The organism is Streptomyces sp. Act143 (assembly GCF_003143935.1).
Lineage (GTDB): Bacteria > Actinomycetota > Actinomycetes > Streptomycetales > Streptomycetaceae > Streptomyces.
Map to the genome: position 1 here is coordinate 7,351,400 of NZ_QFRX01000001.1, position 55,956 is coordinate 7,407,355.

52 protein-coding genes (1 of these 52 running past the window's edge) are annotated in these 55,956 nt (G+C 71.8%); 28 read left to right on the forward strand and 24 right to left on the reverse strand.

Annotation, left to right across the window (positions count from 1 at the left end; genetic code table 11):
* Both DI272_RS44715 and DI272_RS33545 read left to right on the forward strand, forming a co-directional pair.
* On the forward strand, positions 1-535 hold a 535-nt coding region (locus DI272_RS44715; protein WP_181387402.1), incomplete at its 5' end, for a tetratricopeptide repeat protein.
* 256 nt (positions 536-791) lie between these two features.
* Complete coding sequence (locus DI272_RS33545) at positions 792-1,235, forward strand: protein-tyrosine phosphatase family protein (protein WP_109498932.1); 444 nt, start codon at positions 792-794, stop codon at positions 1,233-1,235.
* On the opposite strand, the gene bla is transcribed toward DI272_RS33545, so the two are convergent.
* Complete coding sequence (gene bla, locus DI272_RS33550) at positions 1,219-2,127, reverse strand: class A beta-lactamase (protein ID WP_109498934.1); 909 nt, start codon at positions 2,125-2,127, stop codon at positions 1,219-1,221. The two genes, DI272_RS33545 and bla, sit on opposite strands and share 17 nt — an antisense overlap.
* A gap of 105 nt (positions 2,128-2,232) precedes the next feature.
* On the opposite strand from bla, the gene DI272_RS33555 reads away from it, so the two are divergent.
* Entirely contained in the window at positions 2,233-3,450 is a 1,218-nt protein-coding gene (locus tag DI272_RS33555) for an abortive phage infection protein (protein WP_109501185.1), read from the forward strand.
* Here DI272_RS33555 and DI272_RS33560 read toward each other — a convergent pair.
* Entirely contained in the window at positions 3,438-4,910 is a 1,473-nt protein-coding gene (locus DI272_RS33560) for an alpha/beta hydrolase (RefSeq protein WP_109498935.1), read from the reverse strand. The two genes, DI272_RS33555 and DI272_RS33560, sit on opposite strands and share 13 nt — an antisense overlap.
* A gap of 141 nt (positions 4,911-5,051) precedes the next feature.
* Between DI272_RS33560 and DI272_RS33565 the strand changes: the two genes are divergently transcribed.
* From DI272_RS33565 to DI272_RS33595, 7 genes are all read left to right on the forward strand, one after another.
* Complete coding sequence (locus tag DI272_RS33565) at positions 5,052-7,643, forward strand: DUF6185 family protein (RefSeq protein WP_109498937.1); 2,592 nt, start codon at positions 5,052-5,054, stop codon at positions 7,641-7,643.
* Positions 7,644-7,890: 247 nt separating this feature from the next.
* A complete protein-coding gene (locus DI272_RS33570) occupies positions 7,891-8,106 on the forward strand; it encodes a hypothetical protein (protein ID WP_109501186.1) in 216 nt (71 codons plus the stop codon).
* A 91-nt stretch (positions 8,107-8,197) separates the two neighbouring features.
* Positions 8,198-8,764, forward strand: coding sequence for a DUF1266 domain-containing protein (locus DI272_RS33575; RefSeq protein ID WP_258314765.1), 567 nt, complete (start codon positions 8,198-8,200; stop codon positions 8,762-8,764).
* Positions 8,765-8,791: 27 nt separating this feature from the next.
* Complete coding sequence (gene recO, locus DI272_RS33580; protein WP_109498948.1) at positions 8,792-9,538, forward strand: DNA repair protein RecO; 747 nt, start codon at positions 8,792-8,794, stop codon at positions 9,536-9,538.
* Between the two features lie 23 nt (positions 9,539-9,561).
* Positions 9,562-10,401 carry an isoprenyl transferase gene (locus DI272_RS33585; RefSeq protein WP_109498949.1) on the forward strand — a complete coding sequence of 280 codons (840 nt, stop codon included), beginning with the start codon at positions 9,562-9,564 and terminating at the stop codon, positions 10,399-10,401.
* A 60-nt stretch (positions 10,402-10,461) separates the two neighbouring features.
* Positions 10,462-11,805, forward strand: coding sequence for a histidine-type phosphatase (locus DI272_RS33590; protein ID WP_109498951.1), 1,344 nt, complete (start codon positions 10,462-10,464; stop codon positions 11,803-11,805).
* 24 nt (positions 11,806-11,829) lie between these two features.
* Positions 11,830-12,372: a hypothetical protein gene (locus DI272_RS33595; protein WP_109498952.1), complete on the forward strand. Its 543-nt coding sequence runs from the start codon at positions 11,830-11,832 to the stop codon at positions 12,370-12,372.
* Positions 12,373-12,375: 3 nt separating this feature from the next.
* Here DI272_RS33595 and DI272_RS33600 read toward each other — a convergent pair whose 3' ends face one another.
* The 4 genes from DI272_RS33600 to DI272_RS33615 all read right to left on the reverse strand — a co-directional run bounded on the left by DI272_RS33600 (position 12,376) and on the right by DI272_RS33615 (position 15,492).
* On the reverse strand, positions 12,376-12,795 hold the full coding sequence (locus DI272_RS33600; protein WP_109498953.1) for a Fur family transcriptional regulator: 420 nt from the start codon (positions 12,793-12,795) through the stop codon (positions 12,376-12,378).
* 62 nt (positions 12,796-12,857) lie between these two features.
* Complete coding sequence (locus tag DI272_RS33605) at positions 12,858-13,760, reverse strand: metal ABC transporter permease (RefSeq protein WP_109498954.1); 903 nt, start codon at positions 13,758-13,760, stop codon at positions 12,858-12,860.
* Complete coding sequence (locus DI272_RS33610; protein WP_109501187.1) at positions 13,760-14,518, reverse strand: metal ABC transporter ATP-binding protein; 759 nt, start codon at positions 14,516-14,518, stop codon at positions 13,760-13,762. Before DI272_RS33610 ends, DI272_RS33605 begins: the two co-directional genes overlap by 1 nt.
* A 17-nt stretch (positions 14,519-14,535) precedes the next feature.
* Positions 14,536-15,492, reverse strand: coding sequence for a metal ABC transporter substrate-binding protein (locus DI272_RS33615; RefSeq protein WP_109498955.1), 957 nt, complete (start codon positions 15,490-15,492; stop codon positions 14,536-14,538).
* Between the two features lie 155 nt (positions 15,493-15,647).
* Here DI272_RS33615 and DI272_RS33620 point away from each other — a divergent pair, with 155 nt between their 5' ends.
* The 4 genes from DI272_RS33620 to DI272_RS33635 all read left to right on the forward strand — a co-directional run bounded on the left by DI272_RS33620 (position 15,648) and on the right by DI272_RS33635 (position 19,501).
* Entirely contained in the window at positions 15,648-17,030 is a 1,383-nt protein-coding gene (locus DI272_RS33620; protein WP_109498956.1) for a glycine--tRNA ligase, read from the forward strand.
* Positions 17,031-17,116: 86 nt separating this feature from the next.
* Positions 17,117-17,731, forward strand: a complete 615-nt coding sequence (locus tag DI272_RS33625) for a LysE family translocator (RefSeq protein ID WP_109498957.1) — start codon at positions 17,117-17,119, stop codon at positions 17,729-17,731.
* Between the two features lie 133 nt (positions 17,732-17,864).
* Positions 17,865-18,887, forward strand: coding sequence for an aldo/keto reductase (locus DI272_RS33630; protein WP_109498958.1), 1,023 nt, complete (start codon positions 17,865-17,867; stop codon positions 18,885-18,887).
* A 26-nt stretch (positions 18,888-18,913) separates the two neighbouring features.
* Positions 18,914-19,501 carry a TetR/AcrR family transcriptional regulator gene (locus DI272_RS33635; protein ID WP_109498959.1) on the forward strand — a complete coding sequence of 196 codons (588 nt, stop codon included), beginning with the start codon at positions 18,914-18,916 and terminating at the stop codon, positions 19,499-19,501.
* On the opposite strand, the gene DI272_RS33640 is transcribed toward DI272_RS33635, so the two are convergent.
* Both DI272_RS33640 and DI272_RS33645 read right to left on the reverse strand, forming a co-directional pair.
* Positions 19,498-19,704: a hypothetical protein gene (locus tag DI272_RS33640; protein WP_109501188.1), complete on the reverse strand. Its 207-nt coding sequence runs from the start codon at positions 19,702-19,704 to the stop codon at positions 19,498-19,500. The genes DI272_RS33635 and DI272_RS33640 overlap by 4 nt on opposite strands.
* 87 nt (positions 19,705-19,791) lie before the next feature.
* On the reverse strand, positions 19,792-21,222 hold the full coding sequence (locus tag DI272_RS33645) for an MFS transporter (RefSeq protein ID WP_109498960.1): 1,431 nt from the start codon (positions 21,220-21,222) through the stop codon (positions 19,792-19,794).
* A 101-nt stretch (positions 21,223-21,323) separates the two neighbouring features.
* Here DI272_RS33645 and DI272_RS33650 point away from each other — a divergent pair, with 101 nt between their 5' ends.
* Complete coding sequence (locus DI272_RS33650) at positions 21,324-22,232, forward strand: helix-turn-helix transcriptional regulator (RefSeq protein WP_181387404.1); 909 nt, start codon at positions 21,324-21,326, stop codon at positions 22,230-22,232.
* Positions 22,233-22,244: 12 nt separating this feature from the next.
* On the opposite strand, the gene DI272_RS33655 is transcribed toward DI272_RS33650, so the two are convergent.
* Positions 22,245-23,690 carry an MFS transporter gene (locus tag DI272_RS33655; RefSeq protein WP_109498961.1) on the reverse strand — a complete coding sequence of 482 codons (1,446 nt, stop codon included), beginning with the start codon at positions 23,688-23,690 and terminating at the stop codon, positions 22,245-22,247.
* Positions 23,691-23,897: 207 nt separating this feature from the next.
* Here DI272_RS33655 and dusB point away from each other — a divergent pair, with 207 nt between their 5' ends.
* The gene (gene dusB / locus DI272_RS33660; protein ID WP_109498962.1) at positions 23,898-25,052 is read left to right on the forward strand and encodes a tRNA dihydrouridine synthase DusB; all 1,155 of its coding nucleotides are present in this window, start codon (positions 23,898-23,900) and stop codon (positions 25,050-25,052) included.
* Between the two features lie 6 nt (positions 25,053-25,058).
* On the opposite strand, the gene DI272_RS33665 is transcribed toward dusB, so the two are convergent.
* From DI272_RS33665 to DI272_RS33675, 3 genes are all read right to left on the reverse strand, one after another.
* Positions 25,059-26,678 (reverse strand): CDP-alcohol phosphatidyltransferase, encoded by a 1,620-nt coding sequence (locus tag DI272_RS33665; protein ID WP_258314925.1) that lies wholly within the window; start codon positions 26,676-26,678, stop codon positions 25,059-25,061.
* A gap of 317 nt (positions 26,679-26,995) precedes the next feature.
* Positions 26,996-28,930, reverse strand: coding sequence for a glycogen debranching N-terminal domain-containing protein (locus tag DI272_RS33670; protein ID WP_109498963.1), 1,935 nt, complete (start codon positions 28,928-28,930; stop codon positions 26,996-26,998).
* Positions 28,927-30,324, reverse strand: coding sequence for a trehalase family glycosidase (locus DI272_RS33675; RefSeq protein ID WP_109501191.1), 1,398 nt, complete (start codon positions 30,322-30,324; stop codon positions 28,927-28,929). The genes DI272_RS33670 and DI272_RS33675 overlap by 4 nt, the downstream gene beginning before the upstream one ends.
* 120 nt (positions 30,325-30,444) lie before the next feature.
* On the opposite strand from DI272_RS33675, the gene DI272_RS33680 reads away from it, so the two are divergent.
* Both DI272_RS33680 and ppdK read left to right on the forward strand, forming a co-directional pair.
* Complete coding sequence (locus DI272_RS33680; protein WP_109498964.1) at positions 30,445-31,644, forward strand: ROK family protein; 1,200 nt, start codon at positions 30,445-30,447, stop codon at positions 31,642-31,644.
* Positions 31,645-32,053: 409 nt separating this feature from the next.
* Positions 32,054-34,747: a pyruvate, phosphate dikinase gene (ppdK, locus tag DI272_RS33685; RefSeq protein WP_109498965.1), complete on the forward strand. Its 2,694-nt coding sequence runs from the start codon at positions 32,054-32,056 to the stop codon at positions 34,745-34,747.
* A 115-nt stretch (positions 34,748-34,862) separates the two neighbouring features.
* Here the strand turns inward: ppdK and DI272_RS33690 are convergent, their stop codons facing one another.
* Together DI272_RS33690 and DI272_RS33695 are read right to left on the reverse strand one after the other, a co-directional pair.
* On the reverse strand, positions 34,863-35,282 hold the full coding sequence (locus DI272_RS33690; RefSeq protein WP_109498966.1) for an excalibur calcium-binding domain-containing protein: 420 nt from the start codon (positions 35,280-35,282) through the stop codon (positions 34,863-34,865).
* 174 nt (positions 35,283-35,456) lie between these two features.
* Positions 35,457-36,617 (reverse strand): alkaline phosphatase PhoX, encoded by a 1,161-nt coding sequence (locus DI272_RS33695; protein ID WP_109498967.1) that lies wholly within the window; start codon positions 36,615-36,617, stop codon positions 35,457-35,459.
* A 187-nt stretch (positions 36,618-36,804) separates the two neighbouring features.
* Here DI272_RS33695 and DI272_RS33700 point away from each other — a divergent pair, with 187 nt between their 5' ends.
* Both DI272_RS33700 and DI272_RS33705 read left to right on the forward strand, forming a co-directional pair.
* On the forward strand, positions 36,805-37,731 hold the full coding sequence (locus tag DI272_RS33700; RefSeq protein WP_109498968.1) for an oxidoreductase: 927 nt from the start codon (positions 36,805-36,807) through the stop codon (positions 37,729-37,731).
* 34 nt (positions 37,732-37,765) lie between these two features.
* Entirely contained in the window at positions 37,766-38,209 is a 444-nt protein-coding gene (locus DI272_RS33705) for a hypothetical protein (RefSeq protein WP_109498969.1), read from the forward strand.
* A 13-nt stretch (positions 38,210-38,222) separates the two neighbouring features.
* Here DI272_RS33705 and DI272_RS33710 read toward each other — a convergent pair whose 3' ends face one another.
* The 5 genes from DI272_RS33710 to DI272_RS33730 all read right to left on the reverse strand — a co-directional run bounded on the left by DI272_RS33710 (position 38,223) and on the right by DI272_RS33730 (position 43,902).
* Positions 38,223-38,993, reverse strand: coding sequence for an SDR family NAD(P)-dependent oxidoreductase (locus DI272_RS33710; RefSeq protein WP_109498970.1), 771 nt, complete (start codon positions 38,991-38,993; stop codon positions 38,223-38,225).
* Positions 38,994-39,053: 60 nt separating this feature from the next.
* Positions 39,054-39,635, reverse strand: a complete 582-nt coding sequence (locus DI272_RS33715; RefSeq protein WP_109498971.1) for a TetR/AcrR family transcriptional regulator — start codon at positions 39,633-39,635, stop codon at positions 39,054-39,056.
* 87 nt (positions 39,636-39,722) lie between these two features.
* Positions 39,723-40,073, reverse strand: a complete 351-nt coding sequence (gene nirD, locus DI272_RS33720) for a nitrite reductase small subunit NirD (RefSeq protein ID WP_109498972.1) — start codon at positions 40,071-40,073, stop codon at positions 39,723-39,725.
* Positions 40,070-42,688, reverse strand: a complete 2,619-nt coding sequence (gene nirB / locus DI272_RS33725) for a nitrite reductase large subunit NirB (protein ID WP_109498973.1) — start codon at positions 42,686-42,688, stop codon at positions 40,070-40,072. The genes nirD and nirB overlap by 4 nt, the downstream gene beginning before the upstream one ends.
* On the reverse strand, positions 42,688-43,902 hold the full coding sequence (locus DI272_RS33730; RefSeq protein WP_109498974.1) for an NAD(P)/FAD-dependent oxidoreductase: 1,215 nt from the start codon (positions 43,900-43,902) through the stop codon (positions 42,688-42,690). Before DI272_RS33730 ends, nirB begins: the two co-directional genes overlap by 1 nt.
* A 220-nt stretch (positions 43,903-44,122) precedes the next feature.
* Here DI272_RS33730 and DI272_RS33735 point away from each other — a divergent pair, with 220 nt between their 5' ends.
* Both DI272_RS33735 and cpt read left to right on the forward strand, forming a co-directional pair.
* Entirely contained in the window at positions 44,123-44,905 is a 783-nt protein-coding gene (locus tag DI272_RS33735; protein WP_109498975.1) for a TSUP family transporter, read from the forward strand.
* Between the two features lie 15 nt (positions 44,906-44,920).
* The gene (gene cpt / locus DI272_RS33740) at positions 44,921-45,454 is read left to right on the forward strand and encodes a chloramphenicol phosphotransferase CPT (protein WP_181387405.1); all 534 of its coding nucleotides are present in this window, start codon (positions 44,921-44,923) and stop codon (positions 45,452-45,454) included.
* Here the strand turns inward: cpt and DI272_RS33745 are convergent.
* Both DI272_RS33745 and DI272_RS33750 read right to left on the reverse strand, forming a co-directional pair.
* Positions 45,438-46,073, reverse strand: a complete 636-nt coding sequence (locus DI272_RS33745; RefSeq protein ID WP_109498976.1) for a class F sortase — start codon at positions 46,071-46,073, stop codon at positions 45,438-45,440. The two genes, cpt and DI272_RS33745, sit on opposite strands and share 17 nt — an antisense overlap.
* Before the next feature lie 108 nt (positions 46,074-46,181).
* Entirely contained in the window at positions 46,182-46,703 is a 522-nt protein-coding gene (locus tag DI272_RS33750) for a hypothetical protein (RefSeq protein ID WP_109498977.1), read from the reverse strand.
* Between the two features lie 277 nt (positions 46,704-46,980).
* Between DI272_RS33750 and DI272_RS33755 the strand changes: the two genes are divergently transcribed.
* Together DI272_RS33755 and DI272_RS33760 are read left to right on the forward strand one after the other, a co-directional pair.
* On the forward strand, positions 46,981-47,580 hold the full coding sequence (locus DI272_RS33755; RefSeq protein WP_109498978.1) for an NADPH-dependent FMN reductase: 600 nt from the start codon (positions 46,981-46,983) through the stop codon (positions 47,578-47,580).
* 152 nt (positions 47,581-47,732) lie between these two features.
* Positions 47,733-48,251 (forward strand): DUF6098 family protein, encoded by a 519-nt coding sequence (locus tag DI272_RS33760; protein ID WP_219933863.1) that lies wholly within the window; start codon positions 47,733-47,735, stop codon positions 48,249-48,251.
* Positions 48,252-48,291: 40 nt separating this feature from the next.
* On the opposite strand, the gene DI272_RS33765 is transcribed toward DI272_RS33760, so the two are convergent.
* Positions 48,292-48,615 carry a helix-turn-helix domain-containing protein gene (locus tag DI272_RS33765; protein WP_109498979.1) on the reverse strand — a complete coding sequence of 108 codons (324 nt, stop codon included), beginning with the start codon at positions 48,613-48,615 and terminating at the stop codon, positions 48,292-48,294.
* A 128-nt stretch (positions 48,616-48,743) separates the two neighbouring features.
* Between DI272_RS33765 and DI272_RS33770 the strand changes: the two genes are divergently transcribed.
* Complete coding sequence (locus DI272_RS33770; protein ID WP_109498980.1) at positions 48,744-49,409, forward strand: anti-sigma factor antagonist; 666 nt, start codon at positions 48,744-48,746, stop codon at positions 49,407-49,409.
* 113 nt (positions 49,410-49,522) lie between these two features.
* On the opposite strand, the gene DI272_RS33775 is transcribed toward DI272_RS33770, so the two are convergent.
* A complete protein-coding gene (locus tag DI272_RS33775) occupies positions 49,523-51,202 on the reverse strand; it encodes a M4 family metallopeptidase (RefSeq protein ID WP_109498981.1) in 1,680 nt (559 codons plus the stop codon).
* Positions 51,203-51,330: 128 nt separating this feature from the next.
* Here DI272_RS33775 and DI272_RS33780 point away from each other — a divergent pair, with 128 nt between their 5' ends.
* Complete coding sequence (locus DI272_RS33780; RefSeq protein WP_258314766.1) at positions 51,331-51,765, forward strand: gamma-glutamylcyclotransferase family protein; 435 nt, start codon at positions 51,331-51,333, stop codon at positions 51,763-51,765.
* Positions 51,766-51,791: 26 nt separating this feature from the next.
* On the opposite strand, the gene DI272_RS33785 is transcribed toward DI272_RS33780, so the two are convergent.
* On the reverse strand, positions 51,792-53,879 hold the full coding sequence (locus tag DI272_RS33785; RefSeq protein ID WP_109498982.1) for a molybdopterin oxidoreductase family protein: 2,088 nt from the start codon (positions 53,877-53,879) through the stop codon (positions 51,792-51,794).
* A gap of 322 nt (positions 53,880-54,201) precedes the next feature.
* Between DI272_RS33785 and DI272_RS33790 the strand changes: the two genes are divergently transcribed.
* Both DI272_RS33790 and DI272_RS33795 read left to right on the forward strand, forming a co-directional pair.
* The gene (locus tag DI272_RS33790) at positions 54,202-55,626 is read left to right on the forward strand and encodes an AMP-binding protein (protein WP_109498983.1); all 1,425 of its coding nucleotides are present in this window, start codon (positions 54,202-54,204) and stop codon (positions 55,624-55,626) included.
* A protein-coding gene (locus tag DI272_RS33795) for a hypothetical protein (protein ID WP_109498984.1) crosses the window boundary here: on the forward strand, positions 55,623-55,956 show its start. 914 nt of this gene lie beyond the right edge of the window; the window shows 334 of its 1,248 coding nt (coding positions 1-334); the start codon lies at positions 55,623-55,625; the stop codon falls past the right edge of the window. The genes DI272_RS33790 and DI272_RS33795 overlap by 4 nt, the downstream gene beginning before the upstream one ends.

The window sequence follows — 55,956 nt, forward strand, 5'->3', positions numbered from 1 at the left end:
CGACCTGGCCGACCTCGGGGAGACGGAGCAGGCGCGTGCCCTGGACGAGGACACGCTGGCCCGGCGCCGGCGGGTGCTGAGCGACGACCATCCCGACACGCTGAGCACCGCCTACAACCTCGTCATCCGGCTCGCGATCCTGGGTGAGGTGGAGAAGGCCTGCGAGCTGGGGGAGGACACGCTGGCCCGGCGGCGCCGGGTGCTGGGTGCGGATCATCCCGAGACCCTGGACACCGCCCACAACCTCGCCGTCAGCCTGGCCGATCTGGGTGAGGTGGAGAAGGCCTGCGAGCTCGGCGAGGACGCGCTGGCCCGGCGGCGCCGGGTGCTGGGTGCGGATCATCCCGAGACCCTGGACACCGCCCACAACCTCGCCGTCGACCTGGCCAAGCTGGGAGAGACGGAGAGGGCCCGTGCCCTGGGGGAGGACACGCTGGCCAGACGGCGCCGGGTGCTGGGTGAGGACCACCCCGGCACCCTGCGCACCCTGCGCGCGCTCGCCCACATGGACGCGGCCGACGAGGCCGCCTCGTAGCTGAGTTCGCGGACACCGCGGTCGCGATCATGGCCTCCATGCCGTGGACGAGGGTGAGGCCCGTCAGGAGGCGGCGGTGGACGTCGGCGGGGAGGGTGGCGGCCGGCGGTTCGGGGGCGGTGCGGGTGAGGTCGGGACGGAAGGGGTTGCGGATGGGATCTTATGGCGGCGGGGTTGACGCGGGACGCGTCCGCCGCCCAGCGCATCACGTCCTTCGCCTCGACGGCGGCGCTGCGGGAGACGGAGGCGGCTGGGCATGACCGGGACTGAGTGGGACGAGGACGCGGCCGGGGTGTTGCGGCTGCCGTCGGGGCGGCTGGTGCGGGGCCGGGGGCTGCGGCACCCCCTTCCGCCGGGGGCGCCGACCCCCTCGTACGGCCTCTATCTCCTCGGGCACCAACCCCCGACCGTCGCCTGGGAGTTCCGCTGGCTGCGCTGGCCCGACTTCCGGCTGCCCGCCGATCGTGCGGACGCCCGCGACGCGCTCGCCGAGGTGTGGGAGCGGGCCGCGGGCGAACGCGTCGAGGTGGCGTGCGGGGGCGGGCGCGGGCGTACGGGGACGGCGCTGGCGTGTCTGGCCGTGCTGGACGGCGTACCGCCGGGCGAGGCCGTCGCGTACGTCCGTGCGCACTATCACCGGGGTGCCGTGGAGACGCCCTGGCAGCGGCGTTATGTGCGGCGGTTCAGGCCCTCCCGGTGAGGGTGTCCGCCAGCAGGGCCGCCGTGTCGCGGACCAGTGCGTCGTCCCTCGCCGCGTCCGGCGCGGGCATGGTCGTCAGCACGGCCAGCAGCAGCGGGGTGCCGTCCTCGGTCCAGGCGATGCCCACGTTGTTGTTGGTGCCGTAGGAGCCGCCGCCCGTCTTGTCGGCGACCGTCCAGCTCGCGGGCAGACCGGCGCGCAGCCGGGTGCCGCTGGTCGTGTTGCTCCGCAGCCAGTGCGTGAGCAGGTCGCGGTCCGGGCCGTCGAGGGCGTCGCCGAGGACCAGCCGGCCGTACGTCCGGCCGATCGCGTACGGGCTCGTGGTGTCCGTGATCCGCCACGGCTCGGCCGAGTTGAGCTCCGTCTCCCAGCGGTCCAGTCGGGTCACCCGGTCGCCGAGGGAGCGGGCGAAGCGGGTGACGGCGGTCGGGCCGCCGAGTTCGCGCAGCAGGAGGTTGCCGGCGCCGTTGTCGCTGAAGGTGATGGCGACCTCGGCGAGTTCGGCGACCGTCATGCCGTCGGCCAGGTGCTCCCGGGTCTTGTCGGAGCCCTCCTTCGGCAGGTCGGCGTCCGTGTAGTGGATGCGGCGGGACAGGAACTCCCCGTCGCGGTCGAGGTCGCGCAGCACGGCGGCGGACGCGAGCGTCTTGAACAGCGAGCACATCGGGAAGAGTTCGTCGGCGCGGTGGCGGACGGTACGGCCGGTGGCGATGTTGCGGGCGAACACGCCGAGGCGGGCGCCGTGGGCGGCCTCCAGCTCGTGCAGGCCCGCAGGGGTGGCCGCCTCGGCAGGGGCGCCCGTCGCGAGGGCGGTGGCGGTCGCTGCGGTGGCGGTGAGAATCGTGCGGCGGCTTAAGATCGCGCTCTCCTTTGTCCGGCGTCGAGGGAAGATCTCCTCAGTGATCGACGCCGTACGTCATTCCTTGGTTGCGGGGTCGTAGACCATCGGCGGACGCCGGGACGGGCGCGGGCTCGCCACAGTGGCCGTATGGACCACATGGATCGTACGGACCGTACGGGAAAGACCAAGGGAATCAGCCGGGCGCGGTTCCTGGCCGGCGCGGCGGCGGCCGGGCTGGCGGGGGCGGCGCTGACGGCGGGGGCGGCCCCGGCGGCGGCCGGCGGGCCGGTCGGCGGAGCGGGACCCGAAGGCGCGGCGGCCGGGAGGCGACCGGCCCGCACGGGGCTGACCCGCACGGGGCTGACCCGCCGGGGCGTCGTCTACACCGTCGGCGCGGGGGAGACGCCGGCCACCGCCTGGAGCGCCGCGCGGATGCGGGCCGACCTCCGCGCGATCCGCGACGAGCTGCACGCCGACACCGTCGACGTCACGGGCGACGGCGTCGAACGCCTCACCGCCACCGCCGCCGAGGCCGCCGAACTCGGCCTGCACATCTGGCTCCAGCCGACCCTCGGCGACGTGCCGGAGCGGGACATCCTCGAACACCTCGCGGAGACCGGCCGGTTCGCGCAGCGGCTGCGGCGGCAGGGCGCGAGCGTCGAGTTCAGCGTGGGCTGCGAGTTCTGGCTGTTCGTGCCCGGGATCATCCCCGGGGACACGGTCTTCGAGCGCATCGCGAACCTCCAGAGCGGAAACGTCGACCCGGCCGCCATGCAGCGCCGCCTCGCCCGCTTCACCGCGAAGGCGGCAGCGCTCGGCCGCAGGGTCTTCCACGGCCGCCTCAGCTACGCCTCCGCCCCCGAGATCGACCAGGTCGACTGGGACCTCTTCGACGTCATCGGCGTCGACTACTACTCCTTCTTCCCCCGACGCTCCGACTACGTGCGGGAGTTGCGGAAGCACCTGCGCCACGGCAAGCCTCTCGCCATCACCGAGTTCGGCACCTGCGCCTACCGCGGCGCCCCCGAGACGGCCGGCATGGGCTGGGACATCGTCGACCACGACAAGACGCCCGAGGAGATCGAGGACCCGATCCCGGTCCGCAGCGAGCGCACCCAAGCCGCCTACCTCACCGACCTGTTGGACGTCTTCGAGTCGATGAACCTCTACGCGGCGATGGTCTTCGAGTTCCTCACCGCGGACGCCCCGCACCGCCCCGGCGACCCGCGCCACGACCTCGACCTGGCGAGCTACGGCATCGCCAAGGCGATCCAGGACCGCCCCGGCGACCCGGACTCGCCCTGGCACCGGGAGCCGAAGGCGGCGTACCACGCCGTGGCCGGGGCCTATCGCGGGGCGTGTCAGCGGCAGTAGAGGTCGGTGGCGGGACGCTTGCCGGTGGCCAGGAAGCGGGACACCGTCGCGTCACCGCACGCGTTGCCGTTGTCGAGATAGGCGTCATGGCCCGTCGAGTTCACGGTCACCATGACGGCTCGCCGGCCGAGGGCCTCGCGGAGCTTCAGGGCGCCGCTCACGGGGGTGGCGACGTCCCGTTCGTTCTGCACGAGGAGGATGTTGGACGGCCCCCGGCCGGTGACCCGCACCGGCGGCTCCTGAGGTGTGTAGGGCCAGGCCGCGCAGACCATGGCGTTGCGGGGCATACCGGCGGTGAGCGGGAACTTGGCCCGGCTCTCCTCGACTTCCTTCTGATACACGGCCGTTGAGGTCGGCCAGGCCACGTCGTTGCAGAGCGTTCCGGCGCCCACGGCGGAGACGTTCTGGAGGACGGCGTCGGGCGGCGAGGCCGGCGCGGGCGGCACCGTGCCCTGGTCGGCGGCCAGCATCAGCTGCGCCAGCGCGGGGAAGTCGTCGGGGTCGTAGAGGCTGCTCAGCATGGCCTGGCGCAGCATGTTGCCGTTCAGCTCGGCCGGGTTGGCGCCGGGCCACGGGAGGGGCTCGCGGTCCAGGCGCGCCGCGAGTTCCAGGAACTTGGGGCGCACCTCGGCGGCCGTCGCGGCGACGCGGTACGGATTGCCGGGCGAGGACGCCCACTTGGCGAACTCGGGGAAGGTGTCCTCGACGCCCTGCTCGTGCCCGGCGAGCCAGGCGCGGGCGACCCGGGTGGGATCGGGGTCGTCGTTGCTGTCCAGCACGAACCGGTCGGTGCGGCCTGGGAACAACTCGGCGTAGACGGCGCCCACGTACGTCCCGTACGACACTCCCCACGCGGAGATCCGCCGCTCGCCCAGCGCGGCCCGCAACCGGTCCAGGTCGCGGGCCTCGTTGCGGGTGCTGAGGTGCTTGAGCAGCTCACCGCCGTTGCGCTCGCAGGCCTCGGCCATCCGCCGGGCGGTGGCCATGTTCGCGTCCACGGACCCGTCCGCGGCGGGCCAGGGCCGCGACGCGGTCAGCGAGAGGTCGCCGCGTTCCAGTCCGCAGTCGACGGGGGTGGAGGGCGCGAGCCCACGTGGCGCGAACCCGATCAGGTCGTAGGCGTCGCGCACCTCCTGCGGCAGCTTCTGCCCCTTGCCGGAAGGGTCGTCGAGGCTCGACCCGCCGGGCCCGCCGGGGATCAGGAACAGCGTTCCGCGCCGGGCGGCGGGTTTCTCGCTCACGATCCGCGAGACGGCGATCTCGATGCTCGGACCACTGGGATCGGCGTAGTCCATGGGCACGTCGAGCACGGCACACTGCTGGCGTGGATCGAGGCCGGTGCCCGCGCACTTTTCCCACTTCAGGGCGGGTGCGGCGGACGCGGTGAGGGGCGTGAGAGCCCCGAAGACGATCCCGGAGGCGACGGCGATCTGGACGAGACTCTTGGTCAGCTGCTTCATGCCGTCGAGCTTCGCGGATCTCCACGACGGCCCCCATCCGGCCAACTGCCCGGTTCCTGCGGGGGTTTACCCCAGTGATCACCTACCGGCAGTGCCACCCCCTGCTTGCGGGTATACAAGGGGGTGGGGAGGGGACGGGGGATGCGCAAGTTTCTGCTGCCGGTGTTCGTGCTGGGGCTGATCGTGCTGTTCGTGTCGGCCGGGGCCGGGACGGCGTCGGCCGACGAGGACCCGTGCGAGTCCCGGGCGCTGCGGGACGCCGAGGTCACCAGCTCGGTGCGGATCAGGCACGACGGCGAGGACTACACACGCGCCGAGGCCGACATGGTCGTGAAGGTGCCGAAGTCCTGGCCGCTCTCCGACGATCTGCTGCTCAACGGGGACGCGGCGGCCTACCGGGCAGCGATGCGGTGTCTGGTCCACGACGCCTACGACGACTACCCGTACCGCGACACCGAGTGGCGGCCCTGGCCGCCCCGGGTGACGGTCGGCGCGAAGACCATCACGGTGAAGTACCGGGCCGTCAGCTCCGTGGACAGCCCGACCGAGCGTCGGTTCGGCCCCTGGCGCATCACACCGGGCAAGCGGCTGTGGACGCTCTCGCTGGAACGCCCGCCGGCCCTCGCGCAGTCCTGGTGGCGGGAGATCTCCGTCGACCTCGGCAACCGCGGCGCGCGGGACATCTGGCCGATGCCCACCAAGGGCTCGGCGAACGAACTGACCTGGACCTGGGCCAAGTCCGACATGCCGATGCCGGCGCTGTGGGTGCGGATGCAGCCGCCGGCCACCAAGGCACTCACCCTTCGCTGGGAGGAAGGCGCCCCCTGGTATCTGGTGCGGTCGGTCACCTGGGTCTCCTGGGACCTCGCCCTGTTCCCCGTGGCCCTGTTGCTGATACGGCGGCTGTCCCGGTCCCCGGCCCTCCAGACTCCCGCGGAGGCGGCCACCCGGCGCAACCTGCTCCTGTGGGTCTGGCTGATGTTCGTCATGTCGCTGCTCTTCGAGCTGGCGGATGATCTGACCCGGCTGTCCTCCTGGTGGCAGAGCCATCGCGTCGCCTGGTACCTCGTGCTGGGCACGGGCCTCGGCATCGTGCCGTCCCTGTTCGGCAGGCCCCGGGTCGCCGCTCGGGTCGCCGTCGCCGTGGCCGGCGTCTACCCCGTCGTGGTGGCGGTACGCCCCGGCTGGTTCGGACTGCCCGCCGACTTCTGGCTCGACCAGATGATCACCGACGAGGTCCTGCGGGCGGAGCGGACGGGCGGGTTCTGGTGGCTCGCCCTCGCCTGCGTCTGTGTCGCCTTCGTCTGGATGGTGGGCGGGGTGTCGGCGCTCCGGCGGATCAGGGCGGGCGTGGACGTCCAGAACACCGCGACGCCGCCGCGGGGCACCTTCCCCTGGTGGGTCCTGCCGGTCTGCGCGGCCGGCGCGGTGGTCCTGCCCGCCCTGGCCCTGTGGGCCACACACAACGCCTGGTCCCAGACGACCTGGCTGAGCACCCGGGACGACTTCTGGGAGCTGTGGCGCTTCGTCTACCACTACAACGAACTGGCCTGGTTCCCCTCGTACATGTCCGGCTGGTGGTTCGTGACGGTGTGCTGGTGGTACGGCCTGGCCGCGGCGCTCCTCGCCGTCCTCGCCGCCCGCGCGGCCGCTCCCCACGACGAGCCGGTCGCTCCCGAAGGGCCGACGCTCCTCGTCCTCGCTCTCCTGTCCTTCCAGTTCGTGTGGCCCACCCCGGGCTGGTACGTCGGCCTGTGGCTGTCGCCCGTCACCGTGCCGGTCACCCTGCTCACCGGCTTCTTGCTGCTCGCCGTCGGCCGGCGCCGGGCGGTGCTGTGGCAGAAGCCGCTGCCGGACAAGCCGGACAAGCTGCTGCGGCACGCGATCCGGGAGTCCGACCGGAGCTGGCTCATCGAGTCCGCCCGCACCTACCGGGACCTCCACTCACGGCTGCGCCGGCTGGAGCAGGGCGACCCGGAGGGCAGGCGCCAGCAGATGGAACAGGAACTCGACGCCCTGCACCACTGGAACCCGCCCGGTGCCACCGCTCCGTTCGCCGGCGCCCGGCTGCCCGAGTCGGTGGACGTCGTGGAACTCGCCCTCGCCTGGGGGCCGCGCGCGACCTGGTGGCAGAACGCCTGCCGCGCCGCCCTGTTCACCGCGCTGATCGCACTGCCCGCCAACGCCGTCTCGTTCTGGGCGGACAACATCCGAGGGTCGCTGTGGGACAGCGTGACCAGGGACAGGCTCGGTATCGTCGGCCTGCTGGCCGACGCGGTCGACCTGGAGCTCTGCGCAGCCGCCCTCGGCTTCGTCCTCGGCGCGCTGTGGCGTGTGCTGCCCGGCCGTCGCGGGCCCGCCAAGGCCCTAGGCCTGTTCGTGGTGTACGCCGTCCCCGTCGCCGCCCACTGGATCCTCACCCGGGCGACCGGCCAGACCTTCGGCACCTGGGCCCTCGACCTGGCGCTGACCCTGCTCGTTCTCACCGTGACGGGCGTGGTCATGGACATCGACACGTTCCGTCAGGAAGGCATCTACTGGCCCACCAAGGCGTCCCTGCTGCTGTCGATCTACCAGCTGCGGACGGCCTCGGTGCAGCTGGCGTTCCTCGTCGCCCAGGTGGTGGCCCTCGTCGGTGTCTGGCAGCAGCTGAAGGGCAACGACCCCATGATCCTCATCCAGCCGGGCGAGAGCACCGGCAAGTCGGGTGGCCCCGACGCCACGAGCCCCTGACTCGCACAGGCGGCGGACAGACTCCTGCCGAGTGTAGGGAAGGCGGCTCCCCCGGGAGGGGCGAAGCGTGAAATCCGGAAGAGCGGGGAGTGAGACGGAGGAACATCACGCGGCGTACCGCGTCCGGCGAAGCGGGGGAGACGGTGAGGCAATGGCGGGCGGCGTCGGCGAAGGCGGGGAGCGTGTCGCCGAAACCTCGGGTCGGTCCGGTGAGCCCCGCGCACGACGCGCGCTGTCCGGTGCCGCGATGAAGCTCCCCGTCGGCAGCCACGTCGTCGACACCCGCACCGGAAGGGTCGGCATCGTCATGGGACACGAGGGCCCCTATCTCCAGCTCAGACCCTATGGCGGCGGCAAGGAATGGGACGCCGACCCCGAGGCCGTACGGCACGCGACCCCCGCCGAGCGGCTCAGCGCCGCGACCGCCCTCGCCAACGCCCGCAGCCGGGGTGAGGTGCCTTGACGGCGTCGTCGGCCTTGTCCCAGGGTCGGGTCCCATGGGTCTGTGGAGCATACGGAGATGGACGAGGCCGAGGGCGACGAGCCGCCACCGGGTGCCGCTCACCGCGCACCAGCTGTGGATGGTGTCGCTGAGCGCGCCCGTCAGCCGGGACCGGGACGCCTCGCGCGCCACCCTCTACCCGTTCACGCGGATCGACGACGAGCGGGCCCGCGACTGGCTCGCCGAGCAGTGGGGCATCACCACGCGCGACGAGCTGGCCGGCCGCCTCGACGAACTGCACCGCAGCGGCTACCGGGCCCGGGCCGCACAGCTGCACGGCGTCTCGCCGCTCGCCTGGGACGCCGCCCTGTACGTCGACATCTCCCGGCGCGGGTTCGGCTGCGGGCTGATCAACGAGGCCGAGGCGTGGACCGCGCTCAAGAACATCGTGCCGTCGGTGGTGTCGACGTACGGCTCCTGGCGTGAGTACGCCGACCACTATCTGCTGGGCCGGCAGGTGTGGCGCGAGGACCTGAGGGCCACCGGGGACGGCGGCCTGCCCGCACCGCAGGCCACCGCCGACGCCCACCTCCGCGCCCTCCTCGACCCCGCCAACCGCTCCAGCCCGTGGAACCTCGCCCCCTGGGACACCATCAGCCACCCCGACCGGGCACGCTGACCCCCCGGCGTACGGGACAATGGGCCCATGAGCCTGTTCCGCGACGACGGCATCGTGCTGCGCACCCAGAAGCTGGGCGAAGCGGACCGCATCATCACGCTGCTCACTCGTGGGCACGGCCGGGTGCGGGCCGTCGCCCGGGGTGTGCGGCGGACCAAGTCCAAGTTCGGGGCGCGGCTCGAACCCTTCTCCCACGTCGACGTGCAGTTCTTCGCGCGGGGGAGTGAGCTGGTCGGGCGCGGGCTGCCGCTGTGCACGCAGAGCGAGACCATCGCCGCCTACGGGAGCGGGATCGTCTCCGACTACGCCCGCTACACCGCGGGCACCGCGATGCTGGAGACCGCCGAGCGGTTCACCGACCACGAGGGCGAGCCCGCCGTGCAGCAGTATCTGCTGCTGGTCGGCGCCCTCAGGACGCTCGCCAACGGCGAGCACGCCCCGCACCTCGTCCTCGACGCCTTCCTGCTGCGCTCCCTCGCCGTCAACGGTTACGCCCCCAGCTTCGGCGACTGCGCGAAGTGCGGGCTCCCCGGCCCGAACCGGTTCTTCTCGGTCGGCTCCGGGGGCTCCGTCTGCGTGGACTGCCGGGTGCCGGGCAGCGTCGTACCCTCTCCGCAGACCCTGGAACTCCTCGGCGCGCTGCTTACGGGAGACTGGGGAACCGCGGACGCGTGCGAGCCGCGGTACGTCCGGGAGGGGAGCGGACTGGTCTCCGCCTACCTGCACTGGCATCTGGAACGCGGGCTGCGCTCGCTGCGTTACGTAGAGAAGTAAGCCGGAGAGGAACGAGAAGCAACATGGTCGTACGTGGGATTCTGGGGCGCCAGCGCCGCCAGTACAGGACGCCCGAGCCCCACCCCTCCGGTGCCCGCCCGCCGAAGCTCCCCGGCGAACTCGTCCCGAACCACGTGGCGATCGTCATGGACGGCAACGGCCGCTGGGCCAAGGAGCGCGGCCTGCCCCGCACCGAGGGCCACAAGGTCGGAGCCGAGCGTGTTCTCGACGTCCTCCAGGGCGCCATCGAGATGGGCGTGGAGGCCATCTCGCTGTACGCCTTCTCCACCGAGAACTGGAAGCGCTCGCCCGACGAGGTCCGCTTCCTCATGAACTTCAACCGCGACTTCATCCGCAAGACCCGCGACCAGCTCGACGAGCTCGGCATCCGGGTCCGCTGGGTGGGCCGGATGCCCAAGCTGTGGAAGTCGGTCGCCAAGGAGCTCCAGGTCGCCCAGGAGCAGACCAAGGGCAACGACAAGCTGACCCTCTACTTCTGCATGAACTACGGCGGCCGCGCCGAGATCGCCGACGCCGCCCAGGCCCTCGCCGAGGACGTGAAGGCGGGGCGCCTCGACCCCTCCAAGGTCAATGAGAAGACCCTCGCCAAGTACCTGTACTACCCGGACATGCCGGACGTGGACCTGTTCCTGCGGCCCAGCGGCGAGCAGCGCACCTCCAACTACCTGCTCTGGCAGAGCGCCTACGCCGAGATGGTCTTCCAGGACGTGCTGTGGCCCGACTTCGACCGCCGCGACCTGTGGCGGGCCTGCGTCGAGTACGCCTCCCGCGACCGCCGCTTCGGCGGCGCCCTGCCGAACGAGGAGCTGCTGGCGATGGAGGGCAAGCAGACCGCCCCGTAAGCGGGAACATGGCCATATCGCGGCTACCGCCCGTTCACCGGGCTCGCGCACGATCCGCCCATGAAGGTCACGCACCGCGCCATACCCGCCGCCCTCGCCCTGGGCACCCTGCTGGTCGCGGCCCTGCCCGCGCAGGCCGCGCACCAGCCCGCCCACGCCACGAGCTACGGCACCAAGGCCACGTACGCCCCGCGGCAGAGCACGCACACCTACCAGCGCCCGCCCGCCGGCTTCACCCCGGTCTTCACGGAGAACGTCTCTCGGCACGGCTCCCGTGCCGCCTCCGACAGCGAGGACGGCGACCTGCTCCTCGCCCTGTGGGACCAGGCCCAGGCCGCGGGCCAACTCACCGGCAAGGGAAAGGAGTTCGGCCCCGACGTACGCGCCCTCCAGGCCGCCATGGCGAAGGTCGGCTACGGCAACCTCAGCGGGCGCGGCGAGCAGGAGATGCGGGACACCGCCGCGCGCATGCGGCAACGGCTGCCCTCCCTCTTCACGAAGATCGCCGCCGACGGCGAGAAGATCGACGTCGTCAGCTCCGGGCAGGGCCGTGCCATCGCCAGCGCGAACGAGTACGCCGGTGAGCTCGCCGCCGCCGACCCGGCCCTGAAGCCCCTGATCGGCCCGACCCGCACCGACAAGGACCTGCTCTACTTCCACAAGGCCGCGGGCGGCGCCGCCTACCGCGACTACATCGACAACGACCAGCGCCTCGCCGCGACCCTGAAGTCGATCACCGACCAGCCCCGCACCCAGGAGGCCGCCCGCAGTGTGCTGCGTCGGCTCTTCGCGGACGCCTTCGTCGAGCAGCTGAGCGCCGCCGACCAGGTCGCCGCCGCCGAGGCCGTCTACAACCTGTACGCCATCGCCCCCGCGATGAGCGAGGAGAGCCCCGACGGCAAGGGCTGGGGCATGCAGCGGTACATCTCCGCCACCGACGCCGCCTGGTTCGGCTATCTGTCCGACGCCGAGGACTTCTACGAGAAGGGCCCCGGCTTCGCGGACAGCGACATCACGTACAAGATGGCCGACGTCCTGCTCGACGACTTCTTCGAGCAGGTCGAGGCCAAGCGCGACGGCACCAGCGCCCTGGGCGCCGAGCTCCGCTTCAGCCACGCCGAGGAGATCATCCCGCTGGCCGCGCTGATGCGTCTGCCGGGCAGCACACGGCCGGCCACCGAGCAGGAGCCGTACACCTACGCCACCAACCCCTGGCGCGGCGCCGCCGTCTCGCCGCTCGGCGCGAACATCCAGTGGGACGTCTTCCGGAAGGGTGACCGCTGGCTGGTGCGGATGCTCTACAACGAGAAGGAGGCCGCGTTCAAGGCGGGCTGCACGCCCATCGCGAAGGGCAGCACGTTCTACGACCTGGACGAGCTGGAGAGGTGCTTCAAGCGCACGTAGCCCGTGGGCGTACGATCCCGCCTCATGGTCATGAACATGGGGCGGGACGCCGAACAGGGCGTGGTCGAGCTGGAGTACGTGCAGCAGCGCGAGGAGATGACGGAGGCGATCCGGCTGATGCTGCGCAAGCGCGGCAGGGCGGCGGGGCTGGTCTACCACCCCGTCTTCGCGGGCTGCGCGATCCTGATCGGCGCGGCCCTGGTGGCGCTGGGGTTCAGGAACGGCGACGCCGGCAACGTCTTCGGGATCATGCTCATCGTGTGGGGGCTGCTGATCCCCTTCGCCCCGCGGTCCATGGCCGACAAGATGGTCGCCGCGAACCGCCACCACGGCCTGACCCGGGTGACCGTCACCGACGAGGGCGTCCACATGGTCAGCGCCCACGCCGATCTGCGCACCGACTGGGCCAACTACGGCAGCTACGCCGAGGGCCCCGGGGTCTTCGTGCTGCGCAGTCCCGACCAGGCGGGGAACTGCGCGATGGTGCTGGTCAAGAAGGGCGTGCGGACGCCCGCCGACGTGGACCGGCTGCGGACGGTCCTCGACCGCAACCTGACCCGCGTCTGAGCGTCAGCCGGCGGAGGCCGCGGCGCACTCCGCGCACGTGCCGAAGATCTCCACGGTGTGCGCCACATTGACGTAGCCGTGCTCGGCCGCGATCGCCTCGGCCCACTTCTCCACCGCGGGACCCTCGACCTCCACCGCCTTGCCGCAGACGCGGCAGACCAGGTGGTGGTGATGGTCGCCGGTGGAGCAGCGGCGGTAGACGGACTCGCCGTCGGAGGTGCGCAGGACGTCCACCTCGCCGGCGTCCGCGAGGGACTGCAGGGTGCGGTACACCGTGGTCAGGCCGACCGAATCGCCCTTGTGCTTGAGCATGTCGTGGAGTTCCTGCGCGCTGCGGAACTCGTCGACCTCGTTCAGGGCCGCCGCCACGGCAGCCCGCTGCCGGGTCGAACGGCCCTTCACGGGCGGTCCAGCGGTCGTCACCGGTTGCCTCCTCATCCCTACTGCGTCTGCCGGGCCATTGTGCCAGCCCGGCCTGGGCGCAGTCAGACGCCGACCTTGCCCGACGCCTCCCGGCTGGCCGGAATCACGCACTCCGCGGGGTCGCCGGCGGCCTGCGCGGCGGCTGCCGCCCGGGCCCGGCGCCGGGCCAGCGGAGTGGCCAGGGCGGTCGTCAGGATGAACGCCGCGATGGTCAGCAGCACGATCGTCGCGCCGGGCGGGACGTCCTGGTAGTACGACGTGACGGTGCCGCTGATCGTGACCGTGACGCCGATGGCCACGGCGATCGCGAAGGTCGCCGCGAAGCTCCGGCTGAGCTGCTGCGCCGCCGCCACCGGGACCACCATGAGGGCCGAGACCAGCAGCAGGCCCACCACCCGCATGGCCACCGTCACCGTCACCGCGGCCGTGACCGCCGTCAGCAGGTTCAGGGCGCGCACCGGCAGGCCCGTGACCCGCGCGAACTCCTCGTCCTGGCTGACCGCGAAGAGCTGCCGGCGCAGGCCCAGGGTGACCAGCACCACGAAGGCCGCGAGCAGGCAGATCGCCGTCACGTCCGACGCCGACACCGTCGACAGGGAGCCGAAGAGGTACGAGGTGAGGTTGGCGTTGGAGCCGGTGGGCGCGAGGTTGATGAACATCACGCCGCCGGCCATGCCGCCGTAGAAGAGCATGGCGAGGGCGATGTCGCCGCGGGTCTTGCCGTACCAGCGGATCAGCTCCATGAGCACGGCGCCGAGGACGGAGACGAGGGTCGCCATCCACACCGGGGACCAGGACAGCAGGAAGCCGAGGCCGACGCCGGTCATCGCCACGTGGCCGATGCCGTCGCCCATGAGGGCCTGGCGGCGCTGGACGAGGTAGATGCCCACGGCCGGGGCGGTGATGCCGACCAGGACGGCGGCGAGCAGGGCCCGCTGCATGAAGGCGTAGTCGAGGATCTCCATCAGCTCAGCAGTCCCGTGTGGATCGGCGCGTGTTCGTGCGGGTGGACGTGGTCGTGGCCGGGGAGCGCGTGCTGGCCGACCGCCTTCGGGGGCGGGCCGTCGTGCAGCACACAGCCGTCGCGGAGCACGACCGCGCGGTCGATCAGGGGCTCCAGCGGGCCCAGTTCGTGCAGGACCAGCAGGACGGTCGTACCGGCGGCGACCTGTTCCTCCAGGGTGTGCGCCAGCACCTCCTGGCTCGCCAGGTCGACGCCCGCCATCGGCTCGTCCATGATCAGCAGTTCGGGTTCGGCGGCGAGGGCCCGGGCGATGAGGACGCGCTGGTGCTGGCCGCCGGACAGGGCGTCGACGGAGTCCTTCGCGCGGTCCGCCATGCCGACGAGCTCCAGGGCCCGACGCACGGCCTCGCGGTCGGTCCTGCGGAGCACGCCGAAGCGGGCGCGGGACAGGCGGCCGGAGGAGACGACCTCGGTGACCGTCGCGGGGACGCCGCCGGCGGCCGTGGTGCGCTGCGGGACGTAGCCGACGCGCGCCCAGTCCCTGAAGGCCTTGCGGTCCGTGCCGAACAGGCGTATCTCGCCGTCGGCGAGCGGGACTTGGCCGATGATGCTGCGCACGGCCGTCGACTTGCCGGAACCGTTGGCGCCGAGCAGCGCGACGACCTCACCGCGGTTCACGGTGAGGTCGATGCCGCGCAGGACGGGCCGCGAGCCCAGGTCGGCGCGGACGCCGCGCAGGGAGATGACGGGCTCGGACACGAACTCCTCCGGGTGGGTCACTTGGCGCCCAGGGCGCTCTGCAGCGCCTTGAGGTTGGATTCCATGACCTGGAAGTAGTCGTCGCCCTTGGACTTGGACGTGATGCCCTCGATCGGGTCGAGGACGTCCGTCTTGAGGTCCGCGTCGGAGGCGATGGTCTTCGCGGTCTTGTCGCTGACGAGCGTCTCGTAGAACACGGTGGTGACGCCGTCGGCCTTGGCCATCTTCTCAAGGTCCTTCACCCGGGCCGCGCTGGGCTCGGACTCGGGGTCGAGGCCGTTGATGGCCTCCTCGGTCAGGCCGTAGCGCTCGGCGAGGTAGCCGAAGGCGGCGTGGGTGGTGAGGAAGACCTTGGTCTTGGTGTTCTTGAGCCCGTCCTCGAACTGCGTGTTCAGGTCGTCGAGCTTCTTCACCAGGGCCGCGGTGTTCTTCTGGTAGTCGGCCGCGTGGTCGGGGTCGGCCTTCTCGAAGGCCTTGCCGACGCCCTCGGCGACCTGGGCGTAGCGCACCGGGTCGAGCCAGATGTGCGGGTCGAGGCCGGCCAGTTCCTCGTTCTCGTGGTCGTCGTGCTCGGCCGCGTGCCCGCCGACCTCGTTGCCGTGCTTCTCCAGCGTGGTCAGGGAGGCGGCGTCGATCTTGGTCTTGACCTCGGACTGGGCCACCGCGTCGTCGACGGAGGGCTGGAGGTTCTTGAGGTAGAGCACCGCGTCGGAGTCCTGGAGCTGCGCGGTCTGCTTGGCGCTGATCTCCAGGTCGTGCGGCTCCTGGCCGGGCTCGGTCAGGCTGGTGACGTGGACATGGTCGCCGCCGATCTGCTCGGCGAGGAAGGCCATCGGATAGAACGAGGCGACGACGTCGAACTTGTCGGTGTTGCCGGCGGCGCTCGCCCCGGAGCAGGCGGAGAGGGTCCCGAGACCGAGGGCGGTGACGGCCGCGATGGCTGCCCCGGATATGTGCTGTCGTCGTACGTTCATGACAGTCATTTTCAACAAATATGGAAACCGTTGTCAACAAGCCTGGGTAAGGGCCCGGTGAGAGTGGTCGCTTGCCGAACCGATTTGATACCGGGGGTGTCGGCACCAGTAACCTGAGTCATTCGCTGCCGTCCATTCGTAATGAAGAGAGCACCGTGGCCGCCGACAAGATCGACACCATCGTCAGCCTGAGCAAGCGCCGTGGCTTCGTTTTCCCCTGTAGTGAGATCTACGGCGGCCAGCGGGCCGCCTGGGACTACGGACACCTGGGTGTCGAGCTCAAGGAGAACATCAAGCGTCAGTGGTGGCGCTACATGGTGACGTCGCGCGAGGAGGTCGTCGGTATCGACTCGTCCGTGATCCTGGCCCCCGAGGTCTGGGTGGCCTCCGGTCACGTCGCCACTTTCTCGGACCCGCTGACCGAGTGCACCTCCTGCCACAAGCGCTACCGCGCGGACCACCTGGAAGAGGCGTACGAGGAGAAGAAGGGCCGCCTCCCCGAGAACGGCCTCGCCGACATCAACTGCCCGAACTGCGGCACCAAGGGCCAGTTCACCGAGCCCAAGCAGTTCTCGGGTCTGCTCTCCACGCACCTCGGCCCGACGCAGGACTCCGGCTCCATCGCCTACCTGCGCCCGGAGACCGCCCAGGGCATCTTCACCAACTTCGCCCTGACGCAGACCGCCGCGCGCAAGAAGCCGCCGTTCGGCATCGCGCAGATGGGCAAGTCCTTCCGCAACGAGATCACGCCCGGCAACTTCATCTTCCGTACCCGCGAGTTCGAGCAGATGGAGATGGAGTTCTTCGTCAAGCCGGGCGAGGACGAGAAGTGGCAGGAGTACTGGATGGAGCAGCGCTGGAACTGGTACACCGGCCTGGGCCTGCGCGAGGAGAACATGCGGTGGTACGAGCACCCGAAGGAGAAGCTCTCCCACTACTCCAAGCGCACCGCCGACATCGAGTACCGCTTCCAGTTCGGCGGCAGTGAGTGGGGCGAGCTCGAGGGCGTCGCCAACCGCACCGACTACGACCTCACCGCGCACTCCAAGGCGTCCGGCCAGGACCTCCACTTCTTCGACCAGGAGGCCGGCGAGCGCTACACCCCGTACGTCATCGAGCCCGCCGCCGGTGTCGGCCGCACCATGCTGGCGTTCCTGCTCGACGCCTACGTCGAGGACGAGGCCCCCAACGCCAAGGGCAAGCTGGAGAAGCGCACGGTGCTGCGCCTCGACCACCGCCTCGCCCCGGTGAAGGCCGCCGTCCTGCCCCTGTCCCGCAACCCCGAGCTGTCGCCCAAGGCCAAGGGCCTCGCCCAGGCGCTGCGCCAGCACTGGAACATCGAGTTCGACGACGCCGGCGCCATCGGCCGCCGCTACCGCCGCCAGGACGAGATCGGCACGCCGTACTGCGTGACGGTCGACTTCGACACCCTGGAGGACAACGCGGTCACCGTCCGCGAGCGCGACTCGATGAAGCAGGAGCGCGTCTCCCTCGACCAGATCGAGGGCTACCTGGCCAGCCGCCTGATCGGCTGCTAGGGCACACGTCCCGGCATTGATTGGCCCTTGATACAGGTCCCCCGGTGGACCTGTATCAAGGGCCGTTGCGCTTTCAGGCTGGAGGCATGAGCCTCGCCTTCCTCCTCACCACCCTCGTCGTGGTCGCCACCCCCGGTACCGGCGTCGTCTGCACCCTCGCCGCCGGGCTCTCCCGAGGCCGCCGCGCGAGCGTCGTCGCCGCCTTCGCCTGCACGCTCGGGATCGTGCCGCACGTCCTGGCCACCGTCACCGGCCTCGCCGCGCTGCTGAACGCCAGTGCCACCGCCTTCCAGGTCCTCAAGTACGCCGGTGTCGCCTATCTGCTGTGGATGGCGTGGACGAGCCTGCGCGACCGGGACACGATCACCGTCGAGCGGGATGCCGACGCGCCCGCCTCCGCGGGCCGGGTGATCGTCCGCGGGGTGCTGATCAACCTCCTCAACCCGAAGCTGACGATCTTCTTCTTCGCGTTCCTGCCGCAGTTCGTGAGCACGAGCGAACCGCACGCGCTGCCGCGGATGCTGTTGCTCAGCGGGTTCTTCATGCTGGCGACCTTCGTGGTCTTCGCCGCTTACGGGGTGCTCGCGGCCTCGGTCCGCAGCCATGTGATCTCCCGGCCGCGGGTGATGGCCTGGCTGCGGCGGAGCTTCGCCGGGTCCTTCGTGCTGCTGGGGGCGAAGCTGGCCACAGCCGACAGGTGACGGGTGGCGGATGACAAGTGACAGATGGCAGGCGACAGCTGACGGGTGGCAGCTGACGACTGACAGGTGGCGACTGGCAGGTGACAGATGACAGATATTGAAATCTGTCATCTGTCATGTCAGGCTGGATCGCATGACGACACAGACCCCCCGCACCGCCCGCCCCCTCGGCGCCACCGGCCCCCAGGTCTTCCCTCTCGGCCTCGGCTGCATGGGCATGTCCGCGCTGTACGGCCACGCCGACCGCGCCGAGTCGATCGCCACGATCCACGCCGCCCTGGAAGCGGGCGTGACCCTGCTCGACACCGGCGACTTCTACGGCATGGGCCACAACGAGATGCTGATCGGCGAGGCCCTGCGCAGCGCCCCCGCCGCCCGCCGCGAACAGGCGCTGACCAGCGTGAAGTTCGGCGCGCTGCGCGGCCCCGACGGCTCCTGGACGGGCTACGACGGCCGCCCCGCCGCCGTGAAGACCTTCGCCGCCTACTCGCTCCAGCGCCTCGGCGTCGACCACATCGACGTCTACCGGATCGCCCGCCTCGACCCGGACGTGCCGATCGAGGAGACGGTCGGCGCGATCACCGACCTCATCGAGCAGGGTTACGTCCGGCACGTCGGCCTCAGCGAGGTCGGCGCCGAGACGATCCGCCGGGCCGCCGCCACCGCCCCGATCGCCGACCTCCAGATCGAGTACTCGCTGATCAGCCGCGGCGTCGAGGAGTCGATCCTGCCGACCACCCGGGAACTGGGCATCTCCGTCACGGCGTACGGCGTGCTCTCCCGCGGTCTGATCTCCGGGCACCTCGGCCGGGACCGGCGGTTCGCCGCCGACGACTTCCGGCAGCACTCGCCCCGCTTCCAGGGCGAGAACCTCCAGCACAACCTCGACCTGGTCGAAGCCCTGCGCAAGGTCGCCGAGCAGAAGGACGTCAGCGTCGCCCAGCTCGCCATCGCCTGGGTGCTGTCCCGCGGCGACGACATCGTGCCGCTGATCGGCGCCCGCACCCGGGAGCGGCTCGCGGAATCGCTGGGTGCCCTGGACGTCGTCCTGGACGCGGCCGACCTCGCGGTGATCGAGGAGGCCGTGCCGGCGGGCGCCGCGGCCGGCGGGCGCTACGCGGAGGCGCAGCTGGCCCACCTCGACAGCGAGCGCTGAACCCGGCGCCGGGTACGGTCTCCTCCATGGCCCCGACCAGCGAAACCCTGACCGCCGAGCGCATCCTCGAAGCCACCGAGGAGGTGCTGCGCCGCCACGGCCCGGCCAAGGCCACCGTGGTCGACGTGGCACGGGCGCTCGGCGTCAGCCACGGCAGCGTCTACCGGCACTTCCGCACCAAGGCGGTCCTCCGGGAGGCGGTGACCAAGCGCTGGCTGGACCGCACGACGGCCGCCCTGTCCGGCATCGTCGCCGAGGACGCCGACCCGGAGACCCGGCTGCGCCACTGGCTCGCCGCCCTCTTCGCGGCCAAGCGCCGCAAGGCCGGCGACGACCCCGAGCTGTTCGCGACCTACACCGTCCTGACGACGGAGAACGGCGAGGCGGTCAACGCCCATCTCGCCGATCTCACCGGCCAGTTGGCCAGGATCGTCCAGGACGGCGTCGACACAGGCACCTTCACCGCCGCCGACCCCGAGGCCGCCGCCCGCGCCGTCTTCCACGCCACGGGCCGCTTCCACGACCCCGGTTACGCCCCCGCCTGGCAACGACCGGACATCCAGAGCGACTTCGACGCGGTCGTGGACCTCCTGGTGCGCGGGCTGCGACCCTAGTCTCTCCGGGGATTCACCGTCGCCTGGTGGGCCTCCGCCAGGTGTTCCTCCGCCTTCAGCCAGGGCAGGAACTGCGCGGGCCTGCGCCAGCCGCAGGTGTCGCATCTGATCGTGCGTTGCGGGCCTCTGCGCAGCACTTGGACGACGTGCTCGCGCCCGTGCTGGTCCCAGCGGCTCACCCTGCTCGTGTTGGTCTGCACCATGACGCCTCGCCTCCGGGGAGGAGTGTGCAGCAAGAACAACATCAACAGGAGCCTCTTCACCGCCGGTTCGCCGAGGCGTGCACCGGCTCAGCCGACGGTCCGCGGCAGCCGCAGGCTCAGCACGCCCGTCAGGGCCACGCCCGCCAGCTGCACCAGCAGCGTGGTGGCCAGGGCGTCGCGCATGCCCAGGGCCGGGATCAGGGAGAGGAACAGGGTGCCGAGGGTGGCCACGCCCAGCGCCAGCGAGGACTGCTGAGTGGTGATCATCACGCCGCTGCCCACGCCCGCCCGCGCGGCCGGCACCTCGGAGAGCACGATCCGGAAGATCACGGGGAGCTGGAGCGCCTGGCCCGCGCCCGCGATCGCCGCACCGGGCAGCAGCTCGACCAGACCGAGGTCCGGCCAGGAGCGCCAGGCCGCCAGCGCCATCAGGGCCACCCCGACCGCCTGGATCACCGCACCGGCGGTGACGACCCGCGTGCCGTACTTCGCGACCAGCCGCGGACCGGCGAGCGAGGTGAAGAAGAACACCACCGCCATGGGAGCGAGGGCGAGCCCGGCCTTGACGGGCCCCAGTCCGGCACCGCGCTGCAACGCCACCGCGATCACGAACATGAAGCCGCTGAACCCGATCGAGAACGGCACGATCATCACGAGCCCGCGCCGCAGCGACACCAGCCGGAACAGGCTCGGCGGGACGAGGGGCGTACGGCCCCGCCGGTCCGCGCGGCGCTCCACCGCCCAGAACGCCGCCGCCGCGAACGGGAACGCCACCAGCGACAGCCACGTCCACAGCGGCCAGCCCGCCGCCCGGCCCTCGGTCAGCGGGGCCAGCAGGGCGAGCAGCGACACGGCCAGCAGGACGGTGCCGGGTCCGTCCACCGGCTCCGGATGCTGGGAGCGGGTCTCGGGCACGGCACGGGCGGCGAGGACCAGGCCGAGGACGACGACCGGGACGTTGACGAGGAAGACCGAGCGCCAGCCGGTGCCCGCGATGTCCGCGGCGACGAGGACACCGCCGAGGATCTGGCCCGCGACCATGGACAGGCCCGCCGTGGCGCCGTACAGCCCCATGGCCTTGGCGCGGCGCGGTCCGGCGGTCGCCGCCTGGATGGTGGCCAGCACCTGCGGCAGCATCGCGGCCGACGCGGCGCCCTGCGCGACCCGGGCGGCGACCAGGGTCCACGCGGTCGGCGCGAGCCCGCAGACCAGCGAGGTCAGTCCGAAGGCCGCCATGCCGCCGAGGAAGAGCCGGCGCCGGCCGAAGAGGTCGCCCAGCCGGCCGCCCAGGACGAGCAGCACGGCGTACGCCAACCCGTAACCGGACACGACGAGTTCGAGGACCGACTCGCTCGCCGAGAGGTCCCGGCCGATGGTGGGCAGGGCGACGTTGACGATGAAGAAGTCGATGAGCGGCAGTGCTGCGCCGAGCAGCACCGTGAAGAGTCCGAGGCCGCCGAGCACCGGGGGCGCGGCGGGGGTGCGGAGGTGACGTGAGGTGATGGTTTCGGTGGTCACGCACCCCAGCCTCCGGCCGCCCCCAGACTGGTACCAGAGTGTCTTTATCCTGGTACAAGGAGTACCTGGAAACAGGGTCCGCCGGGCGGCAGGCTGGAGGCATGACGACGATGGCCGAGGTGACGGCGACGGCCCCCGCCGCGGGCGGCACGACAGGCGCCGCGGAGGTGCGGCGGCACGAACTGGCCGCCTTCCTGCGGCACCGCCGTGAGCACATCAGCCCCGAACAGGTCGGCCTGCCCCGGGGCCGCCGGCGCCGCACCCCCGGGCTGCGCCGCGAGGAGGTCGCCCACCTCTCCGCGGTGGGCGTGACCTGGTACACGTGGCTGGAGCAGGCGCGGGACATCCAGGTCTCCGTGCAGGTCCTGGACGCGCTGGCCCGCACGCTGCTGCTGGACCCGAACGAGCGCGCCCACCTCTTCCAGCTCGCCGGCGCGGTCGACCCGACCCCGGCGACCAGCTGCCCGTCCGTCACGCCCGCGATCCGCCACGTCCTGGAACAACTGGAGCCCATCCCGGCCTGCGTGCAGAACAGCCGGTACGACATCCTCGCCTACAACCGCACGTACGGTCTGCTGCTCTGCGACCTGGACGCGGTGCCCGCCGAGGACCGCAACTGCCTGATCCTCTCCTACACGCACGAGCCGTGGCGCTCCTCGATCGTGCACCTCGAACAGACCCAGCGCCTCATGGCCGCCCGCTTCCGCGCCACCATGGCCGGCCACCTCGGCGAGCCCGCCTGGAAGATGCTCCTCCAGCGGCTGCGCACCGAGTCCCCGGAGTTCTGCGAGGCCTGGGAGCGGCACGAGGTGGGCGCCCACCTCAGCAAGCGCAAGGAGTTCCTCAACCGGTACGTGGGCCCGGTCGCGGTGCACCACACCGACATGTGGCTGGGTCCGGAGGCCGGGCCGCGCATGGTGACGTACGTGCCCGCGGACGAGGAGTCCCGGGAGCGGCTGGAGCGGCTGCACGCGATCGCGCGGGAACGGGCGCCGATGCCCGGCGCCTGAGGCGACAGGCGCTCAGGCGGACACCCCCGCGGCCTCCCGCACCTCGGCGGACGACAGCCGCTCGGCCACCCGTTCCGCACTGCGCCGGGCCCGCACCCCGCTGCTCAGCGCGCCCAGCAACAGCACGGCGAACCCGCACCCGGCCAGAATCCACCAGCCGGGCCCGGCGGCATCCACGAACGCGTCCTGGTACGACGACGACCCCACGCCCGCGGCCAGCACCGCGCCGATCACCGCGACCCCGAGCGTCTGCCCCAGCTGCCGGCTGGTGGAGGCCACCGCCGCCGCCACTCCCGCCTGGGCCCGCGGCATCCCGGACACCGCCGTGTTGGTGATCGGCGCGTTCACGAACCCGAAGCCGATGCCGAACAGGACGTATCCGAGGAAGAGGGTGACGTTCGAGGTCTCCGCGTCGAACGCCGCGAACATCACCCCGCTCGACGTCATCGCGAACCCGGCGACCAGCAGCGAGAACCGCGGCCCCCGGTTCCCCACCAGCCGACCCGACAGCGGCGCGCAGAGGAACGTCGGCACCGCCATCGGCAGCATCCACAGGCCCGCGTGCAGGGCGTCCAGACCGCGGACGTTCTGGAGGTACAGCGTCGACAGGAAGAGGAACCCGCCCAGCCCCGCGAACGCGCTGATCGCGATCACCGTGGCGCCGCTGAACGGCACCGAGCGGAAGAACCGCAGGTCGATGAGGGGCTCGGCGCGCCGGGGCTCGTACCAGAGGATGCCCAGCAGCGCGGCCAGGGCCAGGACCGCGTACGGCAGCGTCGAGGCGAACCCGGCGTTCGGGGCCTCGATGATCGCGTAGGTCAGCGAGCCGAACAGCACGATCACCAGGAACTGGCCCAGCGGGTCGGGTCGCTTGGCCCGCGGAGCGCGGGACTCGGGCACGAAGCGGAGCGTCAGGAGGAGGGCGGCGAGGCCGACCGGGAGGTTGATCCAGAAGATCGAGCGCCAGCCGACGGAGTCCACGAGCAGCCCGCCGACCAGTGGCCCCGCGGCCATGGAGATACCGACCACCGCGCCCCACGCGCCGATCGCGCGGGCGCGCTCGCGCGGGTCCGTGAAGGTGTTGGTGATGATCGACATGGCGACCGGGTTGAGCATCGAGCCGCCGACCGCCTGCACCATGCGGAAGGCGACGAGCGCCTCCAGGTTCGGGGCGAGGGAGCAGAGCACCGAGCCGGCCGTGAAGACGACCAGGCCCGCCATGAAGACGCGCCTGCGCCCGATCCGGTCGGCCGTCGACCCGGCCAGCATCAGCAGCGAGGCCAGCACGAGGGTGTAGGCGTCGATCGTCCACTGGAGGCCTGATGTGGTGGCGTCGAGGTCGTGCTGCATGGACGGCAGGGCGACGTTCAGAACCGTGTTGTCGAGGCTCACGATCAGCAGGCTCATGCAGCAGATCGCGAGGACGAGGAGGCGTCGGCGATGGCTGAGCTCGGGCATGGGGTCCAGCGTACGCCGATTTCGATAGTGCGTCTAACTAATGGTCGTTACATGATCGAGTGAGGGTCAAGCGAGAGTCAAGCGGGAAACGAGCTGGGGGCGAGCGGGAATCGAGTGGGGGGCGAGCGGGAATCGAGTGGGGGGGCGAGCGGAAGGCGAGTGGGGATCGAGCGGAGGGCACTGCTCCTCGTACGCGACAATGGAGCAATGTCCACGACCGCGCCCATGACCCGCACGCCCCTTCGGATCGGGCCGCACACCGTGCAGCCGCCCGTCGTCCTGGCCCCCATGGCCGGGATCACCAACGCGCCCTTCCGCACCCTGTGCAGGGAGTTCAGCGGGGGCAAGGGGCTGTTCGTCAGCGAGATGATCACGACGCGGGCGCTGGTCGAGCGCAACGAGAAGACCATGCAGCTGATCCACTTCGACGAGAGCGAGAAGCCGCGCTCCATCCAGCTGTACGGCGTCGACCCGGCCACCGTCGGCAAGGCCGTCCGCATGATCGCGGAAGAGGGTCTCGCCGATCACATCGACCTGAACTTCGGCTGCCCGGTGCCGAAGGTGACCCGCAAGGGCGGCGGGTCCGCGCTGCCCTACAAGCGGCCGCTGCTGCGCGCGATCCTGCGGGAGGCCGTCTCGGGTGCCGGGGACCTGCCGGTCACCATGAAGATGCGCAAGGGCATCGACGACGACCACATCACCTACCTCGACGCCGGGCGGATCGCCGTCGAGGAAGGCGTCACGGCCATCGCCCTGCACGGGCGTACGGCGGCGCAGCACTACGGCGGCACGGCGGACTGGGACGCCATCGCGCGCCTGAAGGAGCACGTGCCGGAGATCCCGGTCCTCGGGAACGGCGACATCTGGTCGGCGGAGGACGCGCTGCGGATGGTGCGCGAGACCGGCTGCGACGGCGTCGTCGTGGGCCGCGGGTGCCTGGGGCGGCCGTGGCTGTTCGCGGACCTGGTGGCCGCGTTCGAGGGGCGTACGGAAAGCATCGCGCGTCCGTCGCTGCGTGAGGTGGCCGACATCATGGTCCGCCACGCCACCCTGCTCGGCGAGTGGATCGGTGACGAGTCCAAGGGCGTCGTCGACTTCCGCAAGCATGTCGCCTGGTACCTGAAGGGCTTCGCCGTCGGCAGCGAGATGCGCAAGCGGCTGGCGATCACGTCGTCGCTGGAGGAACTGCGCTCCGGACTGGACGAGTTGGACCTCGACCAGCCGTGGCCGACGGGAGCGGACGGTCCCCGGGGGCGTACGTCCGGGAACAACCGGGTGGTCCTGCCGGACGGCTGGCTGAAGGACCCCTACGACTGCGCGGGCGTGAGCGAGGACGCGGAGCTGGACACCTCCGGCGGCTGAGCGGAGTCAGCTCTCGGAAGGGTGCGGAGTCGAGCCGTACGCCTTCAGGAAGCGGTCGCGGAACGCGCTCATCTTCCAGACCGGGGCGTCGTGGGCCGGCTTCAGGCCCTCCGTCCAGTTCCAGGCGGCGATCCTGTCCAGGACCTTCGGGTCCTTGGCCACGATCGAGACCGGGACGTCGCGGCTGGCGTGGTCGCCGCTGACCCTGGCGATGGGCTGGTGGTCGCCCAGGAAGACCAGGACGGTGTCGTCGGTGCCGTAGCGCTCCAGCCACTGGGTGAGGGCGGTCACCGAGTACTGGATGGACTTGCCGTACTCCTCGCGGGACTTGGCGGGGTCGGTGATGATGTCCGACGGCTTCTTGCCCGCCTTCTGGATCGCGTCGAAGACCTTGCCGTCGCCCAGCTCGTCCCAGTCGACCATCTTCGGGATCGGCGCCCAGGGCTGGTGGCTGGAGGTCAGGATGATCTCCGACATCAGGGGCTTGTCCCGCTTCTTGCCGTGGACCTGGCGCTGGAAGGCCTCCAGGGCGTACTGGTCGGGCATCGTCGACCAGCTGAACTTCGGCCCCCGGTAGCCGAGTTGGAAGGCGTTGTAGACCTTGTCCAGGCCGTAGTAGCGCTGTTCCGGCCAGCCCTTCTGGACGCCCGGCATCACCCCGACCGTGTCCCAGGCGCCGGTCTTCCGGAACGCCTTGGTGAGGCTGAGATGGTCGCTGGCCATGACCGTGCGGTAGCGCTGCTGGTTGTCGATCCACAGGCCGGACATCGTGGTGGAGTGCCCCAGCCAGCTGCTGCCGCCGTACGTCGCCGACGTCAGCCAGCCGCTGCGCGCGCTGTAGCCCGCCTTCTTCAGGGCCTCGGTGCTGGTGGTGAGGGTCCTGTCCACGCCCGGCGCCATGATCGGGTCCTCGATCGCGCTGCGGCCGTAACTCTCGATGAAGGTGAAGATCACGTCCTTGCCGCGGAGGTCGGGCAGGAGCCGGCTGCCGGGTGTCGCCCCGAAGGTGTCCGACTTGGCCTCCCGCGCGAAGGCCGCCTCGTCGCGCAGGGTGTCCGTCACCCGCGTCGCCTGGATCTTCAGCGCCGCCGCGGCCCGGTCGGAGGCGATCGGCATCCCGGCGATCTGCAGCCCGAGCGCGTAACAGGTGATCCACGCCATGGCCGCGATCAGCGTGCCCCGGGTCGCCGCCGCCCGGTTCGCGGCCAGCACGTTGCTCAGCCGCACCATCGCCAGCGCCGTCAGCGACAGCAGGAGCAGGACGAGGACGACCGCCCCGATCACCGCGAACACCGCGACCGTCCCGCCCATCGAGTCCTGCACGTACGACTGCGCGTCGTCCAGCAGCTCCCAGTCGAGGACCATGTTGAACCCCCGGCCCAGATAGTCCCGGAACCCCATGTCCAGCAGGTTCAGCACGGTCAGGACGCCGAGTCCCGCTCCGGAGACCGCCGCCACGATCACCCTGGGCCTGCGCGGCAGCCACAGCGCCACCGCCGCCCCGATGACCGCCTCGACCGGGATACGGGTGAACCGGTTGGGCTTGAGGGCGGGCAGGGCGTTGGGCAGGAGGAGCGCGCCGAGGACGAGCACGGCGGCGAGGGCGGTGATCGTCCAGCGGAGGATCGGTGGGCGGGGGCGGGAGGGTGTGTCGGGGACGACGTCCTCGGTCGGCGGCGGCGTGCTGGTGGAGACGGACACCCGAAGGACCTTCCGTGCGGAACCCGGTGGCGTGGTGGCGGGTCCGTCATGGGGTCGCGGACCCGCCACATCTCGGTACGGGCTGCCGCGGGCGGCTGTTCACAGGACTCGGGCAAACTCAAAGCAAACGGCTCGTCAACGCCGCCAGGGGCGCGGGGCCGTGTCGACGTACGGCTCCGCCGCGCGGGCGGGGCCGTCCGCAGAGCACGTGCAGTCGCCCTGCGACCGGTCCTCACGAGTTCCTAGGCGCCCCCGACCGCCGTCAGCAACGCAAGCGGCGCCGCCGCGGACCGGGCCTCCCGCACACACGCATGCGGGTAAGGGACAGGCTCGCGATGCGTGTCCCGTCCGTACCCGGCGATCACCTCCGGCAGCCGGTGCCCCGCGGCCGTCGCCGCGTCCACCAGCCCGTGCGCCACCGACCGCGCCTCGTCATGCAGCCCGTAGCGAGCCAGCCCCAGCGTGATCAGGGCATTGTCGTGCGGCCACACGGACCCCCGGTGGTACGACAACGGGTGGTACGCCGCCTGCCCGGCCGCCAGCGTCCGCACTCCCCAGCCCGAGAAGAAGTCCGGCTCCAGCAGCCGCCGCCCGACCACCTCCCCGTACTCCTTGTCCAGCAGCCCGGACCACAGCAGATGCCCGGCGTCCGAGGCCAGCGCGTCGAGTCGGCGTCCCTCGCCGTCCAGGGCGAGGGCGGGGAAGGCGCGGTCGCGCATCCAGAAGTCCTGCTGGAAGCGGTCGCGGAGGTCGGCCGCGGCCTGCTCCAGCAGGGCCGCGTACGTCTCGTCGCCCCACACCGTCCGCGCCACCCACGCCGTGCGCCGCAGCGCGTCGTACGCGTAGCCCTGCGCGCCCGCCGCCATCACCGCGCCGGAGGCCCGGGTGCCGTCGGAGGAGCAGATCGAGCCGGGGGAGTCCTTCCAGTTCTGGTTGGCGAGGCCGCCCTGGTCGGCGCGGTAGACGAGGTAGCCGCGGGAGGTGAGGCCGCCGTGGTCCAGCATCCAGCCGATCGCGGCGCGGGCGTGGGGCTCCAGGCGGCGGGCGAGCGCGACGTCCCCGGTCTGTTCGACGTACGCGCCCAGCAGCACCAGGAACAGCGGTGTCGCGTCCACCGAGCCGTAGTAGCGCCCGAACGGCACCTGGCCGAAGTGGGCCAGCTCGCCGTGCCGCACCTCGTGCACGATCTTGCCCGGCTGGGCCACCGCGTCCGGGCCCGTCTCCGTGGCCTGGTGCGCGGCGAGGGCGGGCAGGGTGGCGGCCGCCAGCTGGGGGCGGTAGGGGAGGGCGAAGAGCGAGGTGAGCAGGGCGTCCCGGCCCAGCAGGGTCAGGAACCACGGGGCGCCGGCCGCGGGGACGCGCAGGTCCTCACCGTCCGGGCCGGTCGCCGGGACCTGGAGCGAGGCCAGGTCGGCCAGGCCCCGGGCGCACGCGGCGGCCAGTTCGGGCCAGCCGGTCGGGAAGGCCACGCCCTCCACGAACTCGCCTTCCAGGGCGATCAGTTCGGCGCTGAGGGCGGCGGGGGAGCGGGGGACGCGCAGAGCGCGCTTGGCGCCGTGCGGGCGGGCCACCACCCGCAGGGTCAGCTCGGCGGTGTCGTGCGGGGCCAGCTCCAGCGTCCAGACCAGGCGGCGGGCGCCGGTGCCGGTCTCCTCCACGGCGTCCGGGGCGGGCTCCGCCGTCACCGTCGTGCAGGACCGCCATTCGCCGCGCCGGTAGGTGAACTCCACCCCGGAGTCCAGGACTTCGCGGGTGCGGGTGGCCCCGGTCTTGGTGTAGGTGCGGTGGTCGGAGCGGAGTTCGAACTGGTCGGTGAAGTCGGCGTCCGCGGTGACCGCGAGGCGGACCGTGGTGGGGACCGGACGGTTGCTCGTGACCTTCAGGGACTCCACGAACGAGCCGTCGCCGACCGCCTGTTCGCGGAAGATCGTGTACGCGGGGGGCTCGTTGCGGCCGCCCCGGGGGACGAGGACGCAGCGGGCCGTGTCGCCGTCGGCGACGGGGGTGAGGGTCTCCGGCACGGCGCCGTCCACCGTCAGTTGCCAGCGGCTCAGATGGCGGGCGTCCCGCACGAACAACCCCTCGGGGGAGCCGCCGCGGACGCCGCTGATGTCCCCGCCGTCGCCCACGGCCGCGAACGTCCCGCCGCGTACGAGCAGATGATGCCGGTCCGTCATCCCCGGTCCCCTCCCTTGGATCCCGTGAGTGTGGTGGCGCTGTGGAGCAGGTCGAGCGAGAGCGCGGCCGTCCAGCCGAAGCCGGTCGCCCCGCAGGCCTCGCCGGTGTAAGGGTCGACGTACTCCGCGAAGTCGGAGGTGTCGGCGAGGTGCAGGACGGCTCTGCGCAAAGCGTCGGCCCGGCCCCGTTCGCCGTGGGTGCGCAGGCCGCGCTCCAGCAGCCAGTTGGTGTTGAACCAGGCCGGGCCGCGCCAGTAGCGGTGCGGGTCGAAGGCCTCGCCGAGCAGGTCGTAGCTGGGGACCAGCCGGGTGGTGCCGCCGAGTCCGAAGTGCTTGGAGGCCGTGGTGCGGACCAGGGCCGTGACGATCTCCCGGGGGAGCGTGGGGAGCAGGAGGGGGATCAGGCCGGAGACGCCGCGCTCCCGGATCGGGGCGCCCGTCCTCACGTCCCGGCAGAAGAACATGCCCTCCGCCGGGTCCCACAGGCGGTCGACCAGGCTCGTCGTGAGGCGCTCGGCCCGGGTGCGGCGGGCCGTGCCCGATGCCCCCAGCTCCCGGGCGATGTTGGCCAGTGCGTGCTCGGACGCGATGAGCAGGGCGTTGAAGGACGGGTCCTCGACCGCGAACTCGCCCTCCCCGTCGGCGTATTCGCCGTCCCGGTAGTCCGACGCCAGGCGGACGTAACGGCCGTAGTCGAGATCCGTCGGCCGGTCCTCCGGCGCGCCGTGATCGAGGTCGGCGCGGCGGAAGGAGCGCGCCGGGGCGGGCGTGATCCGGCTCAACGGGGCGTCCCAGCACGGGCTGTTGTCCATTCCCTGCTCCCACGGGTGGACCACCGACGCGAGGCCGCCGCCGCCCAGGTCGCGGCGGTGCAGGAGATAGCGGTGCCAGGCGGCCAGCCGGGGGTACACCCGGGTGAGGAAGCCGCGCGCCCGGGACAGCCCCGGGTCGGCGCGGTGCACCAGCCAGGCGGCCAGCGCGTGCACCGGTGGCTGCACGATGCCGGACGTCTGTACGGTGCGCGGGGCGCCCGCAGCGCGCCCCGCGGTCGAGGAGCGCCAGAAGTCGGGGCTCGGGAAGTACGCGTCGAGCGGCACGGAAGGGTTGAAGACGATGTGCGGGACGCGCCCGTCACCCCATTGGGCGTCGAGGAGCGTCTCCAGTTCCGTCTGGGCCCGTAACGGCGAGAGGTGCCGCAGACCGATCGCGATGAAGGCCGAGTCCCAGGACCACTGGTGCGGGTACAGGCTGCGCGAGGGCACCGTGGAGCTGCCCGTCCAGTTGGCCTCCAGTACCTGGGCCGCCCTGACGTGCAGAGAATGGGGCGTGACGTCCGGTTCGTATACGACGGGACTGATCCGTGCGTACGAGGTCAGCTGGGCGGTGCGATCCACTCGGGACTCCCCGAAGACGTTCGGCCCGACCGGTTCGGTCGATGCCACCGTAGAGTTACGTCTATTTAACACGCAAAACTCAATATGTAATGCAAACTTGAGAAACACAAGGGGGTGCGCATGAGTGGTCGTGCTCAGGCGAGCGCCGGCGAACTGCTCGAACTGGTGCGAAGCGGACGGGCGACGACTCGTGGTGCCCTCCAGCAGGTGACCGGGCTGTCCCGGGCCACCGTCGGCCAGCGCCTCGACCGGCTGTTCCGGGCCGGCTGGCTGCGCGAGGGGGCCGGGGGTCCGGTGGACTCCCCGCTCGGCGGACGGCCCTCCATCACCCTGGAGTTCGACGACTCCCACGCCGTCGTCCTCGCCGCCGACCTCGACACCCGGCACGCCCGCGCCGCCGTCCTCTCCCTGACCGGTGAGATCCTCGCCGAGCACAGCGGCACCCTCGCCGTCGAGGACGGCCCGGACCTGGTGCTGGGCGAGCTGGGCCGCTGGTTCGCCGAGCTGCTGGAGAAGGCCGGCCACCGGGCCGGGGAGGTGTGCGGCATCGGGCTCGCCGTGCCGGGGCCGGTGGACCGCGAGACCGGCCGGGTGGTGCAGCCGCCGATCATGCCGGGCTGGGACGGCTACGACATAAGAGAGCGCCTGGCGAGAGCCTTCGCCGAACGCACCGGCAGCGGCCGGGCGGTGCCGGTCCTCGTCGACAACGACGCCAACCTCATGGCGTACGGCGAACAGCGCACCGGACACCCGGACTGCTCGGCGTTCGTGCTGGTCAAGGTGTCCACGGGGATCGGCGCGGGCGTGGTGGTCGACGGCTCGATCTACCGCGGCATCGACGGCGGCGCCGGGGACATCGGACACATCCGGGTCGGCGCCGACGCGCTGTGCCGGTGCGGTTCGTACGGCTGTCTCGCCGCCGTCGCGAGCGGTGGCGCCGTGGCGCGGCGGCTGGCCGAGAGCGGCGTGCCCGCCGCCTCGGGATCAGATGTGCGGGACCTGCTCACGGCCGGGCACCCGGAGGCCGCCGCGCTCGCCCGGGAGGCCGGGCGGCAGGTCGGGGACGTCCTGGCGACCGTCGTGACGCTGCTGAACCCCGGGGTGCTGATGATCGCCGGGGATCTGGCCGGAACCCCCTTCCTCACCGGGGTGCGCGAGCTGCTCTACCAGCGGGCGCTGCCCCGCTCCACCGCTCATCTGGACGTCGTCACCTCACGGCTCGGCGAGCGGGCCGGGCTGGTGGGGGCGGGTGTGCTGGTGGTGGAGCACCTGTACGCGCCCGAGCGGGCCGAGGAACGGCTGCTGGCGCTGGGTGTGTGACGTCCGCATCGTGGTACCTGGCCCTCGGCTATGGCGTGATTCTCGCCACCTCTGATCGGGGTGACGCTCAGATGAGCGGATCTTGACCGACTGCACTTCTCCAAGGGGTGGCACCCAGTGCCACCCCTTGATCGTTCATCGATCGAAATCAGACGTAGCCAAAGCCGCTCAGATGAGCGCCTGGGGGCACTTGCAGGAGGGTGTCCGTTCAAGAAGTGAACACATGATCACCCGATTGCTTGCCAAGCTTTGACTTTCGATCCGCTGGCAGAGGGCTGGTTACGAGCGCATGACGCGCAAGTGGACGTACCCATGAGCCTTCGATCTGGGTATGTTCCTCGCCGTCAGGGCAGCCACCGCGTCCTCGAGGGAGTCGAGAACCGTGTCGGAAAACGTAGAGACCCGTGCAGTGAAGTTCGTCTACGACTTCACCGAGGGAAACAAGGACCTCAAGGACCTCCTGGGTGGCAAGGGCGCCAACCTCGCCGAGATGACCAACCTGGGACTTCCCGTTCCCCCCGGCTTCACCATCACGACCGAAGCCTGCAAGGTCTACCTGGACTCCGGCGAGGAGCCCGCGGCACTGCGTGACGAGGTGAGTGCGCACCTCGACGCCCTGGAGACGCGGATGGGCAAGAAGCTCGGCCAGGCCGACAACCCGCTGCTCGTCTCGGTCCGCTCCGGGGCCAAGTTCTCCATGCCCGGCATGATGGACACGGTCCTGAACATCGGCCTCTCCGACAAGTCGGTGAAGGGCCTCGCCGAGCAGGCGGGCGACGAGCGGTTCGCCTGGGACTCCTACCGCCGCCTCATCCAGATGTTCGGCAAGACGGTCCTCGGCGTCGACGGCGAGCTCTTCGAGGAGGCCCTCGACGCCGCCAAGGCGGCCAAGAAGGTCGTGGTCGACACCGACCTGGAGGCGGCCGACCTCAAGAAGCTCGTCACCAAGTTCAAGAAGATCGTCAAGACCGAGGCCGGCCGGGACTTCCCGCAGGACCCGCGCGAGCAGATGGACCTCGCCATCAAGGCGGTCTTCGACTCCTGGAACGGCGACCGCGCCAAGCTCTACCGCCGCCAGGAGCGCATCCCCGGCGACCTCGGCACGGCCGTCAACGTCTGCTCCATGGTCTTCGGCAACCTCGGCCCCGACTCCGGCACCGGCGTCGCCTTCACCCGCGACCCCGCCTCCGGCCACCAGGGCGTCTACGGCGACTACCTCCAGAACGCCCAGGGCGAGGACGTCGTCGCCGGTATCCGCAACACCGTGCCGCTCGCGGAGCTGGAGTCGATCGACAAGAAGTCGTACGACCAGCTGATGCAGATCATGGAGACGCTGGAGAACCACTACAAGGACCTCTGCGACATCGAGTTCACCATCGAGCGCGGTCAGCTGTGGATGCTCCAGACCCGCGTCGGCAAGCGCACGGCGGGTGCGGCCTTCCGCATCGCCACCCAGCTGGTGGACCAGGGCCTGATCGACGAGGCCGAGGCGCTCCAGCGCGTCACCGGCGCCCAGCTCGCCCAGCTGATGTTCCCCAAGTTCGACGAGGAGGCGAAGGTCGAGCAGATCGGCCGCGGCATCGCCGCCTCGCCGGGTGCGGCGGTCGGCAAGGCGGTCTTCGACTCGTACACCGCCGTGAAGTGGTCGCGGTCCGGCGAGAAGGTCATCCTCGTCCGCCGCGAGACCAACCCCGACGACCTCGACGGCATGATCGCCGCCGAGGGCATCCTGACCAGCCGGGGCGGCAAGACCTCCCACGCGGCCGTCGTCGCGCGCGGCATGGGCAAGACCTGCGTCTGCGGCGCCGAGGAGCTGGAGGTCGACACCAAGCGGCGCCGGATGACCGTCCCGGGCGGGCACGTCGTCGAGGAGGGCGACGTCATCTCCATCGACGGGTCGAGCGGCAAGGTGTACCTCGGTGAGGTGCCCGTCGTCCCCTCCCCGGTCGTGGAGTACTTCGAAGGCCGGATGCACGCGGGCGCCAACGACGCCGACGAGCTGGTCGAGGCCGTGCACCGGATCATGGCGTTCGCCGACCGCAAGCGCCGGCTGCGGGTGCGCGCCAACGCCGACAACGCCGAGGACGCGCTGCGCGCCCGTCGCTTCGGCGCCCAGGGCATCGGCCTGTGCCGCACCGAGCACATGTTCCTCGGCGACCGCCGTGAACTGGTCGAGCGCCTGATCCTCGCGGACACCGAGGCCGAGCGCGAGGAGAGCCTGAAGGAACTGCTCCCGCTCCAGAAGCAGGACTTCGTGGAGCTGTTCTCGGCGATGGACGGCCTTCCGGTGACGATCCGTCTCCTGGACCCGCCGCTGCACGAGTTCCTGCCCGACATCACCGAGCTGTCGGTCCGCGTGGCGCTGGCGGAGTCCCGCCAGGAGCCGCACGAGAACGAGCTGCGGCTGCTCCAGGCCGTCCACCGGCTGCACGAGCAGAACCCGATGCTGGGTCTGCGCGGCGTACGCCTCGGTCTGGTCATCCCCGGTCTGTTCACCATGCAGGTCCGGGCCATCGCGGAGGCCGCGGCCGAGCGCAAGAACGCCAAGGGCGACCCGCGCGCCGAGATCATGATCCCGCTCGTCGGTACCGTCCAGGAGCTGGAGATCGTCCGCGAGGAGGCCGACCAGGTCATCGCGGAGGTCGAGGCGGCCACCGGCACCAAGCTCAAGCTGGCGATCGGCACCATGATCGAGCTGCCGCGGGCCGCCCTCACGGCGGGTCAGATCGCCGAGGCGGCGGAGTTCTTCAGCTTCGGCACGAACGACCTCACCCAGACGGTGTGGGGCTTCAGCCGGGACGACGTGGAGGCCTCGTTCTTCACGGCCTACCTGGAGAAGGGCATCTTCGGCGTCAGCCCCTTCGAGACGATCGACAAGGACGGCGTGGGCTCCCTGGTGAAGCTGGCCGCCGAGGCCGGCCGCGCCACCCGCCCCGACCTCAAGCTCGGCGTCTGCGGCGAGCACGGCGGCGACCCGGAGTCGGTCCACTTCTTCCACGAGGTCGGCCTGGACTACGTCTCCTGCTCCCCGTTCCGTATCCCGGTGGCCCGCCTGGAGGCGGGACGCGCGGCCTCGCAGTCGGCGGGCAGCGACCACCGCTGACCCACCCATGACGCCGGAACCGCCGTCCGTCCCCGACCCTCAGTACCGATGGGCGGCGGTTCCGGATCACCAAGGAGGGGCGGCACCCTGTGCGGGGGTGCCGCCCCTTCGGCCTTCACGGCCGGTCGGCCGGGGTCCGTCGTCTGCGGGTCACCAGGAGGACCCCGCTGCCGGCGACGAGGGCGACCACGCTGCCGGCCGCGAGGTACGGGGTGGTGTCGGCGCTGCCGGTCTCGGCCAGGTCCGCGGTGGTCTGCTTGCCGTCGGTGCCCTGCTCCGCGTCCGTGCCGGCCGCCTTGTCGTCGGCGGGGACGAAACCCTCGGGCGGCCGGTCGCAGCCGATGCCGTCGCCGTCGCGGTCCAGGTGCGTGCCGTAGTGCTCGTCGCCCACGGGGATGTTCGCGTACCCGGCGGCGTACGCCTCGGTGCAGTTGGCGAAGGGGTGGCTGCCGTCGTCGGCCGAGGCGGTGGTCGGCAGCGCGGCGAGGGCCAGCGCGGCGGCCACGACGGCGCCGGGCTTGCGGAGCAGGTTCACGGCGGGTCCTTCCACGTTCGTGGTGCGATGAGGTGCCGAACGTAGTGCGGGGCCGCAGTGACGGAGGCGGTGTGGGGGAGCCGTGACGCGAACGTGACGTGGCCGGACGATTGCGCAGCGCATTCTGTCAACTGCGGTCGCCGGGCGCCCCGTTGTGGGACGCCCGGCGAAGACTCAGGACCGGAACGGCCCCGTCACTTCGTACGTGATCCCGCCCGACGAACTCCCCGTCGTCCCGCGCTGACTGGAGAAGTACAGCCGCGTCCCGTCCGGCGAGAAGGCCGGGCCCGTGATCTCCGAGGACGACTGGCCGTCGATGCGCAGGAACGGGGCCACCACGTCGTCCGGGGTGATCAGGCAGATCTCCATGGTGCCGCCGTCCTCGGCGACGAAGAGGTCCCCGGAGGAGGCGCCGGTGATGTTGTCGACGCCGGTGAGGGGGGCCGTGCCGGAGGTCACCAGGGAGTCGTCGTACGCCAGCTCGTAGGTGCCGGACGTGAGGTTGAGCTGCCAGACCCGGTTGTCGCCCTTCGTCGTGAACCACACCTTGTCGTCGGCGTAGTAGCAACCCTCGCCGCCGTTGTAGGACTTGGAGCCGGAGACCTGGGTGCGGGTGGTCGTGGGGGAGCCGTCGGGGTCGGGGACGTCGGTCCAGCTGAAGGAGCCCGACGCGGCGCTGCCCGCCACCATCACCTGGAGCGTGCCGGAGGACAGATCGCCCCAGGTCGTCGGCACGAAGCGGTAGAAGCGCCCGTTCGTCTCGTCCTCGGTCAGATAGATCACCCGGCGCACCGGGTCCGCGGCCGCCGCCTCGTGCTTGAAGCGGCCCATCGCCGGGCGCTGCACCGCCGGCGTCACGCCCCACGGGTCCGTCTCGTAGACGAAGCCGCGGTCCACCTCCTCGCAGGACAGCCAGGTGTTCCACGGCGTCCTGCCGCCCGCGCAGTTCTGCCGGGTGCCGGACAGGATGCGGTACGCGCCCGTGATCGCGCCGGACGACGAGAACTTCACCGCGCTCGCCCCGCCGCTCGGGTTGATCTCCGAGTTGGAGACGTAGATCCAGCCCGTGCCGTCCGCGTAGCAGGCGCCGCCGTCCGGGGCGCTGTGCCAGGTGTACGACGTCCCGCTCACCGTCTGGCCGGAGCGGGCGATGACGCGGCTGGTGAAACCGGCGGGCAGTCTGATGCCGTTGGCGTCCGGCGAACCGAGGGCCCCGTAGGGGCCGGTGCCGGGCTGGGCGGGGGCGGCGTATGCGGCACCGTGCCACAGGGAGCCGCCGAAGGCGGCGGCGGTCCCGCCGACAACGGTCGCACGGAGGAAGGTACGACGTTCCACGCTCACTCCAGAGGGGTGTCGTGACAGCCCCGTCACCGGTCGGCGGCGGGGTCGCGCGGTGACGGACCCTAGGGGCACGGGATGGACGTGTCATGGACAAGGCATGAATCGGTCGTACGTCGCGCATGACCAGGAGCGCCCCCCGCTCGTATGCTGAACTCCCGTCATCGGTGGAGGGAGGCCGGCCATGTCCGGCTGGAGCGCGAAGGACATCCCCGACCAGAGCGGCCGCACGGCCGTCGTCACCGGCGCCAACAGCGGTCTCGGGTACGTCACCGCCCGGGAGCTGGCCCGCCGGGGCGCCCGGGTGGTGCTCGCCTGCCGCAGCGAGGCGCGCGGCACCGCGGCCGGCGACCGGCTCGTCACCGAAGTGCCGGGCGCGGAGGCGGAGTTCGCGCGACTCGACCTCGCGGACCTCGCCTCGGTACGGGACTTCACGCGGACCTTCCCGTACGACCGCCTCGACCTGCTCGTCAACAACGCGGGCGTCATGGCGCTGCCGTACGGGACCACGGCGGACGGGTTCGAGACGCAGTTCGGCGTCAACCACCTCGGGCACTTCGCGCTCACCGGGCTGCTGCTGCCCGTGCTCCTCGACACCCCGGGCGCCCGGGTGGTGACCGTCTCCAGCGGCATGCACGCGCTCGCCAACATCGATCTCCGTGACCTCAACAGCGAGCGCCGCTACCGGCGTTGGATCGCCTACGCCCGCTCCAAGACCGCCAACCTGCTCTTCACCCACGAGCTCGCCCGCCGGCTCGCCGCGCACGGCGCCGACGTGGTGGCCGCCGCGGCCCACCCGGGATACGCGGCGACCAACCTCCAGGAGACCGGGCCGCGCATGGCCGGGCGGCGCCTCGTCGAGCGGTTCATGGCGGTCGGCAACCGGTTCTTCGCCCAGTCCGCGGAGGCCGGCGCCCTCCCCCTGCTCCACGCCGCCACCGCCCCCGACGTCCCGCCCGACTCCTTCACGGGCCCGTCGTTCGCGGGCCGGCGTGGCTCGCCGGGGCCCTCGTGGCGGGCGCCGTGGACGGTCGACGACCGGGCGGGGGAACTGCTGTGGACCGCCTCGGAACGGCTGACCGGAGTGGCGTACGACCTCCTGAAGACCTGATCCCGCTGCCTCCCCGGCCGTTAGGGTCACGCCCATGCGCGCAGACCTGCCACAGATACTCCCGGACCATCCCCGCAACGCCGCACTGCTGGCCTTCCTGCGGGCGCAGGGCGCCGCGCCGAGCGGCCCGCACGACTACGCGCTGGGTGAGTGGCAGTTGCACACACATCCCGACCTCATGGAACGGCTGGCCGCGCTGGGGCTGGGCGCGCCCCTGCACGCCGCCCACGGTGTCCCGCTCCTGGCCCGCAAGGGCGTCGCGGCCGTCGCCGCCACGGGAACGAGCAGGCTGCTCCTGCGTCTTCCCGCGGCGCCGACCGGCCTTGAGCCGTCCACGCCGGTTCCCGCCCTGGAGCGCGACGGATGGTGGGCCGTCGACGCCTGGCAGAGCGCTCTGAGCACGGTCGAAGGGGACCACCGGCTGCTGACGGCCGTCGACCAGGCGCTGGCCCACGCCCTGAGCCTCGCCGGGCGGTGACCGGGGCGACGGCTCAGGCCGTCGCCCCGCTGTCCACCACCAGGTCGGTGCCCACCACCGACGACGCGTCGTCCGAGGCCAGGTAGAGGACGGCCGCGGCGATCTCGTCCGTGGTCGAGATGCGGCCCAGCGGCAGGGTCTGCGCGGCCCGTTCGGCGCGGTCCGCCGCCGTCTCGCCCGGGCGCAGGGACATCGGCGTCTCGACCGCGCCGGGGCTGACCGCGTTGATGCGGACACCGTCGCGGATGTGGTCGAGGGCGGCGCCCCGCGTCAGGACCGAGACGGCCGCCTTGGTGGCGGCGTAGGCGGCGGCACCGGGGGTGCGGGCGTGGGCGCCGAAGATGGAGGCGATGTTGACGATCGCGCCGCCGGCGGCCTGGGTGCGCATCTGGCGGACCTCGGCCCGGAGGGCGAGGAAGACGCCGGTGAGGTTGACGGCCAGCTGCTCGTGCCAGTCGGCCTCCGGGAGGTCGGCCAGCGGCAGTCCGCCGCGGAAGACGCCCGCGTTGTTGACGGCCACGTCCAGCGAGCCGAAGCGGTCCACCGCCGCGGCGACGAGGGCCTGTACGTCGGTGGCGTCGGTGACGTCCGCGGCGACCGCCAGGGCCTTGCCGCCCGCCTCCTCGATCAGCCGCACGGTCTCCTCCAGCGGCTCCCGGCGGCGTCCGGCGGCGACCACCTGCGCCCCTTCGGCGGCGAGCGACACGGCGATCGCGCGGCCGATGCCCGAGCCCGCGCCGGTGACGAGGGCGGTCTTGCCGGTGAAGCGCGTCCTGCTGGTCATGATCTCCCCTTGTTCTTGACCGATCGGTTCAGTATGGCGCCAAATAAAAAAGGCGGGGCCTCAGTCCAGCAGGGTCAGCGCCTGTTCCGCGGCGTCCCGCACCCGGGCCGGGTCGGCCGACGCCTTGCCGACCACCCGCAGTCCCTGGAGCAGGACCAGCAGCATGCGGGCGAGGGTCAGCGGATCGCGGTCCGCGGGCAGTTCGCCCTGTGCCCGGGCGCGTACCAGTCCCGAGTGCAGCACCGTCTCCAGGTGGTCCCAGTTCCGTTCGACCTGCCGGGCCGCGGCCGGGTCGTGCGGGGCCAGCTCGGCCGCCGTGTTGGTGATGAAACACCCGCTCAGGCGCAGGTTCTCGGCGGTGGCCTCGTCGGCGTACCGCCGTACCAGCGCACGGACGGCCGGCAGCACCGGGCCCGGCTGGGACAGCTCCCCGAGCAGGTCCGGGAGCCGTTCCTGATAGCGCTCCAGCGCCTTCAGGTACAGCTCGTGCTTGTTGCCGAAGGTCGCGTAGATGCTGGCGCGGCCGATGCCGAGGTGCTCGACCAGGTCGGCCATCGACGTCGCCTCGTAGCCGCGCCGCCAGAACAGCTCCAGGGCTGCCTGCAGCGCGGCTTCGGGGTCGAACTCCTTGGTCCTGGCCATGGAGGGGAGCCTAGAACCATGCAGAACGATCAGTCAAGAAACCATTCCTTGCGCCTCATGCGGCACGCGCCTCATGCGGCACGCGCCTCAGGCCGCACGGACCTCGTACGTCGCGATCCGTACCGTCTCGTCGTCCAGGCACTCCCCGGTCTCCAGGTCGAAGCGCTGCTTCAGCAGGGGCGAGGCCACGAAGGGCCGCCCCTGGAGGGAGCCGGTCAGGCCGCGGGAGAGGACCGCCGCGCCGCCGAACGGGTCACGGTTGTCGACGGCGTACAGCTTGCCCGCGCGGTCGCGGAACAGGGCGACCTGCCGGCCGTCGGGCAGCAGGGCGGCCACCCCGCGGCCCGGCAGCAGCACGTTCAGGTCGCAGACCGTGAACCAGCTGTCGTCGAGCTGGATCTGGATCTTGAGGTCGGTGGTCTCGGGTGCCAGGGTCATCGCTGGGCGGTTCCTTCCAGGACGTCTTCAGCAGGGCGCATGCCGATGGACAGCAGCGGCAGGTCGGGCTTGATCTGGTCGCGCTCGGGGACGAAGCCGACGACCGGGTCGGGGGTGTCGGGGGCGTTCACGAAGGACACGAACCGGGCGAGCTTCTCGGGGTCGTTGATGGTGTCGGCCCACTCGTCGCGGTAGTGCGAGACGTGGTTGGCCATCAGGCTCTCCAGCTCCTCGCAGATGCCGAGGGAGTCCTCCACGACCACGTCCCGGACGTGGTCCAGGCCGCCCGGAATCCGCTCCAGCCAGGTCGAGGTGCGCTCCAGGCGGTCGGCGGTGCGGATGTAGAACATCAGGAACCGGTCGATCAGCTTGATCAGTTCGGTGTCGCTCAGGTCCTGGGCCAGCAGGTCCGCGTGGCGCGGGGTGGCGCCGCCGTTGCCGCCCACATACAGGTTCCAGCCGCCGGAGGTGGCGATGATGCCGAAGTCCTTCGACTGGGCCTCCGCGCACTCGCGGGCGCAGCCCGACACCGCCGACTTCAGCTTGTGTGGCGACCTGAGGCCCCGGTAGCGCAGCTCCAGGTCGATCGCCATCCGGACCGAGTCCTGGACGCCGTAGCGGCACCAGGTCTGGCCCACGCAGGACTTGACGGTCCGCAGGGACTTTCCGTACGCGTGGCCGGACTCGAAGCCGGCGTCCACCAACCGGGTCCAGATCAGCGGGAGCTGCTCGACGCGGGCGCCGAACATGTCGATCCGCTGACCGCCGGTGATCTTCGTGTAGAGGCCGAAGTCACGGGCGATCTCGCCGATGACGATCAGGCCCTCGGGCGTGATCTCACCGCCGGGGATGCGCGGGACGACCGAATAGGAGCCGTTCTTCTGGAGGTTGGCCAGGAAGTGGTCGTTGCTGTCCTGGAGCGCGGCCTGCTCGCCGTCGAGGACGTAGACATCGGCGCCGATCGTCGGGGCGAGGGAGGCGATGATCGAGGCGACCGCGGGCTTGCAGATCTCGCAGCCGTCGCCGCCCCGGGCCTCGTCGCGGCCGTACCGGTCCAGGAGGTCCTGGTAGGTGTTGATGCGCAGGGCGAGGACGATCTCGTACAGCTCCTCGCGGGTCTGCCCGAAGCAGCCGCACAGGCCCTTGTCGACCTCGACGCCGGACGCCTCCAGTTCGGCGTTGACCAGCTGGCCGAGGACCTTGACGCAACTGCCGCACGTCGTACCGGCCTTGGTGCACTTCTTGACCTCGGGCACGGTGGTGCACCGGTGCTCGGTGACGGCCGCGCGGATCGTGCCCTTGCGGACGTTGTTGCAGGAGCAGATGATCGCGTCGTCCGGCAGCGCGCTCGGGCCGAGCTGGACGGACTCCCCGGCACCGGCGGGCAGCACCAGCGACTCCGGCGAGACCGGCGGGACCGACCCGGTGAACGCCTTGAGCGTGCCGTAGGCCTCCGCGTCACCCACCAGGATGCCGCCGAGCAGCGTGCCGTCGCGGGCGATGACCAGCTTCTTGTACAGGCCCGCGCGGGAATCGGAGTAGACGACGTCCAGGCAGTCCTCGGTCGCGCCGTGCGCGTCGCCGAAGGAGGCCACGTCCACACCGAGCAGTTTCAGCTTGGTGGAGAGGTCGGCGCCGGTGAAGGCGGCCTCGTCGGCGGCGATGGTCGCGGCGGCCGTCTCGGCCTGCTCGTAACCCGGCGCCACCAGGCCGTACACCCGGCCGTCGGCGGCCAGCGCGCACTCGCCGATGGCGAAGACGCTCGGGTCGTTCACCGTGCGGCACTGCTCGTCGACGCTGATGCCGCCGCGCTCGCCGACCGTGAGGCCGCAGTCGCGGGCCAGCTGGTCGCGGGGGCGGACACCGGCGCTGAACACGACCAGGTCGGTGGCGAGTTCGGAGCCGTCGGAGAGCTTCATGCCGGTGACGGCACCCGTCTCGTCGACGACGATCTCCTGGGTGCCGACGCCGGTGTGGACGCTCAGGCCCATCTCCTCGATGGTCCGCAGCAGGGCCGCGCCACCGCCCTCGTCGACCTGCACCGGCATCAGCCGCGGCGCGAACTCCACGATGTGGGAGGTGAGTCCGAGGCCCTTGAGCGCGCCGGCGGCCTCAAGTCCGAGCAGACCGCCGCCGACCACGGCGCCCGTCGTCGAGTTCTTGGCGTACTCCTCGATCGCGAGCAGGTCCTCGATCGTGCGGTACACGAAGCAGCCGGTGGCGTCCTTGTTCGGGACCGGCGGGACGAACGGGAAGGAGCCGGTGGCGAGGACGAGGATGTCGTAGTCGAAGACCTGGCCGGACTTCGCGGTGACCTTCTTCGCCTCGCGGTCGACCGTCTCGGCCGGGTCGCCGACGTACAGCTCGATGCCGTGCGTCTGGATGAACTCCATGTCCGTCATGGACAGGTCCTCGGGCGTCTTGCCCGAGAAGTACGAGGTGAGGGCGACGCGGTCGTAGGCCGGACGCGGCTCCTCGCACAGCACGACCACGCGGTGTGTGGCGGTCAGGCCGCGCTCGGCGAGTGCCTCCAGGAAGCGCTGGCCGACCATGCCGTGGCCGACGAGCACGATCGTGGGGGTGGTGGCCTCCGTGGCCTCCGGGCTGGCGGTCATCAGGAGCCTCCATCGTTGGTGAGCAGGTGGAGCAGCGGTCCGTCGTCGGGGAGCGGCTCTGCTCCCTCCCAGGCGCGGGCGAGCGCGCCGACGGTGCCGAGTTCGCCGACGAGAACCCCGCCGACCAGGCGGTCGTCGCGGACGACGACCTTGCGGTAGGTGCCGCGGGTGGCGTCCGTGAGCTGGACGACGTCGTCCCCGGGCCGCGGCTCGGTCTCGCCGAACGCGGCGAGATCGAAGGGGGAGTCCGGCCCGGTCAGCGTCAGCCGGGTCAGCGAACGGGTGCCGGTGTAACGGGCGTTCGCCCGGCCGGCCAGCAACTCGGCCAGCACGTCCGCCTGTTCGAGGGCCGGAGTGGCCAGCCCGTACAGGACACCGTCGTGCTGGACGCAGTCGCCGATGGCGTGGATGTGCGGGTCGGAGGTGCGCAGCTCGTCGTCGACGACGATGCCCTTGCGGACCTCCAGGCCCGCGCTCTGCGCGAGGCCCGCCCGCGGGTGGACCCCGCAGGCGAGGACCACCAGGTCGGCGTCGAGCGCGTAGCCGTCGGCCATCTCGACCGAGCGGACGGCACCGCCGACGACACGGACGTCCCGCACCCGGCACTCGGTGTGGATCTCCACGCCGAGGTCCTTCAGGTGCCGCTGGACGAGCTTCGAGGCGCTCGGGTCGAGCTGGCGCTCCATGAGCCGCTCGCCCTGCTGGGCGAGGACGACCTGGGCGCCGCGCTGGGCCAGCGCCCGGGCGGCGGAGACGCCGAGCAGCCCGCCGCCGATCACGACGGCCTTCACGCCCGCCCGCACCTGCTTGGACAGGCCCAGGCAGTCGTCCATGGTGCGGAAGGCGTGGACGCCCTCCGGCAGCATGTGGTCGGGGTTGAACAGGCCGCGCAGCGGCGGCAGCACCGGGTTGGAGCCGGTCGCGAGGACCAGCGTGTCGTATGCGATCTTCGTGCCGTCCGCGCACTCGACGGTCCGGGCCTCGCGGTCGATGCCGGTGACCCGGGCGCGGGTGAGCTCCGCCGGCGCGGGCAGCGCTATCACGTCGGGGCTGTAGCGCCCGGCCAGCACTTCGGCGAGGAGCACCCGGTTGTACGGGCGGTGCTCCTCCTCGCCGATCAGCGTCACGGGCGTGCCGAGCTCGCCGAGCCGCCGGGCGAGACGGACGCCCGCGAGGCCGGCGCCGATCACCACCACACGCGTATTCGAGGTCATGCCTAGGAGCGTGCGGTGCCGGTGTTACCCGACCGCATCGCATCTGTTTCCCATGAGGAACGCTGCCCTCTTCGGGAGCGGGGGGCGGGTGTGAGGGTTCGGGGCGGACGCCGGGGGTGCGCTGTGAGGAGCGTGGCCCGGGCCACAGCGGGCCGGGCGCGGCCCCTGCGCGCCCCAGGTGATTGGACGCTGCACGTATCCCATCCATAGGGTCGCGCTCATGCCCGACATACCCCTGACCACCGTCGTCGTCCTGTGCCTCGCGGCCCTGGCGGCGGGCTGGATCGACGCGGTGGTGGGCGGCGGGGGCCTGCTCCTCCTCCCGGCCCTCCTCCTCGGCCTGCCGCCCGGCACCCCGGCCGCGCACGCCCTCGGCACCAACAAGGCGGTCGCCATCGTGGGCACCTCGGGGGCGGCCGTGACGTACGCCCGCAAGGCGCCCGTCGACGTCCGCCTCGCCGTCCGCATCGGTCTGGCCGCCCTCGCGGGCTCCTCGGCGGGCGCGTTCTTCGCGGCCGGGATGAGCACGGAGGTGCTGAAGCCGGTGATCATGGTGGTGCTGATCGGCGTGGGGACCTTCGTCATCCTCCGCCCCGCGTTCGGCACCGCGCCCGCGACCGGCCCGGCCACCCGCCGCCAGATGCTCGCCGCGATCGGCCTCGCGGGCCTCGGCATCGGCTTCTACGACGGCTTGATCGGCCCCGGCACCGGCACGTTCCTGGTCCTTGCCCTCACCGCGGTCCTCCATCTGGACCTGGTCACCGCGTCCGCCACCGCCAAGATCGTCAACTGCTGCACGAACGCCGGCGCGTTGGCCATGTTCGCCTGGCAGGGCGCGGTGCTCTGGCAGTTGGCGGTGCTGCTGGCCGTGTTCAACCTGGCGGGCGGCACGCTGGGCGCCCACACGGCACTGAAGAAGGGCAGCGGGTTCGTGCGGGTCGTGCTGCTGACGGTGGTGTGCGCGCTGGTGGCGAAAATGGCGTGGGAGCAGTGGGTGGCCTGACGTTACGGTGACGGCATGGCGACCCAGGTGATCGTGCTCAACGGTGGCTCCAGCTCCGGCAAGTCCGGGATCGCGCGGTGCCTTCAGGCGGTGCTGCCGGACCCGTGGCTGACCTTCGGGGTCGACTCGCTGATCGAGGCGATGCCGGGCCGGGGGGTCGGCATCGAGTTCGCCGCCGACGGCGGGGTGGAGGTCGGCCCCGCGTTCATGGCGATGGAGGCGGCCTGGGCCCGGGGGATCGCCGAGATGGCGCACTCCGGCGCCCGGTTGATCATCGACGACGTGTTCCTCGGCGGCGCGGCGACCCAGGAGAGGTGGCGCGGTGTCCTCGCGGGCCTCGACGTCCTCTGGGTCGGCGTCCGCTGCGAGGCACCGGTGGCCGCGGCCCGCGAGATCGCCCGCGGCGACCGGGTGCGGGGGATGGCGGAGCAGCAGGCGGAGCAGGTCCACCGGGGCGTGGTCTACGACGTCGAGGTCGACACCGCGCACGCCGAGTCACTGGAGTGCGCCCGCACCATCGCCGAAGCCGTGCTCAGCGGCTCCCCGTGAGGTGGGCGAAGACGACGACGTTCCCCTGGTAGCCGGTCGCGCGTGAGTAGCCGCCGCCGCAGGTGATCACCCGTAGCTCGGGGCGTCGGGCGGCTCCGTACACCTTCTCGTCGGGGAAGTGCTCGGCGTCGTAGACCTCGACGGAGTCGACGGAGAAGACGGCCGTGGTGCCGTCGCGGCGCTCCGTCTCGATCCGGCTGCCCTTCTTCAGGGCACCGAGGCCGTAGAAGACGGCGGGGCCGTCGGCGTTGTCGACGTGCCCGGCGATGATCGCGGTGCCGGTCTCACCGGGGGTCGTACCGGCCTCGTACCAGCCGGCGAGGTTCTTCTTCGCGGCCGGCGGGACGTCGAGGCTGCCGGTCGGGGTGAGCCCGAGGCCCATGAGGGGGGCGTTCACCCGGATCGAGGGGATGCGGATGCGGTCGGGCGGGGACGGCGGCAGGGCGGGCGCCGAGCGCGGGTCGGTGTGAGCGGAACCGGCCTCCGCCGGGGCCGGCTGCGGCGGCGCGTGCGTCTCGGCGCCACTGCGCAGCAGCCAGGCGCCCGTGCACAGGGCGACGAGGGTGACGGCCGCTATGACGGCGTTGCCGGCCCGGCCGGCCCTGCTGAAGCTGCGCACAACGAGCCTCCTGTGCGGTGGACCCGCCCCCCTCCGGGCCGCGAGGGGCGTCGGACCCGGAGGGGGAGGGACATGCGGTACCGGCGGACGGACAGCGGAGGGTGTCCGTCAGATCCCGTCGCCTCTCGCCCGGCGATGCAGGAGCCAGGTACCGCCCGCGGCGGCGACGGCGAGAGCCGCCACGCCGGCCGCGGTCTGCACGGGGTCGGGGCCCAGCGCGCCACCGACCCCCGTCTTCACACTTCCGCGGGGATACACCTGCTGCCGCGTCGACGTCATCGTCACCACGAGGTCGCCCGCCACCCGCTTCCCGCCCTCCGCGCAGGTCGCGACGATCTCGTACGTCCCCGGCTGCGCGCTCTCCGGCACCTTGAACTGCCCGATGGCGTCCTGCTCGTGCGTGCTCGGCGCGAGCGTGAACCGTCCGGCGCCGACGGCACTTGCGTCGCCGTCCGCCGTACCGCCGTCGCCGCACGCGGCCGTGTTCACCGTGACCTGACCGCCCGGGGCCACCGAGGAGGGGTACACCTCCAGGGTCCCGGCGCCGGCGGCGTACACCGGCGCGGTTGCCAGCCCAGCGGCCGCGGCGGCGAGCGCGGTGCCGGTGAGCAGACGGGCGGTACGGCGCATCGGTGCTCCTTCGAGCGATTCGGTGTCCCCTGCCCTTCCGAGGTAAGGGGCAGCGGGCCGCGCGCGCTTCCTGAAGGTGTGTCAGAAATACGGTGAATGGGTGTCAGGGCGGTGTGAAAGGGGCCTGACGGTCCGGAGTTTCAGCAGGTCACCGGCGTGCGGCGGGCGGGTCGCGGAAGAGAACCCGAAGAGCGCGGGGCGCGCGTGCGACCGGGTGACCCGCTCCTCGCGGCCACGGCTTGACCTCGACCAAACTTGAGGTATCAGGCTGTTCCGCATGTCCATCACAGACACGTCCCGCACGGACGCACCGCTCCAGGTCACCCTCGTCGTCGGCAGCAACCGGCACGGCCGCTTCGGCCCCGTCGTCGCCGACTGGCTCCTCGACCGCATGCGCGAACGGGAGGACCTGATCCCCGAGGTCGTCGACGTGGCCGACGTCCACCTGCCCACGAGCCTGGCCCCGACCCCCGAGGCGACCGCCGCCCTCGCCGGCGTCACGCCCAAGCTGGCGGGCGCCGAGGCCTTCGTCGTCCTCACCCCGGAGTACAACCACTCCTTCCCGGCCGGCCTGAAGAACCTCATCGACTGGCACTACGCCGAGTGGCGCGCCAAGCCGGTCGCCCTCGTCTCCTACGGCGGCCTCGCCGGCGGCCTGCGGGCGGCCGAGCACCTCAGGCAGGTCTTCGCCGAACTGCACGCGGTGACGATGCGCGACACCGTCTCCTTCCACAACGCCGGGGCGTCCTTCGACGACGCCGGCCGCCTGCGGGACCCCGCGGGGCCGGACGCGGCGGCGAAGACGATGCTGGACCAACTGGTGTGGTGGGGGCGGGGCTTGCGGGAGGCCCGGGTGAGGCGCCCGTACGCGGCCTGACGCCGGCCCTTGCGCGCCCTGACTCCGGCTCTTGCGCGGCCTGACGCCGGCCCGGACGCGCCCGGCCTTCCGTGCAGCCTGCCTGCGGGGGGTTCGGCACCGGGCCCACCCGGGTACCCGGCGCGCGTGCGTACCCCGAGAAGAGACTGCCGATGACCGCCCCGGACAAGTCGACGGACGAGCCGACGGGCAGGCCGACGGACAGGCCGGCGGACGAGCCGGCAGGCGCCGGGGACGGGCTGCCCGTGATGAGCAGTCTGCGGGAGCTGGCCGAGCTGGTGGAGCGCGGCGAGCGCCTGTTCGTCCGCTGGTCGCGTGGGCCGGAGGCCGATCTGGAGGAGACCGCGGTCAGCACCGACGACCTCACGGGGGTGAGGATGCCGGGCCTGTCCGCCAACCCGCTCGGCGTCGAGCCCTGGTGGCAGGGCCGTTCGGTCGAACTGTGGGTGGCGCGCCGGCTGTACGACTACTCCCATCTGCCGCGGGAGAAGGGGCCCGGCGTACGCCCGTGGGTCCTCGTCGGCAGCGTGGTGGGCCGCGGTCCCGACAACGAACCCCTCGTCCGGGACGTGCGGCCCGTCGGCTGGATCGACGAGGGCGTCATCGGAGAGGCGGAGCGTGAGGTCGCCGCACAGGAGGAGCGCTGGGGGCCGCTGCGGCGCGCACGGTGAGGCGGCGCGGCGGCGGAGCGGGTGCCGGCCTCCGCCGGCCTCACCCCTCGGTCGCCTCGCGCCGCGCCTCGTGGTTGGCCAGCAGGTTCAGGAGTTCCGACACCGTCAGCCCCGACTCCGCCGGGTGGCGCAGGATGGTCCCCGGCTGGATGCGGTAGGTGTTCGATCTGCCCTCGCGCGTGTGGGTCAGATACCCGTCGGTCTCCAGATCGGAAATGATCTTCTGGACCGCCCGCTCGGTGAGTCGGCAGCGCGCCGCGATGTCACGGATGCGGGTCGTGTGGTCCTCGGCGATCGCGGCCAGTACACGGGCGTGACTGGTCAGAAACGTCCACCCGGAGTGTGGTTCCGGCACTTCTCCCATGCCCCCAGGATAGGATCTCTGATTCACGTAACCAAAAGCATGAATTGAATTTCCGGTATCTCTTGACGTGTGAAGGTGCGGTGCGGAAGCTGGAAGCGGAGCGAGCGGACTCGACAAGGACGACGAAAATGCACGCACCACCGGTGGTCGACGAGACTGCGCTGCACGTGACCACGGACGTGCCGTCGCCGGACGGCCGCGTGTGTGTCACGGTCCGCGGCGAACTCGACATCAGTACGGCCCCTGCCCTGGAGCGCGCCCTGCGGACGGCCGTCGGGCGCGCCGCCGGGCGCGTGGACCTGGACCTGGAAGGCGCGGCGTTCTGCGACTGCTCGGGTCTGAACGCCCTGCTGACCGCCCGGCGGCGCGCACGGGAACGCGGCGGGACGCTCACCATCCGATCCGCCGGACCCGCGGTGCGCCACCTGCTGACCGCGACCGGCACCTGGCCACTGTTCACACCGGGGGAGCCCGCCCTGAACCACGACGAGCAGGAACTGCGCAACGAGGTCGTCCAGCTGCGCCGCGCCATGCAGACGCGGCCCGCCATCGACCAGGCGCGAGGCATCCTGATGGCGACGTTCGCGGTCAGCCCCGAGGACGCCTGGAACGTCCTGGTCAGGGTCTCCCAGAACACCAACACCAAGCTGCACGTGCTCGCCGACGAACTGATCGGCACGGCACAGGACGGCAGGCTCCCGGAAGGGTTCCGGCAGCAGGTCACCGCGATACTGGCGACCCTGCCGGCGACCACGAGCCCGCCCCCGCCCCCCGAGGACGAAGCCGGCCGTTGACGCCGGGCGGCAGTGCGGCGGCGGAGCGCAACCGGCCCCCACCACCGCACCGCCACCGCGTCACACCCGCCGTGGTCCGGTCGGTGTCCGATCAGCGTCCGATCAGCGTCCGGTCAGCCGACGTTCACCGCGCTCCATGCCGCGGCCACCGCGTTGTACTCCGTGCTGCCCGCCCCGTACAGGTCCTTGGCCGCGTTCAGCGTCGCGGTCCGGGCCCCGGCGTAGTTCGTCGAGGACGTCATGTAGACGGTCAGCGCCCGGTACCAGATGGCGCCCACCTTGTCCCGCCCGATCCCCGACACCGAACTGCCGTTGCAGGTGGGCGAGTTGTAGCTGACGCCGTTGACCGTCTTCGCCCCGCTGCCCTCGGCCAGCAGATACGCGAAGTGGTTCGCGACCCCGGACGAGTAGTGCACGTCGAGGTTGCCGACCGAGGAGCTCCAGCAGTCGGCGGAGTTGCCGTCCTTGGAGGGCTTGTCCATGTAGCGCAGGGCGTCCCGCCCGAACCCGGACCGGACGATCTTCTCGCCGATCAGATAGTCCCCGGCGTCGGAGGAGTTCGCGGCGTAGAACTCCACCAGCGTGCCGAAGATATCGGAGGTCGCCTCGTTGAGCCCGCCGGACTCGCCCGAGTACGTCAGCGCCGCCGTCTTCGACGTCACCCCGTGGGACATCTCGTGCCCCGCCACGTCCAGCGACACCAGCGGGCCGAGCTGCGTCCCGTCACCGTCGCCGTAGGTCATGCAGAAGCAACTGTCGTCCCAGAAGGCGTTGTTGTAGCTGTTGCCGTAGTGGACGCGGTTGTACGACCCCTTGCCGTCCCCGGCGATGCCGTTGCGGCCGTGGACGTTCTTGTAGTAGTCCCAGGTCACGTCGGTGCCGTACTGGGCGTCCACCGCGGCCGTCGCCCGGTCCGAAGTCGCGCCCGTTCCCCAGTGGTTGTCGGCGTCCGTGAACAGCGTCGCAGGCGCGCGGCTGAAGCAGATGCCGAAGATGCACAGGTCGGTCTTGTTGGCCGCGTCACCGGTGTAGGTGTTGCCGCGCGTGGGGTCCTTGAGCTGGTACGTCGAACCCGACAGCGTCGTCTCCAGCGGTACCGTCCCGCCGTACAGCGACTTGCCGTCGCCCGAGGCGCTCTCCAGGGAGTCCCAGGCGTCGATCTGCGCCCCGGTCCCCGCGTCGGTCAGCACCACGCGCGCGACCGGGTTGCCCTGCTCGTCCTGGGCCACCGCCTCGGTGCGCCAGGCCAGCTTCGGCGTGCCGTGCAGGGCGTCGACGACCAGTTGCGGCTTGGCGGTCAGCTTCTTCAGCGTCTCGCCGAGGTTGGCGGCGCGCAGCGCGTTCGCGGCGAGGCCGGCGGCCTTCGGGGCGGACAGCGAGGGCGTCACGCCGGGCAGCGAAATCGCCCTCTTCGTGGCCCGGTCGACGCTCTCGTACGATCCGTCCGGTGCCAGGTGGACGACGAAGTCGCCGCCCAGCACGGGCAGATTGCGGTAGGTGCGGTCGTAACGGACGTGCTGCGTGCCGTCCTTGTCGACGACGACGTCCCGCACCTTGGTGTCCTGCGCGGACGTCAGGCCCAGCGCGGAGGCCCGCTCCGCCAGCACCGAGGCCGCGTTGTCGATCGCGGTGGCCCGGGTCGGTCTGTCGGCCGCGTCGGCGGCGGGGACGAGAGCGGCCGCCAGCAGGGCGGTGGTCGTGGCGGCCACCCCGGCCGCGGCGAGCCGGGAACTCCGGCCGGAGCGGAGGGAGCTGATGGAGCGGACAGGGCGGACTGAGCGTATTCGGCTCATCTGTCTCCTCAGGAAGGCGCCTTGGGGCGCGTGGGGGAGGCGCTCGTGTTGGAGGAGATTCAAAACGCCCAGACGTGTCATGTCCATACCGCGTCTGTGCCGGTGTGTGTGGAGAGAGAATCGTTCCTGTGAGCCTCACCCCCCTGCTGCCGCCCTCCCTCCCGTTCTTCGTCTACGGCACCCTTCGCCCAGGTGAGCCCAACCACAACCGGTTCCTCGACGGCCGTACCCGGGCCGAGGAACCGGCACGCCTGCATGGCGCGGCGCTCTACGACGGCCCCGGATACCCGTACGCGGTGGAGGAGCCCGGCACCGTCCGCGGCGACCTCGTCACCGCCCGCCCCGAGGCCTACGCCGCCCTCCTGGTGGCCCTCGACCGCCTGGAGGAGTACGCGCCGGGCGACCCCCGCAACCTCTACGAGCGGGTCGAGCGGGAGGTGGTCCGGGAGGCCGACGGCACACCGGTGCGGGCCTGGGTGTACGTCGCCGCCCCCGCCGTGGCCGCAGGGCTCCGCCGCCGCGGCAGCCGCATCGCGACCGGCGACTGGCTGGCCCTGCGCTGACGCTCAGGCCGTGATGCCCCGCGCGCTCAGGACCCGACCGCCTCCACCCGCACCGCGCACGTCTTGAACTCCGGCATGCGGGACGTCGGGTCGAGGGCCGGGTTGGTGAGGGTGTTCGCGCGGCCCTCGCCGGGCCAGTGGAAGGGCATGAAGACCGTGTCCGGGCGGATGCCGGTGGTGATCCGGGCCGGTGCCACCGCCCGGCCGCGCCGCGACACCACCGCCACCGGATCGCCCTCCGCGGCGCCGAGCCGGGCCGCGAGCCGAGGGTGCAGCTCCACGAACGGACCGGGCGCGGCGGCGTTCAGCTCGTCCACCCGGCGGGTCTGGGCGCCGGACTGGTACTGGGCGACGACCCGGCCGGTCGTCAGCAGCACCGGGTACTCGTCATCCGGCTCCTCCGCCGAGGGCCGGTGCGAGACCGGTGCGAAGCGAGCGCGGCCGTCGTCGGTGGCGAAGCGGTCCAGGAAGAGGCGGGGGGTGCCGGGGTGCGCGTCACTGTCACTGTCCTGTGCGGGGCAGGGCCAGAACACCCCGTTCTCCTCGGCCAGTCGGCGGTAGGTGATCCCGGAGTAGTCCGCGACCCCGCCCGCGCTGGCCCGGCGCAGCTCCTCGAAGACTTCCTCGGGGTCGGTCGGGAAGCCCTTCTCCACCCCGAGCCGGTCGGCCAGTTCGCGCAGGACCTCCAGGTCGCTGCGGACACCTTCGGGCGGGGTGATCGCCTGTCGGCGCAGCAGCACCCTGCCCTCCAGGTTGGTCGTCGTCCCCGTCTCCTCGGCCCACTGCGTGACCGGCAGGACGACATCGGCGAGCGCGGCGGTCTCCGACAGCACCACATCGCACACGGCCAGGAAATCGAGGGACTTGATCCGCTCCTCGATGTGCGCGGCCCGCGGCGCCGACACCACCGGGTTGGAGCCCATCAGCAGCAGCGACCTGATGTCCGTGCCCAGCGCGTCCAGCAACTCGTAGGCGCTGCGCCCCGGCCCGGGCAGCGAGTCCGGGTCCACGCCCCACACCTCGGCGACATGCCGGCGCGCGGCCGGGTCGTCGAGCTTGCGGTAGCCGGGCAACTGGTCGGCCTTCTGGCCGTGTTCGCGCCCGCCCTGTCCATTGCCCTGCCCGGTGAGACAGCCGTACCCGGACAGCGGCTTGCCCGCGCGCCCGGTGGCCAGGCACAGGTTGATCCACGCGCCGACGGTGTCCGTGCCCTTGGACTGCTGCTCGGGGCCGCGCGCGGTCAGTACCATCGCGGCCTCCGGCTCGCAGAACATCCGCACCGCTTCCCGCAGTTGGGGGACCGGCACGCCGGTGATCCGTTCCACGTACTCCGGCCAGTGCGCCATCGCCGCGGCCCGCGCCTCCTCCCAGCCGGCGGTGCGCTCGGTGACGTACGCCTCGTCGACTCGCCCCTCGGCGACGATCAGGTGCAACAGGCCAAGGGCCAGGGCGAGATCGGTGCCGGGGCGCGGCATCAGATGCAGGTCGGCCTGGTCGGCGGTCTTCGTGCGGCGCGGGTCGACGACGATCAGAGTGCCGCCGTTCTCCTTGAGCTCGGTGAAGAAGCGCAGCGACGGCGGCATGGTCTCGGCGAGGTTGGAGCCGACGAGGATCACGCACCCGGTCCTCGGGATGTCCTCCAGCGGGAACGGCAGCCCGCGGTCCAGGCCGAACGCCTTGATGCCGCCGGCCGCGGCCGAGGACATGCAGAAGCGGCCGTTGTAGTCGATCTGCGAGGTGCCGAGGACGACCCGGGCGAACTTGCCCAGCGTGTACGCCTTCTCGTTCGTCAGGCCGCCCCCGCCGAACACCCCGCACGCGTCCGGACCATGCTCCGCACGCGTACGCAGCAGCCCCTCGGCGATCCGGTCCAGCGCCTCGTCCCACGTCGCGGGCACCAGAGTGCCCCCGGAGCGCACCAACGGGGAGGTCAGGCGGACGCTCGACGAGAGCACCGCGGGCGCCGTACGGCCCTTGCCGCACAGCGCCCCCCGGTTCACCGGGAAGTCCGCGCGCTCGGTCACCGCCACGCCCCCGTCCGGGACGGGCGTGAGATTCATCCCGCACTGCAGGGCGCAGTAGGGGCAGTGGGTGGGAGTCGCGGAGTTCTGCATGCCTTTCAGCGTGCTTCCGCCGTGTTACGTGCGCGGCGGCGCCCTGTTACGCGGCCGGGACGGCGACCTCCCCGCCGGGCGCCGGCCGCCGTGAGGCCGTCGGCCCCGCCCCTGTTCAGGCGCACAGGCGGCCACCCCTGAGTCGCCGCAGACCGGGGCTGAAGTTGCCTGTGTTGTGAAAGACGCCACATGTGGCGCGTTCCGTAGTTGGCCGGTCACGCCTAGTTGAGAGTTGAAAAACTGGGGTTACAGTCGAGCGCGGATCCAGCTTGGCGCCAGGCCGTCCCTCACGCGAAGAAGCCAGCCAGGAGGTTCCCCCAGCATGCCTCTGCGCCATCTGAGCCCACGAGACCGGCACCTTTTCCGCGCGTACGGCGCCGGCCCGGCCGTCCCCGTCCCGGACCCGCTCCTGCACAGGGCCGTCGAACGCCGGGCCGCCGCCGCCCCGCACGCCGTCGCCGCCGAACACCTCGGCGCCCGGATCACGTACGGCGAACTCGACCGGTACGCCGACGCCCTCGCCGCCCGGCTGATCCGCCAGGGCGTACGTCCCGGCGACCACGTCGTCCGCACCGCCCGCACCCGCGTCGTCGTCACCGTCGCCGAGCACGCCCACCGGGTGCCGCTGCCGCCCGGCCACCACCTGATCACCCTCGACGAGCCACTGCCGTACATCCCCGGCCCCCGCCTCCCGCGACAGCCCCGCCGAACGGTCCCCGTGAGCCCCGACGACGGCTGCTACGTCCTGTTCACCTCGGGCACCACCGGCCGCCCCAACGGTGTGAAGGTCACCCACCGCAACGTCGCCAACATCCTGCTCACCGCCCCCGGCGACCTCGGCATCCGCCCCGGGGACCGGGTCGCCCAGCTCCTCAACATCGCCTTCGACATGGCCGCCTGGGAGATCCTCGGCTGCCTCGCCCACGGCGGCACCCTCGTCATCCGCGGCAAGGACATCGCGGCGGCGGCCCGGACGGCCGACGTCCTCGTCGCCACCCCGACGGTCCTGTCCGGCATCGACCCGGCCGCCTGTCCCCGCGTCCGCACGGTCGCCGTGGCGGGGGAGCCCTGCCCCCGCCCGCTCGCCGACCGCTGGGCGCGCCGGGCGGTTTTCCACAACTGCTGCGGCCCGACGGAGACGACCATCGTCAACACCATGAGCCGCCACGACCCCGCCGCCCCGCTCCTCACCATCGGCCGCCCCACCCCCAACAACACGGTCTACGTCCTCGACGCCGACCGCCGCCCCCTGCCCATCGGAGAGGTCGGCGAGATGTGGGCGGGCGGCGACTGCGTCTCGGCCGGCTACCTGGGCAATGACGCCCTCAACGCCGAGCGCTACGCCCCCGACCCCTTCCTGGGCGGCGACCGCCGCATGTTCCGCACCCGCGACCTCGGCCGCTGGACCGCCGACGGCGAACTCGAACACCTCGGCCGCACCGACGACCAGGTCAAGGTGCGCGGCTTCCGCGTCGAACTCGACTCCGTCTCCTCGGTCCTGGAGTCGGTCGACGGCTGCGTCCGCGCGGTGACCCTGAAGCGGGACGCCCGCACCCTCGTCGCCTTCGTCACCCCGGCGGACGTCGACCCCGACCGGGCCCGGCGCGCGGTGGCGGACGCGCTGCCGTACTACTGCGTCCCCGAGCGCGTCCTGCCCCTGACGCGGTTGCCGGAGACCGACCGCGGCAAGATCGACAAACCGGCGCTGCTGCGGCTGGCCGAGCAGCATCCGGCGGTGTCCCGATGACGACCTCGCTGGAGCGGCGGGCCGCGGACCTGCCCCCGCTCACCTCACCCCTGCGCCGCCTGTTCAAACACCCCCGCCTGATGCACTACAACCGCCTGTGGGCGCTGGTCCTCCTGGTCAACGGGCTTTTCCTGTGGACGAGTTGGGAGCCGACCACCCGCACCGCGGGCCACGCGGCGCTGGCGAACCTCGCCCTGGCCGTCCTCGTCCGCCAGCAGTACGTCATCAACCTCTTGTTCCGGCTGGCCACTTGGGCGCCGACGAGCTGGCCGCTGAAGGTCCGCTGGACGCTGGGGAAGGTGTACCACTTCGGTGGCCTGCACGTCGGCG

What these genes read in the sequence shown, in the direction of transcription:
- DI272_RS33605 (WP_109498954.1), bottom strand. Translation starts at nt 13,760, where the DNA reads ATGGAGATCCTCGACTACGCCTTCATGCAGCGGGCCCTGCTCGCCGCC.
- DI272_RS33615 (WP_109498955.1), bottom strand. Translation starts at nt 15,492, where the DNA reads ATGAACGTACGACGACAGCACATATCCGGGGCAGCCATCGCGGCCGTC.
- DI272_RS33585 (WP_109498949.1), top strand. Translation starts at nt 9,562, where the DNA reads ATGGTCGTACGTGGGATTCTGGGGCGCCAGCGCCGCCAGTACAGGACG.
- DI272_RS33625 (WP_109498957.1), top strand. Translation starts at nt 17,117, where the DNA reads ATGAGCCTCGCCTTCCTCCTCACCACCCTCGTCGTGGTCGCCACCCCC.
- DI272_RS33635 (WP_109498959.1), top strand. Translation starts at nt 18,914, where the DNA reads ATGGCCCCGACCAGCGAAACCCTGACCGCCGAGCGCATCCTCGAAGCC.
- DI272_RS33790 (WP_109498983.1), top strand. Translation starts at nt 54,202, where the DNA reads ATGCCTCTGCGCCATCTGAGCCCACGAGACCGGCACCTTTTCCGCGCG.
- DI272_RS33760 (WP_219933863.1), top strand. Translation starts at nt 47,733, where the DNA reads ATGACCGCCCCGGACAAGTCGACGGACGAGCCGACGGGCAGGCCGACG.
- dusB (WP_109498962.1), top strand. Translation starts at nt 23,898, where the DNA reads ATGTCCACGACCGCGCCCATGACCCGCACGCCCCTTCGGATCGGGCCG.
- DI272_RS33775 (WP_109498981.1), bottom strand. Translation starts at nt 51,202, where the DNA reads ATGAGCCGAATACGCTCAGTCCGCCCTGTCCGCTCCATCAGCTCCCTC.
- DI272_RS33700 (WP_109498968.1), top strand. Translation starts at nt 36,805, where the DNA reads ATGTCCGGCTGGAGCGCGAAGGACATCCCCGACCAGAGCGGCCGCACG.
- DI272_RS33705 (WP_109498969.1), top strand. Translation starts at nt 37,766, where the DNA reads ATGCGCGCAGACCTGCCACAGATACTCCCGGACCATCCCCGCAACGCC.
- DI272_RS33555 (WP_109501185.1), top strand. Translation starts at nt 2,233, where the DNA reads ATGGATCGTACGGACCGTACGGGAAAGACCAAGGGAATCAGCCGGGCG.
- DI272_RS33655 (WP_109498961.1), bottom strand. Translation starts at nt 23,690, where the DNA reads ATGCCCGAGCTCAGCCATCGCCGACGCCTCCTCGTCCTCGCGATCTGC.
- DI272_RS33770 (WP_109498980.1), top strand. Translation starts at nt 48,744, where the DNA reads ATGCACGCACCACCGGTGGTCGACGAGACTGCGCTGCACGTGACCACG.
- DI272_RS33560 (WP_109498935.1), bottom strand. Translation starts at nt 4,910, where the DNA reads ATGAAGCAGCTGACCAAGAGTCTCGTCCAGATCGCCGTCGCCTCCGGG.
- DI272_RS33590 (WP_109498951.1), top strand. Translation starts at nt 10,462, where the DNA reads ATGAAGGTCACGCACCGCGCCATACCCGCCGCCCTCGCCCTGGGCACC.
- recO (WP_109498948.1), top strand. Translation starts at nt 8,792, where the DNA reads ATGAGCCTGTTCCGCGACGACGGCATCGTGCTGCGCACCCAGAAGCTG.
- DI272_RS33545 (WP_109498932.1), top strand. Translation starts at nt 792, where the DNA reads ATGACCGGGACTGAGTGGGACGAGGACGCGGCCGGGGTGTTGCGGCTG.
- nirB (WP_109498973.1), bottom strand. Translation starts at nt 42,688, where the DNA reads ATGACCGCCAGCCCGGAGGCCACGGAGGCCACCACCCCCACGATCGTG.
- DI272_RS33715 (WP_109498971.1), bottom strand. Translation starts at nt 39,635, where the DNA reads ATGGCCAGGACCAAGGAGTTCGACCCCGAAGCCGCGCTGCAGGCAGCC.
- DI272_RS33595 (WP_109498952.1), top strand. Translation starts at nt 11,830, where the DNA reads ATGGTCATGAACATGGGGCGGGACGCCGAACAGGGCGTGGTCGAGCTG.
- nirD (WP_109498972.1), bottom strand. Translation starts at nt 40,073, where the DNA reads ATGACCCTGGCACCCGAGACCACCGACCTCAAGATCCAGATCCAGCTC.
- DI272_RS33650 (WP_181387404.1), top strand. Translation starts at nt 21,324, where the DNA reads ATGACGACGATGGCCGAGGTGACGGCGACGGCCCCCGCCGCGGGCGGC.
- DI272_RS33710 (WP_109498970.1), bottom strand. Translation starts at nt 38,993, where the DNA reads ATGACCAGCAGGACGCGCTTCACCGGCAAGACCGCCCTCGTCACCGGC.
- DI272_RS33765 (WP_109498979.1), bottom strand. Translation starts at nt 48,615, where the DNA reads ATGGGAGAAGTGCCGGAACCACACTCCGGGTGGACGTTTCTGACCAGT.
- DI272_RS33755 (WP_109498978.1), top strand. Translation starts at nt 46,981, where the DNA reads ATGTCCATCACAGACACGTCCCGCACGGACGCACCGCTCCAGGTCACC.
- DI272_RS33640 (WP_109501188.1), bottom strand. Translation starts at nt 19,704, where the DNA reads ATGGTGCAGACCAACACGAGCAGGGTGAGCCGCTGGGACCAGCACGGG.
- DI272_RS33730 (WP_109498974.1), bottom strand. Translation starts at nt 43,902, where the DNA reads ATGACCTCGAATACGCGTGTGGTGGTGATCGGCGCCGGCCTCGCGGGC.
- DI272_RS33735 (WP_109498975.1), top strand. Translation starts at nt 44,123, where the DNA reads ATGCCCGACATACCCCTGACCACCGTCGTCGTCCTGTGCCTCGCGGCC.
- cpt (WP_181387405.1), top strand. Translation starts at nt 44,921, where the DNA reads ATGGCGACCCAGGTGATCGTGCTCAACGGTGGCTCCAGCTCCGGCAAG.
- DI272_RS33670 (WP_109498963.1), bottom strand. Translation starts at nt 28,930, where the DNA reads ATGACGGACCGGCATCATCTGCTCGTACGCGGCGGGACGTTCGCGGCC.
- DI272_RS33680 (WP_109498964.1), top strand. Translation starts at nt 30,445, where the DNA reads ATGAGTGGTCGTGCTCAGGCGAGCGCCGGCGAACTGCTCGAACTGGTG.
- DI272_RS33630 (WP_109498958.1), top strand. Translation starts at nt 17,865, where the DNA reads ATGACGACACAGACCCCCCGCACCGCCCGCCCCCTCGGCGCCACCGGC.
- DI272_RS33565 (WP_109498937.1), top strand. Translation starts at nt 5,052, where the DNA reads ATGCGCAAGTTTCTGCTGCCGGTGTTCGTGCTGGGGCTGATCGTGCTG.
- DI272_RS33785 (WP_109498982.1), bottom strand. Translation starts at nt 53,879, where the DNA reads ATGCAGAACTCCGCGACTCCCACCCACTGCCCCTACTGCGCCCTGCAG.
- DI272_RS33750 (WP_109498977.1), bottom strand. Translation starts at nt 46,703, where the DNA reads ATGCGCCGTACCGCCCGTCTGCTCACCGGCACCGCGCTCGCCGCCGCG.
- DI272_RS33570 (WP_109501186.1), top strand. Translation starts at nt 7,891, where the DNA reads ATGAAGCTCCCCGTCGGCAGCCACGTCGTCGACACCCGCACCGGAAGG.